Origin of the sequence: Enterobacter sp. 22499 (assembly GCF_052044815.1) — a bacterium.
GTDB classification, from domain to species: domain Bacteria; phylum Pseudomonadota; class Gammaproteobacteria; order Enterobacterales; family Enterobacteriaceae; genus Enterobacter; species Enterobacter bugandensis.
Genome location: NZ_JBQENR010000002.1, coordinates 229,187 through 286,857, shown reverse-complemented (window position 1 = coordinate 286,857; position 57,671 = coordinate 229,187). Strand labels below are relative to the sequence as shown.

Below are 57,671 nucleotides of genomic sequence, written 5' to 3'. Positions count from 1 at the left end.
GCTCGCGCTGCTCAGGAGAAGAGCCAATGATTGAATTTCATGATGTGAGTAAAACCTTTGCCGGCCGCCCGGCGGCAAGCCATCTGAACCTGAACTTTGCCGAGGGGGCATTTTCCGTGCTGATTGGCACTTCGGGCTCGGGAAAATCCACCACGCTGAAGATGATCAACCGGCTGGTGGAGCATGACAGCGGGTTAATTCGCTTTGCCGGGGAAGAGATCCGCAGCCTGCCGGTGCTGGATCTGCGCCGCCGAATGGGCTATGCCATTCAGTCTATCGGCCTGTTTCCGCACTGGACGGTGGCACAGAACATCGCCACCGTGCTGCAGCTGGAGAAATGGTCGCGGGCTAAAATCGCTGACCGCGTTGATGAACTGATGTCTCTGCTGGGGCTGGAGCCCGCGTTGCGCGACCGCTATCCTCACCAGCTCTCCGGTGGGCAACAGCAGCGCGTGGGCGTGGCGCGCGCGCTGGCGGCTAACCCGCAGGTGCTGCTGATGGATGAACCCTTTGGCGCGCTGGATCCCGTTACGCGCGGGGCGCTGCAAACGGAGATGACCCGCATTCACCGCATTCTTGGTCGAACCATCGTCCTCGTGACGCACGATATAGATGAAGCCCTGCGCCTGGCCGACCATCTGGTGCTGATGGACCACGGCGAGGTGGTGCAGCAGGGCGCGCCGCTTGCGCTGCTGACCAGCCCGAAGAATGACTTTGTGCGCGAGTTTTTTGGCCGCAGCGAGCTGGGCGTCAGGCTGCTCTCCCTGCGGACGGTCGGAGACTATATGCGTCGGGAGAATGCACCGCCCGGCGGGGAACCGCTACAGGAGCAGATGAGCCTGCGGGATGCCCTCTCCGCGTTTGTCGCGCGCCGGTGCGAAGTCCTGCCCGTCGCGGATGTCCGGGGGGCGCCGTGCGGCAGCCTGCATTTTCGCGATCTGCTGGCCGGGGAGGTGACGCGTGAAGGCACTGCGTGATCCGCTCCTCTGGCTGGTATCGCTCTTTGTCGCCCTACTGTTTCTGATGCCTCACAGCGCGGCGCTGTTTAACACTCTTTTTCCGGGGTTACCGCGGCCGGTGTATCAGCAGGAGAGTTTTATTAACCTTGCCCTGGCGCATCTCTGGCTGGTGGCGCTCTCAAGCGTCATCGCGGTGGTGCTGGGAGTAGGGGCGGGCATCGCGGTCACGCGACCTGCGGGCCGGGAGTTTCGTCCGCTGGTGGAGACGGTTGCGGCCATTGGACAGACGTTTCCGCCGGTGGCGGTGCTGGCGATAGCCGTGCCGGTGATGGGTTTTGGTCAGCAGCCCGCGATTATTGCGCTGATTCTGTACGGCGTGTTGCCCGTTCTGCAGGGCACGCTGGCGGGCGTTGCGGCGGTCCCGGCGTCTGTTTTAAGCGTGGCGGAAGGGATGGGGATGAGCCGCTGGCAGCGGCTGCGCAAGGTAGAACTGCCGCTTGCGGCACCGGTTATTATTGCCGGGATCCGCACGTCGGTGATCATTAACATCGGGACGGCGACCATTGCGTCTACGGTCGGTGCCAATACGCTGGGAACGCCGATCATCATCGGCTTAAGCGGATTTAATACGGCTTATATTGTGCAGGGGGCGGTGCTGGTCGCGCTGGCGGCCATCGTTGTCGATCGCCTTTTTGAGCGGTTGGCGCTTTACCTCAGCCGACACCGCCACGAACGATAAACGAGTATCCTGCAAGCATCACCCCGCCGATACCGCTTACGGCCATCAGGACAAAAAGGGTAATAATGGCGAGTTTAGTTGCCTTCATCATGTGCTCCTGTTGTTAACGGAACAATTATACGGTGAAGCGCAGCTGTTAATGAACCATTAAATGCCGTTATGGCTCATCCGGGCCAAGGGAATAAACCGGATAACCATGCTCACGCCACTCCGTCAGCAGCTGTTGCTGCGTGGCGGACGGCACTTCGCCACACCAGACCAGCAGGGTCTGGCCGTCGAAAAACTCGGGTTTGAGCTGCCCCAGCGAGTGCGCAAGGACATCCACGCGCCAGCCCTTTTGGGTGGCGATCCACGCTTCCAGCCACAAACGGGTGGTATCGTGCACGTTCCAGCCGACCACCAGCGCATCTTTTCCAGCCTTGTTCTTCGCTGAGGCAAGACAGACGGCGATATAGTTGATCAGCACCCCGTCAAGCATGCTGAGCAGCGCCTGCAGGGTAGACTGTTGGCACTGCAGGCGCCGACGGAGCGGAATGAAAAGATGGGTGATAAGCGTTTTCGCCGGATAATCGCGACCCTGCTCTTTGATCCAGGCGCGCAGTCGCTGCAGGTTACCCGCCTGCAGGAGGCGCAGCAGCGTTTCCTGCTGCTCGCGCCAGAGGCGTTGCGTGTCCGGGTCGTCGTGACTCAGCAGGGACTTCACTTTCCCGACCTGCACCCCGTTGTCGATCCAGCTTTTGATTTCGCGGATCCGGTCGATATCGGCATCGTTGAAAAGGCGATGACCACCGTCCGTCCTCTGCGGTTTGAGCAATCCATACCGTCGCTGCCACGCCCGTAGGGTAACGGGATTGATATCACAAAGGAGTGCCACTTCACCGATTGTGTAAAGCGCCATATTTGCCCCCTGGCTTACGCGTCCCCAGCTTAACTGTAGACCCACTTTGCCGAACCAGGAAGAATTGATTAATTTTTAAACAAGTAATGCGAAGCAGGCGTGATGTGCAGAAAAAGATGTGATAACGGACACGATTTTGCGCTTTTTTGGGGCGCTTCAAAGAAAGTTCAGCCGCATCCGTGTATGTTACGCGTTTTTTAGCGTGTGCGGTTTTGAGTATGTACGAGTTTAACCTGGTGCTGCTGTTGCTTCAGCAGATGTGCGTGTTTCTGGTCATTGCCTGGCTGATGAGCAAAACGCGTCTTTTCATTCCGCTGATGCAGGTCACCGTACGTCTGCCGCACAAGCTGCTCTGCTACGTCACCTTCTCTATTTTTTGCATCATGGGGACCTACTTCGGCCTCCACATCGAAGACTCTATTGCTAATACGCGCGCCATCGGCGCGGTGATGGGCGGGCTGCTGGGCGGCCCGGTCGTCGGTGGCCTTGTCGGTTTAACCGGTGGGCTGCATCGCTATTCCATGGGCGGGATGACGGCGCTCAGCTGCATGATCTCGACGATCGTCGAAGGGTTGCTTGGTGGCCTGGTGCACAGCTATATGATTAAGCGCGGTCGCCCGGACAAGGTGTTTAGCCCGCTTACCGCCGGGGCCATTACATTTGTGGCTGAAATGGCGCAGATGGCGATCATTCTGCTGATTGCCCGCCCGTTCGAGGATGCGCTGCACCTGGTCAGCAGTATTGCCGCCCCGATGATGGTGACCAACACCGTCGGCGCGGCGCTGTTTATGCGTATTCTGCTCGACAAGCGCGCCATGTTTGAGAAGTACACCTCGGCCTTTTCCGCCACGGCGCTGAAGGTTGCCGCCTCGACCGAAGGGATCCTGCGTCAGGGGTTTAACGAAGAGAACAGCATGAAGGTTGCGCAGGTGCTCTATAAAGAGCTGGATATCGGCGCGGTGGCCATTACCGATCGCGAAAAGCTGCTGGCGTTTACCGGCACCGGAGACGATCACCACCTGCCGGGCAAACCGATCTCGTCGACCTATACGCTGCGCGCCATTGAAACCGGCGAAGTAGTGTATGCCGACGGTAACGAAGTGCCTTACCGCTGCTCGCTGCATCCGCAGTGCAAGCTGGGCTCCACGCTCGTCATTCCGCTGCGCGGGGAAAATCAGCGGGTGATGGGCACCATCAAGCTGTATGAGGCGAAAAACCGTCTGTTCAGCTCCATCAACCGCACGCTGGGGGAGGGTATCGCCCAGCTTCTTTCCGCGCAAATTCTGGCCGGGCAGTATGAACGGCAGAAAGCCCTGCTGACGCAGTCTGAAATTAAGCTGCTGCATGCCCAGGTCAATCCGCATTTCCTGTTTAATGCCCTCAACACGCTCAAAGCGGTGATTCGCCGCGACAGCGATCAGGCCGCGCAGCTGGTGCAGTTTTTGTCGACCTTTTTCCGTAAAAACCTGAAGCGCCCGTCAGAGATCGTGACCCTCGCCGATGAAATTGAGCACGTGAATGCCTATCTGCAAATTGAGCAGGCGCGGTTTCAGTCCCGCCTGCAGGTGTCGCTCTCCGTTCCGGACGAGCTGGCGTATCAGCATCTCCCGGCCTTTACCCTACAGCCTATTGTGGAGAACGCCATCAAGCACGGTACCTCGCAGCTGCTGGGGAGAGGGGAGATAACCATTGCTGCCAGCCGTTTTAACCACCATCTGGTGCTGGATATTGAAGATAACGCCGGGCTGTACCAGCCTTCCGCTTCGGGCGGATTAGGGATGAGCCTGGTGGATAAACGTCTGCGCGCCCATTTTGGCGACGACTGTGGCATTACCGTCGCCTGCGAGCCTGACCGTTTTACCCGTATTACCGTTCGACTGCCGCTGGAGGAAAACGCATGTTAAGAGTGCTGATCGTGGATGACGAGCCGCTGGCACGGGAAAACCTGCGCGTTCTGCTGCAGGAGCAGCCAGACATTGAGATTGTGGGGGAGTGCGCCAACGCCATTGAGGCCATCGGTGCGGTGCACAAGCTGCGCCCGGACGTGCTGTTCCTCGACATTCAGATGCCGCGCATCAGCGGGCTGGAGATGGTCGGCATGCTCGACCCGGCGCATCGTCCCTACATCGTGTTTCTGACGGCGTTCGACGAATATGCCGTTAAGGCTTTTGAGGAGCACGCTTTCGATTATTTACTCAAGCCGATTGAAGAGAAGCGGCTGGAAAAAACGCTCACCCGCTTACGCCAGGAGCGAACCGTCCAGGACGTCACGCTGCTGCCGGAAAACCAGCAGCCGCTGAAATTTATCCCCTGCACCGGGCACAGCCGGATTTATCTGCTGCAGATGGATGATGTGGCCTTTGTCAGCAGCCGCCTGAGCGGGGTGTTTGTCACCAGCGCGGAAGGGAACGAAGGGTTTACCGAGCTGACCCTGCGCACGCTGGAGAGCCGCACGCCGCTGATTCGCTGTCACCGTCAGTATCTGGTGAACATGGCGCACCTGAAGGAGATCCGTCTGGAAGATAACGGTCAGGCCGAGCTGGTGCTGCGCGCCGGGCAGACCGTCCCCGTCAGCCGCCGCTATCTGAAAAGTTTGAAAGAGGCGATTGGCCTGTAAAACTGGTACACTGCGCGCTATTGCATCATCGACATTCGAAGGCTCTATGCTAAGTAACGATATTCTTCGTAGCCTGCGCTACACCCTGAAAGCAAACAATAACGACATGGTGCGCATTCTTGCGTTGTCCGACATGGAATCCACGTCTGCAAATTTTGATACCTGGATGACCAAAGAGGACGAAGAGGGCTTCGTCCGCTGCCCGGGCATCATTCTGTCGGGTTTTCTGAACGGGCTGATTTACGAGAAACGTGGAAAAGATGACTCCGCGCCCGAGCTGGCGCTGGAGCGTCGCGTGAACAACAACACGGTGCTGAAAAAGCTGCGTATCGCCTTCTCGCTGAAAACGGACGATATCCAGGCGATCATGACCGAGCAGAAATACCGCGTGTCGATGCCGGAAATTACTGCCATGATGCGCGCGCCGGACCACAAAAATTACCGCGAGTGCGGCGACCAGTTTCTGCGTAATTTCCTGCGCGGGCTGACCCATCGGGTGCATCACCCGAAACCATAAAAAAAGCCGGAGATTATCTCCGGCTTTTTTGTTATTTCACCTGCTGGCCCGGCTTCGCGCCTTCGTCTGGGCTTAACAGGAAGATATCCTTCCCGCCAGGGCCTGCTGCCATCACCATCCCCTCGGAAATGCCGAAGCGCATTTTGCGCGGCGCCAGGTTAGCGACCATCACGGTTTGACGGCCGATCAGCACCTGCGGGTCCGGGTAGGCAGAGCGGATGCCGGAGAAGACGTTGCGCTTCTCGCCGCCGAGATCCAGCGTCAGGCGCAGCAGCTTGTCAGAGCCTTCCACGAATTCTGCGTTTTCAATCAGCGCCACGCGCAGGTCGACTTTAGCGAAATCATCAAAGGTGATGGTTTCCTGAATCGGATCGTCCGCCAGCGGGCCGGTTACCGGTGCTGCAGCCGCTTTCACCTCTTCTTTAGAGGCTTCGACCAGCGCTTCAACCTGCTTCATCTCGATGCGGTTATACAGCGCCTTAAAGGTGTTCACCTTGTGGCCGAGCAGTGGCTGCGCCATTGCATCCCAGGTCAGTTCGGTGTTCAGGAACGCTTCAGCGCGGGCTGCCAGCTGCGGCAGAACCGGCTTCAGGTACGTCATGAGTACGCGGAACAGGTTGATGCCCATGGAGCAGATGGCCTGCAGATCGGCATCGCGGCCTTCCTGTTTAGCGACAACCCACGGCGCCTGCTCGTCCACATAGCGGTTAGCCAGGTCAGCCAGCGCCATGATTTCACGCACTGCTTTACCGAACTCGCGCGTTTCCCAGGCTTCGCCAATGGTGGCCGCCGCGTCGGTGAAGGTTTGGTACAGGGCAGGGTCCGCCAGTTCAGCGGCCATTACGCCGTCAAAGCGCCTGGCGATAAAGCCCGCGTTACGGGACGCCAGGTTCACCACCTTGTTCACGATGTCTGCGTTCACGCGCTGCACGAAATCTTCCAGGTTCAGGTCGATATCGTCGATGCGGGAAGAGAGCTTCGCGGTGTAGTAGTAGCGCAGGCTGTCCGCGTCGAAGTGGTTCAGCCAGGTGCTGGCCTTGATGAACGTCCCGCGGGACTTGGACATCTTGGCGCCGTTCACCGTGACGTAGCCGTGTACGAACAGGTTGGTCGGCTTGCGGAAGTTGCTGCCTTCCAGCATGGCCGGCCAGAACAGGCTGTGGAAGTAAACGATGTCTTTGCCGATGAAGTGGTACAGCTCGGCGGTAGAGTCTTTCTTCCAGTATTCGTCGAAGCTGACGGTGTCGCCCCGCTTGTCGCACAGGTTCTTGAAAGAGCCCATGTAGCCGATTGGCGCATCCAGCCAGACGTAGAAATATTTGCCCGGCGCATTCGGGATTTCGAAGCCAAAGTACGGCGCATCGCGGGAGATATCCCACTGCTGCAGGCCGGATTCGAACCACTCCTGCATCTTGTTCGCCACCTGCTCCTGCAGCGCGCCACTGCGGGTCCACGCCTGCAGCATTTCGCTGAAGGACGGCAGGTCGAAGAAGAAGTGCTCGGAATCACGCATCACAGGTGTGGCGCCGGATACCACGGATTTGGGCTCAATCAGTTCGGTCGGGCTGTAGGTCGCGCCGCAGACTTCGCAGTTATCGCCGTACTGATCCGGGGATTTACATTTTGGACAGGTGCCTTTGACGAAACGGTCCGGCAGGAACATGCCTTTTTCCGGATCGTACAGCTGAGAGATAGTGCGGTTTTTGATGAAACCGTTCTCTTTCAGACGGGTGTAGATCAGCTCCGACAGCTCGCGGTTTTCGTCGCTGTGCGTGGAGTGATAGTTGTCATAGCTGATGTCAAAGCCAGCAAAATCGGTCTGATGCTCCTGACTCATTTCGGCAATCATCTGCTCCGGGGAAATCCCCAGCTGCTGCGCTTTCAGCATAATCGGCGTGCCGTGGGCATCGTCCGCACAGATGAAGTTAACCTCGTGGCCGCGCATTCGCTGGTAACGGACCCAGACATCAGCCTGGATATGCTCCAGCATGTGGCCGAGGTGGATTGAGCCGTTGGCGTACGGCAGGGCGCACGTTACCAGAATTTTTTTCGCGACTTGAGTCATAGTAGGCATTACTTCTTTTAACTGTGAAAAGGGTTTTCGATATTACCAAAAGGGGCATTATTAAGTAAGCACAAACCACGGCCTTTCAGGTAAACTTGTTTGTCTAAGGTCTTATTCACAAGAACAAAGGAGTCGGGATGAGTTCTCAATCCCAGGCCAAATCACCGGAAGCCTTACGAGCAATGGTCGCCGGGACGCTGGCTAACTTTCAGCATCCAACCCTGAAACATAACCTCACTACGCTGAAAGCGTTGCACCACGTCGCGTGGCTGGACGATACGCTGCACGTTGAAGTGCAGATGCCGTTCGTCTGGACCAGCGCCTTTGACGCGCTGAAAGAGCAGACCAGCGCCGAACTGCTGCGCATTACCGGTGCGAAAGCGATTGACTGGAAGCTGAGCCACAGCATTGCCACGCTGAAGCGTGTGAAAAATCAGCCGGGCGTCAACGGGGTGAAAAACATCATCGCCGTGAGTTCAGGTAAGGGTGGGGTGGGTAAATCCTCTACCGCCGTCAACCTCGCGCTCGCGCTGGCGGCGGAAGGGGCAAAGGTCGGTATTCTGGATGCCGATATCTACGGTCCGTCTATTCCAAACATGCTGGGTGCGGAAAATCAGCGTCCAACCTCGCCGGACGGCACGCATATGGCGCCGATCGTGGCGCACGGTCTGGCGACCAATTCCATCGGTTACCTGGTGACCGACGATAACGCCATGGTCTGGCGCGGCCCGATGGCCAGCAAAGCGCTGCTGCAGATGCTGCAGGAAACGATGTGGCCGGATCTGGATTATCTGGTGCTGGACATGCCGCCGGGCACCGGTGACATTCAGCTGACTCTGGCGCAGAACATCCCGGTAACGGGGGCCGTTGTGGTCACCACGCCGCAGGATATCGCGCTGATCGACGCCAAAAAAGGCATCGTGATGTTCGAGAAAGTGGAAGTGCCGGTGCTCGGCATCGTCGAGAACATGAGCATGCACATCTGCAGCAACTGCGGACACCATGAGCCTATCTTTGGTACGGGTGGGGCGGAAAAACTGGCTGCGCAGTATCACACCCAGCTGCTGGGGCAGATGCCGCTGCATATTTCCTTGCGTGAAGATCTGGACAGCGGGAAGCCGACGGTCGTCAGCCGTCCGGACAGCGAGTTCGCTGAGATGTATCGCCAGCTGGCGGGGCGTGTTGCGGCGCAGCTGTACTGGCAGGGTGAAGTGATCCCGGGTGAAATCGCCTTCCGCGCGGTGTAACCCCCCAGCGCTGGATTGCCGGGTGGCGGCTTCGCCTTACCCGGCCTACGAAATACGATTTTGTAGGTCAGGTAAGCGAAGCGCCACCTGACTTTACCCAAGCCGGTAATGCATAAGATAGTACTCTCCCTCAGGAGAATTCCCCGTCGCCTCAATGTGCCAGCCGTGCCGCTGGTAAAACGTAATAGCCCGCACATTTTTCACCAGACACTTGAGTGAGCCCGTGCTGGTAAACGTCTTCTGTACGTGCTCAAGCAACACATGTCCGACGCCCAGGCTCTGATACTGCGGGTCGACAAACAGGTTGTGCAGAAAATTATCGTTCGTCCAGACTGAGGCGAAGCCAAGTCGGTGCCCATCCTGCTCCGCCACCCAAATCTCTTCGTCCAGGGTTGCCGCGTCAAAATCTTCAAGCTGCCAAGCAGAACTGTCCAGCCACGGCCAGGCTTCACGCCGGGCGTGGAGGTAGAGCGTACGCAGGAAAGGGCGGTCGCTCTCCTGCCACGGACGGATTACGATCGTATCAGCGATGATAGAAAATATCTCCATTGTAGGCTTTGTAGATTTTGCCATCTGCATCGCCAATCAGGACGTAGTTTTCGCCCATGTAGGTCCAGTGGGTACCGGCATCCGGTGCCGGAAGGTTACGCAGCTGGTACTGTTTAATGGTGTACTCCGGCGTTTGATACTGCGCCGGTGCCGTATCGCCGATTTTAAACTTCGTGAAATCGGCGATGAACTCTTGTTCTTCATAGGCCTTGATGCCCGATGGCGCAGCGGCGGTTTGCGGGGCAGAGAACGCGGAGCCCGCCAGAGATAGTAATACACCCAGAAGCAGCAATTTACGCTTAGCCATTTTTTCTCCAGTGATATTGTTGCAGATACTTTCGTCTGCAGGGCACACAGCACAAGACAGACGGTCTATTTTAAGTATCAAAGCATGATGCGTTTGATAAAAAATGTAACAAAAGTGGAGGGGTTTGGGTAGTCGATAACGGTGATGCTCATCATTGCGGTGAATGTTGATTGTGCGGAATATTTGTTATTTTTATTATTTTATTAATCTATTCTGAAAATAAGTTTATACGTCAAAATAGCACCGTTAAGCGAATGCTTTCGTAAGGGATAACATTTAATATCGCGGCGCATAAAGTATTATTACTCTCCGTTTTCTTGCGCAATTGTGCGCTGTTTTTTAACTTTTTAAACGACAGCGAACGTGTGTTTTACAGTATCACGGTGAAATGATAAATAAATATATTTCAAGGGCTTGCTTGCTTTCTTTTGCGAGTTAACTACCCAGCGCAACGATAAATCAACATTTTATATAAATGAAAAATACAACTGCTCTTTTACTGTCCTTTCTGACGCTCAGCCAGCTAACAGGATGTGTATTTTCACCAGGCCAGAACTTAAGTCTTTCCGGGAAAAAAGTCACTACCGGTGAGGAAATTAACGATCCGCTGGACAAACGCGTGGAAGTTTTTCCTTTAACCCCTGTATTGATTGAAAAACTGCGCCCACCCGTTTCTAAATCTCAGGCAAATCCTACTCTGGATGAGCAGCTCAAAAACTGGGAATACCGCATTGGCTCAGGGGACATTTTGACGGTCACCGTCTGGGATCACCCTGAACTCACGACGCCCGCAGGGCAGTACCGTAGCGCGAGCGACGCGGGCAACTGGGTTAACGCCGATGGTACGCTTTTCTACCCCTACGTCGGCAAGCTGAAAGTAGCGGGCAAAACGGTTTCGCAGGTACGTGAGGAGATCACCGCGCGGCTGGATGAGGTCATTGAGAGCCCTCAGGTGGACGTCAGCGTTGCCTCCTTCCGTTCTCAAAAAGCCTATATCACCGGAGAGGTTGAGAAATCGGGCCAGCAGCCAATAACCAATATTCCATTGACGGTAATGGATGCGGTGAACGCTGCGGGCGGTCTCTCTGCGGATGCCGACTGGCGTAACGTCGTGCTCACGCATGATGGCCAGGACTCGCGCCTTTCACTCTATGCTCTGATGCAACATGGCGATTTAACCCAAAATAAACTGCTTTATCCTGGCGATATCCTGTTTGTTCCCCGGAACGACGCGCTGAAAGTGTTTGTGATGGGCGAGGTGGTTAAACAGAGCACCCTTAAGATGGATCGTAGCGGCATGACGCTGGCTGAAGCCCTGGGGAATGCAGGCGGGCTGAACCAGAATATGGCCGATGCAACCGGGATTTTTGTTATTCGCCCGGTTTCACGGAAAGGCGAGAAAGACAAAATCGCCAACATCTATCAACTCAATGCGGAAGATGCCTCAGCCATGGTGCTGAGCACAGAATTCGAGCTGGAACCGTACGACATTGTCTATGTCACGACGGCACCGCTTTCACGCTGGAATCGTGTGATCGCCCAGCTGGTACCCACCATCAGTGGCGTACATGACCTGACCGAAACCGTCCGTTACATCAGGTCGTGGCCGCAATAATGTTCAATTCAATTCTCGTGGTTTGCACCGGCAATATTTGCCGTTCACCGATTGGTGAGCGGCTGTTGCGCCAGCAGCTACCCGACGCGCAGGTGACCTCGGCAGGCATTTTCGGGCTTGAAGGACGCCCGGCGGATGCGACTGCAAAGGCAGTCGCCTTATGTCATGGCGTTTCGCTGGAAGGTCACGTGGCGCGTAAGGTCACACGTTTTCTGTTACAAAAATCCGATTTGATTCTGGTGATGGAGCCAGAGCATCTCCGTTTTATTGCCTCAGTGGCGCCGGAGAATCGGGGGAAATCGCTGTTGTTTGGTCAGTGGCTGGAAACAAAGGACATTCCCGACCCGTATCGCAAAAGCCGGGAAGCCTTCGAATATGTTTTCGAGCAGTTAGGAAAAGCCAGTCAGGAATGGGCTCGTCGTTTGCGTCAACAAGGAATGAAGCAGTAATGTCGTCTCATAAATCAGACAAATTTGGTGCTGCGACACCGCATGATAATGAAATTGATCTCATTCAGCTGTTGGCTGAGATGTTTGATCATCGGGTAATGATAGCGTGCATCACGCTCCTGTTCACCGTATGCGCCGGGATCTATGCGTATAGCGTCACACCGATCTATCAGGCTGATGCCCTTGTGCAGATAGAAGCGAAGCAGGACAACTCGTTGCTCAAAAGCTTAAGCCAGTTTGGTACCGATCTTTCACCTGATGTTGCGCCCGAACTCTTGCTGCTCAAGTCGCGGATGATTCTGGGAGAGACCGTTGACAAGCTGGGGCTAACGTACAGCGTCAAACGGCGCATGCTGCCCGTCATTGGGCCGCTGCTGGAACGAGGGCGTAAAGCCGGTGAACTGACAATTGGTGCGCTTACCCTTCCTCTTCTGGAAGACAAGCCACAGGAACTTTTACTGACCGTGCAGGAGCAGGGCCGGTATCACCTCGAAGGAAAAACGCTTGAGGCTGATGGCGTTGTTGGGAAAACGCTGGTTAAAGGCGGAGTAACGCTGCTTGTCACCTCGCTCAGTGCGGCACCAGGCACCCGGTTTGCCCTCAAAACCGTCACAAAGCTTGAAGCAATAAACGCCCTTCAGCGCCGACTCATTGTTTCTGAGTCGGCGAAGCAGAGCGGAATTATCAGCTTAACGCTGACGGGCGAGGACCCTGACAAGATCGCCGTGGTGCTCAACACCATTGCTGAAAATTATCTCAGCCAGAATATTGCGCGCCAGGAAGCTAAAGATACCCGCAGCCTGACGTTTTTACAGGACCAATTACCTAAAATCAGGCGCGAACTGGATGAAGCCGAAGCACGACTGAACGCCTACAGAGAGCAGCGCGATTCTGTCGATCTATCCCTTGAGGCGAAGACGGTTCTCGATCAGGTTGTTAATGTGGAAAATCAGCTTAACGAGCTGACGTTCCGCGAAGCAGAAGTTTCTCAGCTTTTCAAAAAGGATCACCCAACCTACCGCGCCTTACGTGATAAAAAACAGACCCTAAAGCAGGAACGTACGCGCCTGAATAACCGCGTCTCATCCATGCCTTCTACCCAGCAGGAAATTTTGCGTTTAAGCCGTGACGTTGAGTCCGGGCGCACCATCTACCTGCAGCTGCTGACGCGTCAGCAGGAGCTGAATATCTCGCGCTCCAGCGCCATCGGAAACGTGCGGATCATTGACCCTGCAGTAACGCAGCCTGGACCCGTCAAACCGCACAAAGTGATTATCATTGTGCTCGGTATGCTGGTGGGATTGATGCTCTCTGCAGGGACGGTGTTGGTGCGCTCTGCGTTTAAACGGGGCATCACCTCGTCTGAACAGCTGGAAGCGCAGGGAATGCCTCTTCTGGCTACGCTCCCGCGTTCAGTGTGGCTATGGAAAAAAACGCATTTGCGCAAGAGGACGCTGTTTGCTTCCCACTGGAAGCACAGGACGTCAAACGTACCTTTCCTGCCCGTTGACCGACCGGCGGATATATTTGTCGAGGCGGTGCGCGGGTTACGCACCAGTCTGCATTTTACCATGATGAATGCCGTTAATCGGATAGTGGTGATTTCTGGTCCTTCGCAGGACTGCGGAAAGACTTTGGTGAGCACCTCGCTGGCGTCGATTGCCGCTCAGGCAGGTCAACGGGTACTGTTTATTGATGCGGACATGCGCAAGGGATATGTTCACAATATTTTCAAACTGAACAACCAGCATGGGTTGTCCAGCGTGCTGGGGGGAAGCATAGAGTGGCAGGATGCGATTCAACGCTTCGAGAAAGGTGGCTTTGATGTCTTGACCTGTGGATCTCAGCCTTCACATCCTGTCGAGCTGCTTATGAATGAGCGCTTCCAGACGGTAATGTCGCGAATAGACAAAGAGTACGACATCGTGATTGTCGACACGCCACCGGTGCTGGCCGTGACTGATGCGCTACTCGTCGCCAGAGCCGCGGCAACCACGTTGCTGGTTGCCCGTTTCGGTAAAACCAGCGTCAAAGAGATCGAAAACTGCCGGAAGCGTCTGCAGCAGATGGGCGTCCAGGTTGAAGGCGCGATTCTCAATGATATTGTGAAATCCGCTGCGTTCTATTACCACTCGGGTTATAGCCATTACAACTACGGCTATACCCCGGAATAAAGTGACGCGACACTTCTTTACAGCATGACGCCGAATAGCCCGCTAAGATGACCTCCGTTAAATCGAGAGGTCATAATGGATAACCGTAAATTGAGTCGCCTGCGCCGCTGGGCGCGGGAAGGGATCATACTCATTCTGCTTACGCTGGCGGTCATGTGGGGCGTGGATCAATACCGAAAGCCGTCATTACCCGCCAGCTTTAGCGCAACGCCTATGCAGAGTATCGACGGTAACATTCACGATATCGCGGCGCTCAGCAAGGAGCGCCCCCTGCTGATTTACGTCTGGGCAACCTGGTGTAGCATCTGTCGTTATACGACACCTGCGGTCGATAAGCTGGCAAAAGAGGGCGGTAACGTCGTGAGCATTGCCATGCGCTCCGGTGACGATGCAAAGCTCGCTCGCTGGGCTGAAAAGAAAAACCTGAGTATGCCGGTGATTAACGATGCAAACGGCGCCGTGTCGCAACAGTGGCAGGTGAGCGTAACGCCGACGCTGGTGATTGTGTCAAAGGGGAAAGTAGTCAGTACCACAACGGGCTGGACGAGCTACTGGGGATTGAAAATCAGAATGTGGTGGGCAGGCGTATAAAGATAACCCCTCTTCCGACGGAAGAGGGGTTTTGTATTACTTCGCGAGAACTTCCTGCGCGGTGCGCTCAACCAGCGACAGCAGGATTTTGATATCTTCCAGCGTCACGGTTGGGTTCAGCAGAGTCAGCTTCAGGCAGGTGATGCCGTTATGCTCGGTCACACCGACGTTTGCACGGCCGGATTCCAGCAGCGCATCACCAATTTTCTGGTTCAGCAGGGCGATGCCCGCGTCGTCCATCTGCACCTGGCCACGGAAGCGGAACAGCACGCTTGCCAGCTGTGGCTGCATAACCAGTTCCAGAGCAGGCTGCTCTTTCACGTAGGCTGCAACCTGCTGCGCCAGCGTTACGCCGTGATCGATGATCGCCGCGTATTGCTCCTGACCCAGCGCTTCCAGGCTCATCCACAGCTTCAGCGCGTCGAAACGACGGGTGGTCTGCAGAGATTTGGACACCAGGTTAGGCACGCCCGCTTCTTCGTCGAACTCAGAGTTCAGGTAGGCCGCCTGATAGCGCATAAGCTCATAGTGACGCGCTTCTTTCAGCAGGAACGCGCCGCAGCTGATGGTCTGGAAGAACTGCTTGTGGAAGTCCAGGGTGACGGAATCCACCAGCTCGATGCCGTCCAGGTAGTGACGATACTGATCGGACATCAGCAGCGCGCCGCCCCAGGCCGCGTCAACGTGTACCCAGATGTTCTGCTTCGCCGCCAGTTCAGCAATGGCACGCAGCGGATCGATAGCACCGGCATCGGTAGTACCTGCCGTCGCGACGATGGCCAGAATCTGCTCCCCGTTCGCGTTGCACTGCTCGATTTTCGCCGCCAGATCGGTCAGATCCATGCGGGAGAACTCGTCGGTTTTCACCTGCACTACGGACTGATAGCCCAGGCCCATCAGCGCCATGTTTTTCTGCACGGAGAAGTGCGCGTTTTCGGAGCACAGCACGCGAATTTTGCGCAGATCGCCCACCAGACCGTCCTGCTGAACGGAGTGGCCCTGACGCGCGAAGAATGCGTCACGCGCCAGCATCAGACCCATCAGGTTGCTCTGGGTACCGCCGCTGGTGAAGACACCCGCGTCGCCAGCCTGATAACCCACGCGGGTACGCAGCCACTCGATCAGTTTGATCTCAATAATGGTTGCGGACGGGCTTTGATCCCAGGAGTCCATACTCTGGTTAGTGGCGTTGATCAGCACTTCCGCCGCCTGGCTTACCACCAGGCTTGGGCAGTGCAGGTGCGCCACACACTGCGGGTGATGAACGGACAAGCTGTCTTTCAGGAAGAATTCCACGGCGCGTTCAATCGCCGCTTCGTTGCCCAGCCCTTTCGGGGTGAAATCCAGCTTAATACGGTCGCGCAGCTCCGCGACCGTTTTGCCCTGGTACATCTCAGGCTGCTTCAGCCACTGCATCACAGCCTGAGTGCTTTGTTCAATCGCCTGCTGGTAAGCTTCAATGCTCTGCGCAGAGGAGAACAAAATTGGGTTTGAATCTGACATCGTAATCAACTACTCCGGTTACGCCGGGCGAACGCCCGCAGCAAGCAGTGCCTGCTCGAATTTATCCAGGAAGATTTTCAGCTCTTCGTCGCTGATCAGCAGGGAAGGCAGCAGGCGCAGAACGATACCGTTACGACCACCACGCTCCAGAATCAGACCGGCTTCAAAGCACTTCTTCTGAATCAGCGCAGACAGCTCGCCGTCGCCAGGGAAGCAGCCCATATGGTCAGCAGCTTCGTGTGGCTTAACGATCTCGATACCGATCATCATGCCCAGACCGCGCACGTGACCGATGACCGGATAACGTTTTGCCATCTCTTTCAGCTGGCCTTTCAGCCATTCGCCCTGTGCAGCCACTTTGCCCGCGATGTTCTGGTCTTTCAGGATCTTCAGCGTCGTCAGGCCGGTTGCCATTGCCAGCTGGTTGCCGCGGAAAGTACCGGTGTGGTGGCCTGGCGCCCATGCGTCGAACTGCTTTTTGATACCGAGCACGGCCAGCGGCAGACCGCCACCAACCGCTTTAGACATCACGATGATGTCTGGCTCGATGCCCGCGTGTTCGAAGGCGAAGAATTTACCGGTACGGGCAAAGCCAGCCTGAACTTCGTCGAGGATCAGCAGAATGCCGTGTTCCTGAGTCACTTTACGAATGCGCTGCAACCACTCAGCCGGAGCCGGGTTCACGCCGCCTTCGCCCTGAACGGCTTCCAGGATCACCGCGGCAGGCTTACGCACGCCGCTTTCAACGTCGTTGATCAGGTTGTCGAAGTAGTAAGTCAGCGCTTTCACGCCCGCTTCACCACCGATACCCAGCGGGCAGCGGTACTCGTGCGGGTAAGGCATGAACTGCACTTCTGGCATCATACCGTCAACCGCTTCTTTCGGAGACAGGTTGCCGGTCACGGACAGTGCGCCGTGGGTCATGCCGTGGTAACCGCCAGAGAAGCTGATGATACCGCTACGGCCGGTCACTTTTTTCGCCAGCTTCAGCGCCGCTTCAACGGCGTCGGCACCGGATGGACCGGTGAACTGCAGGCAGTACTCTTTGCCCTGACCAGGCAGCAGAGAGAGCAGATATTCAGAAAACGCGTCTTTCAGAGGCGTAGTCAGATCCAGAGTGTGTAACGGCAAGCCGCTGGTAATGACATTTTGGATGCTTTTCAGCACATCAGGATGGTTATGGCCAAGCGCAAGGGTCCCTGCGCCTGCTAAACAGTCAAGGTATTCTTTATTATCTGCATCGGTGATCCACACGCCTTCTGCTTTAGTAATCGCTAATGGCAGTTTGCGCGGATAACTCCTGACGTTAGATTCAAACTCGGCCTGACGGGCCAGATAGGTTTCGTTGCTTTTGTGGGCATCTACGGTGTCAATACGGACTTTATCCGTCATCATATCACTCCTACAACCGCCGCTTCGCTATGAGCCACGATTGAATAAAAAGTTAAAAAACAGATGGGGCCTGAAAAAAACGCCGCCAATATAGAGCCTTTTGTCACGGGGCTCAATGGTTAATTTGTTTACTGTTTTGTGACATGGAGCACAGGAGAGGCAATATCACCATTTTTAAAAAGAAAATTGCACTTTATTGTCAATAAAAACAATTGCTTATTCGGCATTTGTTTGGGTTGTTAAATGACAGAAAAGAGTGTGACAAATCGTGCCATTGGCTGACAAAAGAAGGGGGTATGCTGCCTTCATACCCCCTTATTTTTCCATCAACGACAAAAAGCGGTAGTCACATGGCGCGCGCAATGGAATCACGCATTAAAAATGGACTTTCAACGCGCGTCGTTTCCCGGTGTTGTTCACCGTTAATAATGTGCAGGGCGCTCAGGCGACCAATTTCGTAGTGGGGCAACTGAACCGTTGAAAGAGGCGGCAAAAACAGCTCGCCAATGCCCACCATATTGTCATAGCCGATAACCGCGACATCCTCAGGGATGCGAAGCCCTTGCGCCAGCAGCGTCTGGTAAACCATTAACGCGATCCGATCGTTACCGCAGATAACGGAATCAAACCGCGGGATGCCCTTCCGTATGCGCGCCAGCAATGCGGTCGGAATATCACAATAATGCTCATCCCCGTGCGCCATATACGCATGTTCCAGGCCGTCCGGGTCGATTCCAGCTTCACGGCAGGCGCGTTCAAGCCCCTGACGGCGCCGGGTTGTGGCCAGATGGCCCACAGGTAAATGCAGACACAGGGGCTGCCGATAGCCTTCTGCGAGTAATGCCCTGACGGCGGCGTATTGCCCCTGTTCATCATCCGGGATATAGCTGGCGACCTTTTCACCGACACTCTCGCAGTTGGCCAGCACGCAGGGGAGGGTGAGCAGCTTGGCAGGAAGAGGAACCTGACGTAACCCCATCGTGGTGTAGATAATTCCGTCAGGCCGGTGGGAGAGCAGAAGATCGACAATGGCATCCGGATTGTCGTCAGCAAACATATTCATGACGAAGCTATTCCAGCCGTGCATCCTGGCCGTCTCTTCAATGGACAGCGTAATCTCCACCGAAAAAGGTGTCGTGACCGTATCGAGCGCCAGCACGCCTATGGTTTTAGGCGAAGCATTCGCGCCGCGTATTTTCTTGGCGGACAGATCGGGAACGTAGCTGGTTTGCTCGATAGCCCACTGTACGCGCGCCAGCGTTTCCGGTTTAAGGCGCTCCGGGCTGTTAAGCGCGCGGGAAACCGTCATCAGCGATACGTTAGCCAGCTTTGCGACGTCCTTCAGGGAAGCCATTTTCTTACTCCGTTAATGCTCTGTGAGAGGGTATACAACTAAGTCGCTGATGTAAAAGGAAGGCTGATGACCAGGTTAAGTCATGCTTACCTCAGTTATGAATTTATGATCGCGATCTCACTTCTTTAATGTTAACGTTAACTTTCGTGATTAACATCTTAAATCTTAATCAGGCAGCATGAGAAAACATGGATGTTAACGTTACCATTGGGTCATTACTCCAACATGAGAATGCCATGATGAAAACGCATCACTCTCACAGCTATCCCTTACTGAGCGCATTACTGTTTTTCTTTTTTGTCACCTGGTCATCTTCCGGTTCGTTGCTCTCTATCTGGCTCCACCAGGAAGTGGGGTTAAAAGCGGGGGATACGGGCGTTATCTATGCCGTGCTTTCCGTCTCCGCGCTGTTTGCTCAAATCTGCTATGGATTTATTCAGGACAAACTCGGCCTGCGCAAAAACCTGCTCTGGTTTCTGACCAGTCTGCTTATTCTTTCCGGTCCGGCCTTTTTGCTGTTTGGCTATCTGCTGCAAATTAACGTGTTGCTGGGCAGTATTTTCGGCGGGATTTTTATTGGCCTGACGTTTAACGGTGGGATTGGGGTGCTGGAATCCTATACCGAACGCGTAGCCCGTCAGAGCCAGTTTGAGTTTGGCAAGGCGAGAATGTGGGGATCGCTTGGCTGGGCAGCGGCAACCTTTTTTGCGGGACTCCTGTTTAACATCAATCCGAAGCTGAATTTCGCTGTCGCGAGCTGCGCCGGGCTGGTGTTTTTTGTTTTGCTCGCACGCCTGCGGGTCTCTTCCGCACCGCACGCCATGCAGGAAGCGGTGTCCGGTGGCAAGGTGACGCTGGAAGACGCATTGCGCTTGCTGACGCTGCCGCGTTTCTGGGCGCTGGTGTTTTTCGTTATCGGCACCTGCATTTACGGCGTTTACGATCAGCAGTTCCCGGTCTATTTCTCATCACAGTTCCCGACGTTGCAGGAAGGGAACGCCATGTACGGCTATCTCAACTCCTTCCAGGTTTTCCTTGAGGCGGCGGGCATGTTTTGCGCCCCGTGGCTGGTGAACCGCCTCGGCGCGAAAAACGGGCTGATATTCGCGGGAATGGTGATGGCAATGCGTATGGTGGCATCTGGTCTGGTTGAGGGGCCGGTGCTCATCTCCATTACCAAGCTGCTGCACGCGGTAGAACTGCCCGTATTGCTGGTCTCGGTATTTAAATACAACAGCTTACATTTTGATAAGCGGCTCTCTTCCACGCTCTATCTGGTGGGCTTTGCCTGTACAAGCTCGGTGATTGCGTCTGTGCTGTCGCCGCTGGCGGGTTACAGCTATGAGAAATACGGCTTTGCCCAATCCTATCTCATTATGGGGCTGTTAGTTTTCAGCACCACGCTTATCTCCATCTTCCTGTTGCGCTCGGGTAAGTCTTCTTCTGACCCGCTCATGCCGCAACCCTCCACGATCTGACTGAAAAGAGTAAACAAATGATGTATTCCATTGCCAAAGCTGAACAATCATTACAGGCCAAACGCGGCGATCTTAACCTGCGCTGGTATCCGCGTTACCACCTCGCCGCGCGGGCCGGCTGGATGAACGACCCGAATGGTCTGGTGTGGTTTGACGGCTGGTATCACGCGTTTTACCAGCATCATCCGTACTCGACCCAGTGGGGGCCGATGCACTGGGGCCATGCGCGCAGCAAGGATTTAGTTCGCTGGGAACACCTCCCGGTGGCGCTGGCACCGGAAGGGCCAGAAGATAAGGACGGCTGTTTTTCCGGCTCGGCGGTGGTGGATGGCGATACGCTGGCGCTGATTTATACCGGCCACAAATTCCACGGCGATCCGGATGACGAGGCTAACCTTTACCAGGTGCAGTGCCTGGCAACCAGCCGTGATGGCGTCCATTTTACGCGGCAAGGAACGATCGTTGACACGCCGCCTGGGCTGCATCACTTTCGCGATCCGAAAGTGTGGCGGGAAGGGGAGCGCTGGTACATGGTTGTCGGCGCGCGGGATGGCGAGACGGGCCAGGTGCGCGTTTACCGTTCTGACGACCTGCGCGAATGGCAGGATATGGGCGTGCTTGCGGTGGCTGAAAAAGAGATGGGTTATATGTGGGAATGCCCGGACTTTTTCACCCTCAACGGCAAACGCGTGCTGATGTTTTCACCTCAGGGGCTGGCTGCGGAGGGATTCAAAAATCGCAATCTTTTCCAGAGCGGTTACCTGCTGGGGGAGTGGCAGCCTGGCCAACCTTTCGTGCGTGAAGGTGAGTTTGTGCAGATGGATAGCGGGCATGATTTCTATGCGCCACAAAGCTTCCTGACGCCTGACGGCCGCCGCATCGTTATCGGCTGGCTGGACATGTGGGAATCTCCCCTTCCGGAACAGCAGGACGGGTGGGCTGGCATGCTCTCTTTACCGCGCGAACTGACGCTAAGCGTGGATAACCGCCTGCAGATGCGGCCAGCCAGAGAAGTGGAAAGCTTGCGGGGAGCGTGGTTCCCCTGGCCGGTGAGCACGCTCAACAATCAGCAGATCGTTCAGGTGGAAAGCTGCGATGCGATGGAGGTCATTCTGCAGTGGGACTGTTCTAACAGCAGCGCGGAGCAGTACGGCATTCGTCTTGGCGACGGATTCCGTCTCTACGTTGATGCGCAGATGCAGCGCCTGGTGCTGGAGCGTTATTATCCGCAGTATGGCCTGTGCGGTACCCGAAGCGTCGCGCTGAATCTGAACGACACGCTAAGCCTGCGCCTGTTCGTTGACAGCTCGTCAGTGGAAGTGTTTGTCAATGAAGGGGAGGCGTGCCTGAGCAGCCGCATTTATCCTGATGAAGGGGCGCGCGGACTGGCAATGTTTGCCTGGACGGGAACCGCATCGCTTATTGATGCCGGGGCGTGGCAGCTAGAGTAATACGTTAAGGCCTGCGAATTAAAAAGGCGACAGGTGTCGCCTCTGTTTCTATTTAATCTTTGTTGCGTAGCCTTCGAACTTTCCTTCTTTACTCACCGCTAATTTGCCTTTAGCAGGATAGTAAATGAAGGTGTATAGCCCTTGTGAATAAACTTTTGCCTGAGGCTCATTTTCATCCAGCGCGCCCAATACGCCATCGACATCCAGGATCTCGCCTTTAATTGTGATCTTCATTCCTTCCCATTTAAAGGCGTGTACCGCTTTGGCCGCCTGAGCATGTTGTTTCGCGTCTTTTTTATCCCAGATACCCGTACCCGCTGCGGCATCACGCGCGTTCGCCCATGCTGCATTTTGTGCGGCTTCATTATAAGCATTCTGGCGATTTTGCTCAGCCAGGTAGCAGGTATCTTTGCTAATGCCCTGGCGCTCACATTCGGCCATGCGCTGAGCAGTTGAAGTACACGCAGTAAGCAGGATGGCAGCACCAGCTATTAATACCGCTAAAAGTGACTTTATCATTACGATGATACCTTTGGTGAAATATATTCTATAGAAGAAAGTTTAATAGCCGCAAATATAATAAGCCTGATACATAATACCTAACCATGCGCCAACGATAATAAGCATCAGGTACACTATTACAGAGATAACAATGTATTTTGTCATACTGGTTATTTATTAAAAGCCAATCCCTACGCCGACTGAAGCCCCCATATTATTTGCTGTGTCATCAGAGAAGCTCACTTTACCAACCATATGTTCGTTAAAGTTAACCGACGCCCCAACCGCTAACGCGCTTTCACCGTTGTAAGTCGCACCGCCAGCCGAGAACATCACGCGCTGATTTGTTTGCACCTGAGGTAAACCGGCCATCGCCATCGCGCCGCTGATACCTGCGTTTGCTTCTTTCTTGTTATTATCGACTTCCTCACGCAGCGATTTAAATTGCTGGTTAGTGTTGTTATTCAGAGCCTGTAATGTCTGTTTGGTCGCCTGCAGCTCCTGAGCCTCGGCCGTAACCGCCTGACTATTAGTAGCGACTTTAGCCTGTGTTGCCGTGTCTACCTGCGTGCGTGTCACGGTGGTCATCACGCCATTTTTTCCATCTTTGCCGTCTTTACCGTCTTTACCATTCGCTCCGTCACGTCCGTTAGTTCCGGCAACGCCCTGTGCGCCGGTATCGCCTTTCTCACCCTTAGCGCCGTCTTTTCCATCAACCCCGTTAGTTGGTTTCGGTGCATTCTCAAGAGCTAACAGGCGGCCATCTTGTATACCGTTAGTAGCTTCAACAGTTGCAAGGCGGCTATCCTGGACAGCGTTAACAGTTTCAATATTAGTAATTGCAGTTCCGTTAGTCAGCACGCCCTGTAACGCCGCATCACCTTTTTTATTAGCGGTGTCAGCAAGAGCGCCTGCTAATTTAGCTTCATGATCGACACCAGAGACAGAAGTCTGAAGAGAGGAAATATTATTGGCGTTAGTGCTGATATTACCATTACTTGCGTCAATCTCGTTTTGCATCCGCTCACGATCGCCTTGTAAGTTATAGATCTGCACGTCTTGTTTTACATTTTCAGCTTTCATATTATCCAGATTATAAGCGGTATTGTCAGTCCCCTGAACCTGAATAAAAGAACCTGAATTGAATACGTTATCGTTAAGGTTTACGTTTACATCAGCTGCTTGAGTTACGTTCATAGAGCCAGTGAAAATAACACCAAATACAAAAGCAGTAACGGCATTTTTAACAACTTTCATTTGTAAAACACTCATCATTTAAAAAGTAAAAAAGGGCAAGGCTGGCTATCCTGGCTTGTTTATGTAACGTCTGGTTACGCCTGATTAAAATAACTGAGTTACGTTAAATTTTGAATAAATCACTTAATTCGTAACGTGCAGTAACTATCAATTAATGCGAGCTTTTGGATATTGATCTAAATCATAAATGGCATGAATATCCAAAGTGAATTTTTAAGAGGTGAAGGGAAATATCTCAATGTTTACATTAACTTATAAGATGAGGGGCCAAACGCGAGTTTCGCGGTAACCCCTTGATTGAGAGGCTAAATGTTTAGCGGGGTTAAACAGTTTGTGGATTACTTTATATTTCATTCGAAATAAGTTTTAATGATTAATGAAACGTAAAAGAGATTGACTGAAAGCGGAAAAAATTATGTTGTTCGAGCTATTTCTTACACGCTGAAAAAGTGGATGTTTTTTGGACGTAATGGAAATGTTATAGCGAATGGTGTTGATTTAAAGAAGTGGCATATTGTTCTGTAATTATCGCTGCCAGCCCTTTCTTTCGCACCAACCCTGCGTGAAGATGCGATCCTCACAAGGTCGCTTGCGTCAGCCAGCAACTTCCCCTAATCTGGCAAAAGTAAGTCAATTCTTACCAAATGACTCGGGGTGCCCTTCTTCGTTGAAGGCTGAGAAATACCCGTATTACCTGATCTGGATAATGCCAGCGTAGGGAAGTCAGATGCCTTCCCGGTCATCGCTTCTTCACGCAAGGCAGGAGCGAACCCATGCAGCCTGACCTGCTCGATTTACACGTTTTACACCACTTCCGTACCCGTTCTCCGCTGACCCACTGCATGACCAATGACGTCGTACAGACCTTTACGGCCAACGTTTTGCTGGCCCTTGGCGCATCCCCCGCGATGGTGATTGAGGCCGAAGAGGCCGAACAGTTTGCCGCGATAGCCGATGCGCTGTTAATCAACGTCGGCACGCTGACCGCACCGCGCGCCCAGTCGATGCGTCGGGCGATTGAAAGCGCGGTTGCGGCAGGCAAACCCTGGACGCTGGACCCGGTTGCGGTGGGTGCCCTGACGTTCAGAACCCGTTTTTGCCATCAAATTTTGGCCCTGAACCCGACCACCATTCGCGGCAACGCCTCCGAAATCCTGGCTCTGGCCGGAATGAGCGCGGGCGGGCGCGGCGTTGATACCACCGACACCGCCGCCAGCGCGTTGCCTGCCGCTCAGGCGTTGGCCCGCCAGACCCATGCCATTGTGGTGGTCACCGGCGAGGTGGACTACATCACTGACGGAGAGCGGACCCGAACGGTATCGGGCGGAGACCCGTTAATGACGCGCGTAGTGGGCACCGGGTGCGCGCTTTCTGCCGTTGTGGCGGCGAACTGCTCGCTGCCGGGGGACAGGCTGGATAACGTTGCCGCCGCCTGCGGATTGATGAAGCGGGCCGGAACGGTCGCCGCTGCGCAGTCGCGTGGCCCGGGCAGTTTTGCCAGCGCCTTCCTGGATGCGCTCTATACGCTGGAGGAACAGGCATGAAGCGGATTAACGCCCTGACCATTGCCGGTACCGACCCCAGCGGCGGCGCGGGCATCCAGGCCGATCTGAAAACTTTCTCGGCCCTTGGCGCGTATGGCTGCTCGGTGATTACCGCGCTGGTGGCGCAAAACACGCGCGGCGTGCAGTCGGTCTACCGTATCGAGCCGGATTTTGTTGCCGCGCAGCTGGATTCGTTGTTCAGCGACGTGCGGATTGATACCACCAAGATCGGCATGCTGGCCGAAACGGACATTGTGGAGGCGGTGGCCGAGCGGCTTAAACGCTATCAGGTGCAAAACGTGGTGCTGGATACCGTCATGCTGGCAAAAAGCGGCGATCCGCTGCTCTCCGCCTCCGCCGTTGAGACGCTGCGCAAAAAGCTGCTGCCGCAGGTGGCGCTCATCACGCCCAATCTGCCGGAAGCCGCCGCGCTGTTAGGCACGTCGCACGCGCAAACTGAACGCGAAATGAAAGAGCAGGGGTATGCGCTGCTGGCGATGGGCTGCGGGGCGGTGCTGATGAAAGGCGGTCATCTGGATGACGCTGAAAGCCCGGACTGGCTCTTTACCCGCGACGGCGAGCAACGTTTTACGGCTCCGCGCGTACAGACCAAAAACACCCACGGCACGGGGTGCACTCTCTCCGCCGCGCTGGCGGCGCTGCGCCCGCGGCATGACGGCTGGGCTGATACGGTGCGAGAAGCGAAAATCTGGCTCTCGGCGGCGCTGGCAAAAGCCGATACTCTGGAAGTCGGTCACGGTATTGGGCCGGTTCATCATTTTCATGCGTGGTGGTAACCCAGTATACTGGCAGGAAACACCACGCCTGAGAAAACAGAGATGGAACAAGCGCATACCCGGTTAATCGCTCAACTGACTGAACGGATCGCCGCGCCTGACAACACGCCGCTGTACCTGAAATTTGCCGAAACGGTAAAAAACGCGGTGCGCAGCGGCGTGCTGGAGCACGGGAACATTTTGCCCGGCGAGCGCGATCTGAGCCAGTTAACCGGCGTGTCGCGGATCACCGTGCGCAAAGCGATGCAGGCGCTGGAAGCCGAGGGCGTTGTCACGCGTGCCCGGGGTTACGGCACGCAAATTAACAACATCTTTGAATACTCGCTCAAGGAAGCGCGCGGGTTCTCTCAGCAGGTGGTGCTACGCGGTAAAACGCCAAATACGCTGTGGGTCAATAAACGCGTGGTGAAATGCCCGGAAGAGGTGGCGGGCCACCTGTCGCTGGAGCCGAACAGCGACGTCTTTTTGCTGAAGCGTATTCGCTATGTGGATGACGATGCGGTGTCGATTGAAGAGTCCTGGGTGCCGGTTGGGCTCATTCCCGAACCGGATGCGATAGGGATTTCGCTGTACGACTACTTCCGCAGTCAGAATATCTTCCCGCAGCGCACCCGTTCACGGGTCAGCGCCCGCATGCCGGACAGCGAGTTTCAGGCGCACATTAAGATGGACGAAAAAATACCGGTGCTGGTGATCAAGCAGGTTGCGCTTGACCAGCAGCACCGGCCGATTGAGTACAGCATCAGCTACTGTCGCAGCGACCTATACGTCTTTGTGTGCGAGGAGTAATTCCTCACGAGTGGGCGCGCAGTCGCCGCCGCGATGGCTCACCACCCAGGACGCCACGGCATTCCCCAGCAGAACGGCGTCTGCCAGCGACCATCCCGCCGCCAGCCCGGCAAGCGTGCCGCCCGCGTGGCTGTCGCCAGCGCCAATGGTGTCCACTACCGTGGCGGGAAACGCCGGAACAACGCCCGATGCGTCGCCATCATACCAGGCAGCCCCGTCTTTATCATGCCGCACAATCAGCGCGGCGCCGAAGCGCAGCTGCCACTCCTCGCCCAGGTTTTCAGCCTCAACGCCCAGCCTTTCAGCAGCGAGCTCCGCTTCCTGACGATTAAGCGACACGATCGGCCTGCAGGCCATAATCCGCGCCATCAGCGCGTCGGGGATATCCGCGATGCGTGGGCCGAAATCGATAAGCGCCGTCACATCCTCCAGCCCTTCAAGCCAGCCCGTCAGCAGCTCGCCGCACGGCGAGGCCAACTGGTAGCCGGAGAGATAAACCAGGCTATTTTGCGGGACGTTTAGCTCGTCAAGCCAGCGCTGCTGCCACTGGTTCTCGACGCCGCTAAAGGACATAAAGGTGCGCTCGCCGTCAGGCTCCACCAGCGCCAGACACCAGCCGTTGTCGCCGGTTTCAGCCTCCACGGCGCTGTGCAGATCCTGCTTCGCCATTGCGTTACGGATAATATCCGCCCACACGCCGTGGCCGACGGGAAGGGCGTTTTGCGCCGCAATGCCGAGCCGTTTCAGGGCGATGGCGATATTCAGCGCGCAGCCGCCGATATTCACCCCCTGCTGTTTAAGCTCGATATCACACCCGCGCCAGGGCAGGGCGTAGGCGTCGGCGATGACGTCAATCACCGCCGCGCCCAGCACCGTCACCGGGCGCGTGGCGTGCAGGGTGTTGAGACGTTGGGCAAAAGAATTCATACGCCCTCCCTTTGCTCCCTGAAGTGCAGCAGTTTTTCACAGTAGTGCCCGAAATCGAGCTGATTAACGGCGTCGAGTTCGGCTTTGAGCGCCGGGTCAATGGCCTGCACGCCGTGGAGCGCGCCGCAGATGGCCGTCGCCATCGCGCCAATGGTGTCGGTATCGCCACCCAGATTGGCGCATAAAATGGCGCAGCGGTTCGGGTCGGTTCTCGCCAGCTCCACCATCGCGATGGCTGCCGGAACGGACTCAATGGTGCTGGTACCTGCGCCAGTGAGCTGATAAATCTGCTCGCTGGCGGAGTCGACGCCGTTGGCGTCCCGCACGGTCTTAAGCGCCAACTCAATGCGCGCCGCGAGCGACGCGCTGAAGGTGGTGGTTTTCGCCTCCTGCGCATAGCGGGCGATCCCCGGCAGGGCATCGACGATGTTCTGCCAGCGTTCCCCGTCGATGGCGCGGGAAACCGCCCAGGCAATCACCACCGCGCCGGCAATGGCGAGATCCGATTTATGCGTCGGGCTGGAGGCCTGCGCAACCTGGTCCACAAAGTGCTCCAGCCGCGTCGCCGGGAGCAGGCAGCCCAGCGGGGAGGCGCGCATCGCCGCCCCGTTAGTCACGCCGTTGTTGTCCAGCTCGCTGACCGGCTTCCCGTCACGAATCGCGTTAAGCGCGATTTTCGAGGTCGGGCCGAGCACGTTCTTGTTAAACGCGTCGAAGTCGAGCGCCCAGTTCAGGATGTGCTTGCCGATAACGTCCGCGTTAATCTCCCCGTCGCACTCGATGATCGCATCGGCCAGGCACAGCGCCATTGAGGTATCGTCGGTGAACTCTGCCTGCCCGAAATAGCAGGCCGCATTATTTTCTGCCGGGCCGGGTAAAAAGCGGTCGATCCAGCCAAAGTGCGCCTTGACGCGCTTTCTCGGCCACAGTTCCGACGGCATGCCCATCGCATCCCCTAACGCCTGCCCGTAAAGGGCACCGAGAATACGTTCTTGTTTCATTTAACTTCCCCTTGTGTCAGCGCGGCATCGCCATCAACCACCGCAATTGCAGCGATCTCTTTGTCCGATTCGCGGAAAAACAGCATAAACAGCACGGCAATCACGGCAATCATGATTGCGCCAAATGTCCACATTCCGGCCCAGTTGAAGGTCAGCCCATTCACCGGCTCTTTGTAGGCGAACATTTTTTCCATCATCACGCCGCCCAGGCGGTAACCCAGCAGGCTACCAAAGCCCTGACAGCAGAGCGTAATCAGGCCCTGCGCGGCGGTGCGCATATGCACCGGCGCTTTTTTATCCACGTAGATATACGCGGTGACGTAGTAGAAGTCGTAGCTCACGCCGTGCAGCAGAATGCCGAGGAACAGCAGGGCGTAGGTGAAGTACTGTTCCGCACCGCCGTAAACGAAGAACCCGTAGCGGATGGCGGCGGTAATCAGACCCAGCAGCAAGACCTTCTTAATACCAAAGCGTTTGGTAAAGAACGGCAGCGCCAGCATAAAGAAGATTTCAGAGAACTGGCCGAGCGTCATCCAGCCGGTGGCGTTTTTCATCCCCACTTCAGTGAGATAGCCGTTGGCGAAAATGTAGTAGAAGGCCAGCGGCATGGCGAACAGGAACGAGCAGAAGAAGAACACGAGGAAGTTTCTGTCGCGCAGCAGGATCAGCGCGTCCAGCCCCAGCATCACTTTGAAGTCCAGCTTGCCGGTACTTTTTGGCGGTGTGTTCGGCAGGAAGAGGGCAAACACGCCGAGCAGGGCGGAGCTGGCGGCGGTCATCAGCAGGGGAATATTGGTATCGGAGATATCGCTATAGCCCAGCATCTGCGGCAGGAAGCCGCACGCCAGCCCGGAGGCGATCCAGCCGAGGGTGCCCATCACGCGGATACGTGGGAAGTCGGCCTCGACGTCGTCCACGTTCGCGAAGGCAATGCTGTTGGTCAGCGCGATGGTGGGCATGTAGGTCAGGGAGTAAACCAGCAGCAGCGGGAAGAAGGTGCTGAACTGGGTTTGCTGTGCCGCGAAGTACATCAGAATCGCGCCGGCAAACATCAGCACCGCCAGCACTTTCTGTGCGGCGAAGAAGCGGTCCGTCAGCGATCCGACCAGAATTGGGGAGAGGATAGCGGCAATGGCGGTACAGGCATAAGACCAGCCAATTTCCCCGGCGGTAAAACCGCTTTTGCTCAGCCACAGCCACAGCGGCACAAACCACGCGCCCCAGATAAACCATTCAACAAACATCATGAATGACAGTTGGACTTTCGTTTTCATTTTTTAATCCTGCATGTCAGAGAGGGTACGCCTTTAACATACCAATTAATAATACCTTTTAAATACCTTTGTGGCGATTGTTTGATCAATGTAACAGTTTTGTTGTACACGAATCGAGCCAGCAGATTGTGCTGAAAAAAATTGCAAAGGGTGGAAAATCTGTTAAGTCGGTACCAGGCTTAGTCTGCCCATAAAAGATGGGACTGGATAAACGCACACCGACATGACGTCGAATTTACGGGAGTATCACATGACTGATATTGCGCAGTTGCTTGGCAAAGACGCCGACAGCCTTTTACAGCATCGTTGTATGACCATTCCAGCCGACCAGCTTTACCTGCCTGGTCATGACTACGTTGACCGCGTGATGGTCGATAACAACCGTCCGCCTGCCGTGCTAAGAAATATGCAGACGCTCTATAACACCGGGCGGCTCGGCGGCACCGGATATCTCTCTATTCTGCCGGTAGACCAGGGCGTTGAGCACTCGGCGGGCGCCTCCTTCGCGGCGAATCCGCTCTATTTCGATCCCAAGAACATTGTTGAGCTGGCGATTGAAGCGGGCTGTAACTGCGTGGCGTCCACCTACGGCGTGCTGGCCTCCGTCTCGCGTCGCTATGCCCACCGCATTCCGTTCCTCGTGAAGCTGAACCACAATGAAACCCTGAGCTACCCCACCGAATATGACCAGACGCTCTATGCCAGCGTCGAGCAGGCGTTCAATATGGGGGCGGTTGCCGTTGGGGCGACCATCTATTTCGGCTCAGAACAGTCTCGTCGTCAGATTGAAGAGATCTCTGCGGCGTTTGAGCGCGCGCACGAGCTGGGTATGGTGACCGTGCTGTGGGCGTACCTGCGCAACTCGGCGTTCAAAAAAGACGGCGTGGATTATCACGTGTCGGCCGATCTGACCGGGCAGGCGAACCACCTGGCGGCGACCATCGGCGCGGATATCGTGAAGCAGAAAATGGCCGAGAATAACGGCGGCTATAAGGCGGTGAACTTCGGTTATACCGATGACCGTGTCTACAGCAAACTGACCAGCGATAACCCGATCGACCTGGTGCGCTACCAGCTGGCGAACTGCTACATGGGCCGCGCAGGGCTGATTAACTCCGGTGGCGCGGCGGGCGGCGATACTGACCTGTCAGACGCGGTACGTACGGCGGTTATCAACAAACGCGCGGGCGGCATGGGGCTGATCCTTGGCCGTAAGGCGTTTAAGAAATCGATGGCTGACGGCGTGAAGCTGATCAATGCAGTACAGGACGTTTATCTGGACAGCAAAGTCACGATTGCCTGACCTGAGGGCGAAGCGTAGGCCGGGTAAGGCGTAGCCGCCACCCGGCAATACCATCAGCGCAAAAGCACACAGTCTGGCGGCAACCGACACTGCAGCGCGCCGGGCAACACCTCAATGCGGAACTGCGTCCCGCTGAGCGGTTCCCCGTCGAGGTTAAAGGTCATCCCGTGCGGGGCATTTACCTCAAACCATGCGGATTTCCCGTCAATGATATTCGGACTCTCTTCCGGCTGCGTCAGCGTGGTAAACAGCGCGGGCAGCAGGCCGTCGCCCGTGAAAATCCGCAGCTGTAGCTGACCGTCATTAATCAGCGCCTCCGGGCACAGCTGCTGCCCGCCGCCGGCCTGACGACCATTACCGATGCCAATCACCAGCGCGTCGCCCTGCCACTGGAAATCTTCGCCGCGAATTTCGCAGCGGTCAGGCTTGAGGGTATCCATGCGCATCAGACCGTGGATCAGATACGACACGCCGCCCAGCGCCGCCTTGAGTTTTTCCGGCGTTTCGCTGGTGATGCGCGTGCCGAACCCGCCGGTGGCCATATTGATAAAGCAGGTTTTGTCATTCACCTGCGCAATATCTACCGCGGTCGCTTTACCGAGGATCGCCAGCTGAAGCGCTTTCTCTAACGCCTCGGGGATCCCGGCGCTGGTGGCAAAATCATTGGCGGTGCCGAGCGGTAAAATGCCCATCACCGGGCGGTCTGCCGGGGGCAGGTCGATCAGCGCTGACGCGATCTCATTGATGGTGCCATCGCCGCCGCCGGAAATGATGGTCTCAACGCCAAGCCCGAGGGCTTCATTGATATAGCGTGCCGCGTCGCCTTTTTCCCATGTTACTCTTACGTGGATGCGCGCGCCGTCGTCACGCAAACCCTGAATGGCCTGACGCAGCAGATCGTTGCCTGCACTTTTGCCGTTGAGAATCAATAAACTGTCTGGATAGGTTGCCATCCGCGCTGCTCCCTTTTTTAGCGTTAGTAAGAGTGTATAGCAGAGAGGAAAAAAGCGGGTAAGAACAGGATGAAAGGGAAAAATAATCCCGCGTAAAAAGGGGCTCCTTTACAACGAAAGATGTGCCCCGTGTTGTTGACTCTTTAAACGGCTTTCGCTCAAAGGATTCTTACCGTCAGCGTTTGAGTCCTGCCGTTTGCTTTGCCTCTATTTTCAACTATTTACGCCACACCCGATTATGTAGTGTTAGCGCAATTGAACGGTAAAAGACCGATGTATTCATCCACACGATATTCAGGCAGAAAAATCCCAACCCTAATAATGAGGTTATTTGTGGTGTGTAATTTTCAACAGAGCCGAATAAAAGCGAAATCCACGTCCAGATAAAGTAAACGATGCTCATCAAGCCAGTCAGTGTAATAACGGAAATATGCAGTTTATATCCCGTAAAGGACCCTCGGGCAGTTAAAAACATTGTGCTCATCACAACCATGCAATACACCACTGCTGCAAGGAATACTCCCATCATTACCTTAAACTCAGGTAAGCCGAGCAGGCGAAATAGCAACATCCAGACAGAAACTTGTAGCATAGCGTAGCAAAAAATAGTGAGTAAGGTACTTATTGCTAAGGGAATACCTGTCATATGTACACCCACAGGAACACCGAACTGACCTTTTAAGCGATCTTTCAATGATTCAAGCCGTTGGCAATCGTCAGTCGCCATTTCACCTGTTATCACAGCACTTAATGCAAGGCTCTTTTTGATGTAATTTTGAATCGCCACGGATAATCTAGACACTTCCGAGCCGTTGATAATACTGGTTTTCATATTCTGTCGGTGACATCTGATTGCTCGAACCATGCCGATGCTTACTGTTATAAAACATTTCGATGTAATCAAAAATATCGCTGCGGGCTTCTTCCCGCGTTCCGTAGATCTTTTTCTTTATCCGTTCGCGTTTCAGCAACTGGAAAAAGCTTTCTGCAACCGCATTATCGTGGCAGTTACCGCGACGGCTCATGCTGCCCTCCAGGCCGTGTGATTTCAGGAACGACTGCCACTCATGGCTTGTGTACTGACTGCCCTGGTCCGAGTGAACCAGCACCTGTTTTTGGAGATTACGCCGTCATACAGCCATCAGCAGTGCATTCAGGACAATGTCCTTTGTCATCCGGGATTGCATTGACCAGCCGATAATTTTGCGTGAGAACAGATCAACAACCACAGCAAGATACAGCCAGCCTTCGTGGGTCCTGATATAGGTTATGTCGGTTACCCAACGCTCATTCGGAGCATCCGGATTGAACTGCCGCTGGAGCCTGTTGGGCGACACGATACTGGCCTCGCCTTTACGTGCCCGCGGGCTCCGGTATCCGACCTGAGCCTTTATCCCGACACGTTTCATCAGTCGCCAGACTCTGTTGACTCCGCACTGTTGCCCGCTGTCCCGCAGATCCAGATGGATCTTGCGATAACCATAGACGCATCCCGATTCCAGCCAGAACTGTTTAATCTGTCCTGTCAGTCTCAGGTCTGCCTGATGGCGTTGTGAATGCTGCTGCTGAAGCCAGGCGTAAAAGCCACTGGGATGAGCATCCAGCACCCGACAGAGCAGGCGAACAGGCCAGCAACGGGCGTTGTCACGGATAAAGGCGTACCTCAGTCGGACTGTTTTGCGAACTACGCCGCGGCTTTTTTTAATATGTCCCGTTCGTCAGTAACCCGCTTCAGCTCTTTCTGGAGCCGGCGGATCTCGGCCTGAGCATCTGACTGTTCTTTATTAGTGGAAGAATCCGGACCGTACTTTTTTATCCATGCATAAAGGCTGTGGGTGGTGATATCCAGACGTGTTGCAACGCTGGAAATAGAATGGCCACGATCAACAACCTGTTTGACTGCTTCGATTTTAAACTCTTCCGGATAACGCTTACCGCTCATGGGCACCTCTCTTTAAGTCATCTTAAATGACTCCAAGGTGTCTGTTAAACCCGTGGCGATTCAGACTGGTTTTGCTTTTGGATGCTGAAGCGCCCGAAGGTGCTGCTCTTTGGGCTTACGTTTCAGCTTCACCTTTTGCGTCTGTTTTTGAGGCTTAGGGTCTTTGGTATGCAACCATTTTGCGGTGACGCCGGTATAGGCTCCCCGGTCAGCAATCGCGAACTGGTGCCGGTCACCATCACTGCGCTGAATACTGAGTTGCGGGATCGCCTTACAGCGCCCCGCATCGAGGTCGGTCTCGATGATGACGCCAGTGCGGATCAGATTGCGCAGCAAGCGCAGAATGTCCTAGAGGGTGGATTGAGTTTTCATGCGGGAAAGGATGCCGCTAGGCAAATGAGGTGGCAACTTCACTGCGTTCTGGAGTTGATAGGTCAACTATCAATACCACTAATATTTTCTGAAAATTTCACCTTTAATGGATCAGGTGCTTACGCCGTAAATTGACTCGGCGAATCGTATCTCAGAAAAATCATTCATCCACAATCAAGTCTACGCTCAACAATGGCTATAGTTCTTGATGTCACCTACACAATGGCAGTGGTTTTGTTCGATCCAGAAAACGCGTCACAAAACTCCACCCACATTGATGACAAATGTTCTGTAAATATGCGAGTATAGACCCAGCCTAAACTTATCAGCACGCTTAATATAGAATATTAGTTATTAGAGTTAACCTTCACAACCTCAACAAATAAAAAACAAGGAGTCTAAATTGATACGCAGCCTTTCTGTTGATAATAAAAAATTAGAGCTAAGAGATGAATTGGATGACAGCTCAAATATTTTTGATGTTGACTCAATTTCTTTATTAATAGGGGAGAATGGTACAGGGAAAACATACTTCCTTAATCAAGTCATAAATGAATTTAAGTCATCCCATATAGGTGCATTTACTGGGGGGTGTGAAATAGACCTCTTTAATACACCAAGCTCCGATGTCAAAAATGAAACCAGATACTGGGGTGTTGTATATTTCTCTCCAATTCCTTTCAGAGAAAGACATGCATCCTCAAAAAACTTTATCGATGCATCACCTGTATTTGGACGAGGCATAAAACTTAGCAACATAAATGAATCCCGAGAAGTAATTGAGTACTTCAAAATCAATCCCACGTCTCAAATACAATACAGGATTAACGCAAGAACACTCATAAAATCAATCCTTGATGAGGTGTTTAAACTTAGCGAGCGTCGCATCAAGCACATAATGCAGAACCTTTCATTTGTTAATGAAATCATTAAATTAGATAAAAGCATTCGCGAACAAATTGGCGAGAATGATGATTCCGGCGAAATTACCCAAATCACAAATGAAAGAAAGCATATTTTCGACATGTTAGTTGACGAACTGAATTCATACTTAACGTCAAATAGAGATAGCATTGAAATAATATCTGCACTTATTACAATTAATGGCCTTAAGAAGAAAAATAGAATCAGCAACTCAACAGCTGTAAACATTCTCAACTACCTAATTAATGGACATGATACCCTTAAGCGGCATGAAGAAAAGTCACTTACGGGTTTCAATAAAGAACGCGTGAAAGTTGAATCATTTCTAAAATATATTAGCCCAGGCTTCTCCTTCGTTGAATATATGGCATTTCCTGTAGATGCTTATGAAGGAGAAAAATTGCTAAGTGATTTTGACGTTGAGGATTACTTTGACTTCAAACTAGTTGAAATGAGCTCCGGTCAGCTAGCTATAATACATCAAATGGGAATGATTTCCAAAGCAATTAAACAACTCAGAGAAAAAGGGATCGGCAAGATATTATTAATGATTGATGAAGGCGATGCTTATTTACATTTGGAGTGGCAAAGAAATTACATATTTAAACTCAACGATTTTTTAAGTGAAGTCAAATCAATAAATAACATTTCAATTCTACAAGTCATTCTGGCCACTCACTCTCCTTTGTTGGCGACAGACATACCAAGAAAATTCATATGTCCAATGGATAAACCAGAAGCCACTTCAGGATTTGCCTCACCAATTCATTTATTACTTAACGAATCTTTTGGAACTAAGACCATTGGTGAATTCGCTTCCAAAAAAATAAATATAACCGTGAAAAATATCAAGAAAAACAAAATTACAAAAAAGGATCACTTCGTTATAAAATCGATAGACAACGAAATCCTTGGGAGAGAAATCATGAAACTAATTCCTTTACACGGTGATGTGAAATGATAATTTCAATTAAAAAAAATTGGGCGTCGATTGAGTCAAAGCACAATGCGTTCATCATGAAAAAAATACAAAAGCATTTAGATAATGCTAAAAAATATCACGGACCAAAATCCTTAGCAACATATTTCGTTGATAAAACCAAAGATCTCATTACCTCAAATAACCTCAAGGACTTAGCTTTAGCTGCAAGATACTACGATTTCATCATAAGCCGAAACCGAAACAACAAAGCTCTTATTAAAGTATTCAAAAAAAATTTAGCAGATATATTCGATTATCATAATTTCATTACCAAAACCGTCGGCTACGATGCCTATGATTTATGTAGTGCATCTAAAACCAGAAGCTGCCCTTATTGCAATCAATCATACGCATTCACAATCAGGGCACAAAAAAAAGAATTTAGGCCAACATTAGACCATTTCTTCCCGAAAGAAAGTTATCCCCATCTGGCATTAAGTTTATATAATCTCGTACCATCTTGTTCTATTTGCAACTCTAGCTTAAAAGGTCGAATTAATTTCTCAAAAACACCTCACCTACATCCATTGTTTGACAACGAAAGCATTGAGTTCTCACTTGAAACAACAAAATCCCGAAAAGAAATTGTTGGATTGGTGGACATCAACACCAAGGACTTCAAAATTAAAATTGCACACAACAACGATGCCAAATCAATTAATTCCGTAAATACCTTCATAATAGCAAGGCGTTATGAAAGCTTTATTTTCGAAGCAGTAAACTTTGCACGATGCAAAATTTACTATGATGAACTGAAAGGTAATAACCAAATAGACATAGTTAATGATATTGATGAAAGTTCGGCATTGATGTTTAATCATCACGCCTATCAAAACCAACTTCTTGGTAAGCTACTTCAAGGTATTTACAAACAATATTCACAGCAACCTTCGTCAATTGCCTCCAGAGCTTAAAACCATTAAAATCAGCCTCCAAAATAACATGGAGGCTGACTTTCACATTCAGCCATCAATTTCATGCCACGACCACAAACATCTTGTGCAACTATTAAAATAATATTTACACCTGCACTAGATACTCAGCAATTAATCCTTCAATTAGCAGCTCATTCTTTCTATTAATGCCAAGTAACTGACGTTTAGGATATTGAATATCCTCACTATGCGGATTTGGCCTGTCCTTAAGCCCAATCTGATGCACCTGACCTGCTCCCCGTGCGTTAACACATAGCAACGTTAGTAACGCTTCATGCGCGGTAATAACAATTGCGAGCTTCCGTTCCTCGCTCTGAGCAGACGCTCTAAGCATGACCAATGTGAGAAGCAAGACTAATCGTCCGTAACATAACCAAAACTAAAAGCCCCGCATGTGCGGGGCTTCTCGTATCGATGTGGTCAATGTGTGGACGCGACCTGAAACAAATCCTTTTATTTCAGTTCTTTACAGGAAAAAATAAGCCCGCGTAAGGGAGATTACGCAGGCTAAGGAGGTGGTTCCTGGTACAGCTAGCATTTATGGGTTATGTTTTTCAGCGGGGGGATAATACCCGTATTGAACGAAGCGGTATGTGATCCGATTCTAAGAATTATCCCAGCGCGAAAAAATTTCCCTGATTGACTATTTGCCGTGTGGATTACGTGTGCTTTCACCGTTGAAGTTACGCATCAGCAGCGCGAACTTCAGCTCCACTTCTTCCGGAACCGGCAGCCAGACGGTATGCCCGTCGCCCGGCGCAACCTCAATCGCTTCGCCTTTGCCGTTTTCCAGATGCTCCAGCGTGAAGTTCATGTTGCCCTGCGGGGTCATCAGCTCCAGGCTGTCGCCTTTGGTGAACTTGTTTTTCACCGCCACGGCCGCCAGCGCGCCTTTGCGCTCGCCGGTGAAGTCGCCGACAAACTGCTGGCGCTCGGAAACGGAGTAGCCGTGCTCGTAGTTCTGGTAGTCGTCGTGGGTATGGCGGCGCAGGAAGCCTTCGGTATAGCCGCGGTGCGCCAGGCCTTCCAGCGTTTCCAGCAGGCTGGTATCGAACGGTTTACCGGCCGCCGCATCGTCGATGGCTTTGCGGTACACCTGTGCGGTACGCGCGCAATAGTAATAGGATTTGGTGCGGCCTTCGATCTTCAGGGAGTGCACGCCCATCTGCGTCAGGCGCTCAACGTGGGCGATGGCGCGCAGATCTTTCGAGTTCATGATGTAGGTGCCGTGCTCGTCTTCAAAGGCGGTCATGTACTCGCCCGGACGTTTGGCTTCTTCAATCATAAACACGCTGTCGGTTGGCGCGCCGATGCCCAGCGTTGGCTCAACGTTCGTCACCGGGATCGGCTCATGCTTGTGGACGATGTTGCCGATATCGTCCTCTTTGCCTTCCTGGACGTTATATTCCCAGCGGCAGGCGTTGGTGCAGGTGCCCTGGTTCGGGTCGCGCTTGTTGATATAGCCAGAGAGCAGGCAGCGGCCGGAGTAGGCCATGCACAGCGCGCCGTGAACGAAGATTTCAATTTCCATGTCCGGCACCTGAGTGCGGATTTCTTCAATCTCTTCCAGCGAAAGCTCGCGGGACAGAATGACGCGGGTCAGCCCCATCTGCTTCCAGAATTTTACCGTCGCCCAGTTGACGGCGTTAGCCTGTACGGAGAGGTGAATATCCATTTCCGGGAAGTTCTCCCGAACCAGCATGATTAAACCCGGGTCTGACATGATCAGCGCGTCCGGCCCCATATCCACCACCGGCTTCAGGTCACGGATGAACGTTTTCAGCTTGGCGTTGTGCGGCGCGATGTTGACCACCACGTAGAATTTTTTACCCAGAGCATGCGCCTCGTTGATGCCGAGCTGCAGGTTCTCGTGGTTGAATTCGTTGTTACGCACGCGCAGCGAGTAGCGCGGCTGGCCCGCATACACGGCGTCAGCGCCATAGGCGAAAGCGTAACGCATATTTTGCAGCGTTCCCGCCGGGGAAAGGAGTTCCGGTTTAAACATGTTTGTTCTCGTTCTGATGACAGGTCAGATCCGCATGCACCAGGTGCAGCGGTAAGGGGAGATCCCCCACTTTAAGGGCGGGCATTGTAGCGCTGCCGGGCAGGGAGGTAAAGTTATTGTGCCGGGTGACGGCTTCGCCTTACCCGGCCTGGATTAACCAGCGGCTAGCTAGGCAATCCTGCACGCATCCGCTTCCCAGCGATACCCCACGCCGTACACCGCGCGAATAAACGACTGCTCGGCGTCCAGCGCCTCCAGCTTGCGGCGCAGGTTTTTGATGTGGCTGTCAATTGTGCGGTCGGTCACCACGCGGTAATCGTCGTACAGGTGGTTCAGCAGCTGTTCGCGTGAGAAGACTTTTCCCGGCTCTTGGGAGAGGGTTTTCAGCAGGCGGAACTCCGCAGGGGTGAGGTCCAGCAGCTTGCTGCGCCAGCTCGCCTGGAAGCGGCTCTCATCCACAATCAGCGGGCTTTCGGCGTCCAGCATCTGAAGCTCGCGCTTCGGCCTGCAGCGGCGCAGAATGGTTTTCACGCGGGCCACCACCTCACGCGGGCTGTAGGGCTTGCAGATGTAGTCGTCCGCGCCGATTTCGAGCCCCAGCAGGCGGTCAATCTCTTCAATTTTGGCGGTGACCATGACAATAGGCACGTCGGAGAAGCGACGAATTTCCCGGCACAGGGTCAGGCCATCAACGCCAGGCAGCATTAAATCCAGCAGGATAAGATCAGGCGGAGTCTGGCGTACGTACGGCAGCACCTGGTCGCCGTGGCTGATCAGTGACGGGGCATAGCTGGCCGCGCGTAAATAGTCGATCAGCAGCTGTCCCAGCTTGGGTTCGTCTTCGACGATCAAAATGCGCGGCGTGTTTTCGTCAATCGGTAACTCGGTCATACTTCTCTCGATAAATCCCGTTCCAGAGGTAACTCTACTGTAATGCTAACCCCGCCAAAAGGCGAATGGGCGGCGCGAATGGTGCCATTATGCGCCTCGACGATGTTAACGCAAATCGCCAGCCCCAGGCCGGAACCGCCGCTGGCGCGGTTGCGGGAGCCTTCGGTGCGGTAAAAGCGCTCGAACAATTTTTCCAGCTGCGCGTCCTGCACGCCGGGGGCGGAATCCGCGAAGGTGAGGGCGAAGCGTCCGTTTTCCTGTTTGCCGGAGATATGCAGCCCGCCGCCGCTGTCGGTGTAGCGCAGGCTGTTCTCCAGCAGGTTGTTGAACAGCTGCATTAGCCGGTCTTTGTCGCCAAACACCACCGCGCTGTCCGGCAGGGAGAGGTCGATTTTCAGGTTGCGGCTGGCAAAGCGTTCGCGGAAGGCGCCGCTCGCCACCTCCAGTACGTTAATGACATCAACGGGCGCCTTCTGGTAGGCCAGTGCGCCTTCGTCGGACATGGAGAGTTGGTGGAGGTCATCCACCAGCTTGGTGAGCGTGCCCACCTCCGCCTGCAGAGAGGCCACCGATTCGGGCGTAAACTGGCGTACGCCGTCCTGAATCGCCTCCAGCTCGCCGCGCAGCACTGCCAGCGGGGTGCGCAGCTCGTGGGAAATATCGGCCATAAAGTCGCGGCGCATCTGCTGGTTTTTCTCCAGCGTGCTGGCGAGCTGGTTAAAGTCCTGCGCCAGCTTGCCCAGTTCGTCCTGGCTGCGGGTGTCGACGCGGGTGGTGAAATCCCCGGCGGCCAGCTTGTGCGTGCCTTCCACCAGCCGTTTCACCGGCGCGAGCAGACCGCGCGCCAGCGGGAAGGTGGCGAGCGCGGCGAGCAGGGTGGAGAGAGCGACGATCAGCCAGCTGGTCCGGCGCTGCTGGCGGTCAAAATTGATATCGGTGTTGCGCGTCAGGCGCTCCACCGGTGAGGCGATAACCCAGCCGACGGTCGCGTTATTCACCTTAATCGCCCGGCGGGTGCCGTCCGGCGGTATCGGCGCGCGCGGCCCAACCAGCGTGCGCATATCCTGATCGATTACCCAGAACTGGGTGCGCCAGCCGTGCGGCGGCATGCCCGGCCCCGGGCGATCGTCACCGGTGTCGTGCTCCAGCGAGCGCAGGATCTGGAAAATAAAGCGGTCGTTATTGCGCAGAAAACGCCAGTTGCCGTGCTGGGCGTACTGTTCACTCAGCGCATCGCTTAAGCCCTGCAGGCGCTGCTCGTTGCCATGCTTGATGTAATCAATAAAACCGCGCTCAAAGCTGATCCGCACCGCCCAGTGCATGGTGATCAGCAGGACAATACAGGTGGCAAAAATCGCCACGAAGAGCTTGCCGGTAATACCCGGACGCCAGAATTTCATGAGCCACTCCTTTTGCCGCGCCTAATCACGACGTTCTTGCTGGTATCATCCGGCACTCTGACGAAGATGAAAGCGGGCAGGGCGATAATGACCGCCATGCTGAGATAGGTATATAAAAAGACCTGATGCGCCACCGGCGTGTCGACGCTGAGGTGGTGCTGGCCGTACATGCCGAGCAGTAAACCCGCGATGGTCACGCCCACGCTCATGGAGAGCTGCATCACCATCGACAGCAGGCTGTTGCCGCTGCTCGCCAGATCGTCCGGCAGGTCTTTCAGCGTCAGGGTATTCATCGACGAGAAGCGCATGGAGTTGACCATCCCCTGGCAGAACAGCACCAGCGGCAGGACGTAGTACCAGCCCATCAGCGCCACGGTCATAAACAGCAGGCTGACCAGCGACAGCCCCAGCGTGGCGGCCACCAGCACGTGACGGTAGCCAAAGCGGTTCACCACCTGCACCACGATGCGCTTCATCCCCATGCTGCCGAGCACCATCGGGATCATCATCAGGCCCGCGTGAAACGGCGAAAACCCCATGCCAATTTGCAGAAACACGGGCGTCATAAACGGCAGCATGCCGCTGCCGATACGTCCGGCGAAGCTGCCGAACAGGCCAAGACGGTAGGTGGGATTTTTAAATAAGTTCAGGCTGAACAGCGCCTGGTCATTCCCGCGAGCGTGCCACAGATACCACAGAATGGCGGTGATGCCGATAACCACCAGCACCCCGAGCGTCAGGGACGAAATGCCCAGCCCCTTTTGCCCGTCGAGCGCCAGGGTGAGCGTAGCCATGCCCGCCGCCAGCAGAATAAAGCCGAAGACATCAAAGCGTCGGGTCTGCATTTTGTAGTTCGGCATCAGCGTCAGGGTGGCGATAGCGCCAATGATGCCAACAGGAAGATTGATTAAGAAAATCCAGTGCCAGGAGGCGTACTCCACCAGCATCCCGCCCAGCGCCGGGCCCAGCAGCGGCCCCACCTGACCGGGCAGGGTGACGAAGGTCATCGCCGCCATGTACTGCTCGCGTGGCACAATCTTCATCACCGTTAACCGCCCGACGGGCACCATCATCGCGCCACCGACGCCCTGCAGCACGCGCGCCGCCACCAGTTGGTCTAGTGTGCTGGCCTGGGCGCAAAACAGCGAGCCAGCGGTAAACAGCACGATGGCGGTAAAAAAGATATTTCGCACGCCCACTTTGTCCGCCAGCCAGCCGCTGGCAGGCAGCATCACGGCCACCGTCAGCACGTAGGAGACAATCACCATGTGCATATGCAGCGGGCTCTCCCCCAGGCTTTTCGCCATGGAGGGGAGGGCGGTGTTGACGATGGTCGTATCCAGCGACTGCATAAAGAAGCCGAAGGCGACTATCCACAATTGCCAGCGAACGTTGCTGGGAAGCTCAGTCATTTACCCGTTTACCGTTTCTCTGTTTTTACGCGAAAAGCGCAGCCGCAGGCGGTCGAAGAACAGATAGACCACCGGCGTGGTGTACAGCGTCAGCAGTTGGCTCATCACCAGGCCGCCGACGATGGTGATCCCCAGCGGCTGGCGCAGCTCTGAGCCATCGCCGCCCGAGATAACCAGCGGCAGCGCGCCAAACAGCGCCGCCAGGGTGGTCATCATGATCGGACGGAAGCGCAGCAGGCAGGCCTGGAAGATCGCCTCTTCCGGCGAGAGGTTGCCGTTGCGCTGGGCGTCCAGCGCGAAGTCCACCATCATGATGGCGTTTTTCTTTACGATGCCGATTAACAGCATAATTCCGATAAGCGCGATCAGGCTGAACGGCGCGCCAAACAGCTCCAGCGCCAGCAACGCCCCCACGCCCGCCGACGGCAGCGTCGAGAGGATGGTCAGCGGGTGAACGTAGCTCTCATACAGGACGCCCAGCACAATATAGACCGTGGCGATGGCGGCCAGAATCAAAATCACCTGCGAGTTCATCGTCTCCTGGAATACCTGCGCGGTCCCGGCAAAGCTGCCGCGCACGGTGGACGGCACGCCGAGCTGCGTCATCGCGCGGTTGATCGCGTCGCTGGCCTCGGAAAGCGACGAACCGGCGGGCAGGTTAAAGGAGATGGTCGACGCCGCCGACAGCCCCTGATGGTTCACCGACAGCGGCGCGTTGGCTGGTCGCCAGCTGGCAAAGTAGGAGAGCGGTATCGCCTTGCCGTCGCTGTTAATCACAAACATTTTATCCAGCGCGCTGATGTCCTGGGTGTAGCGCGGATCGACCTCCATCACCACCTTATACTGGTTCATCGGCTGGTAGATGGTGGAGATCTCCCGCTGGCCGAAGGCGTTATTTAGCAGGCTGTTGGCGGCTTCAACGTTGATGCCCAGCCGCGACATGGTTTCGCGGTCGTAGGTGAGCGCCATCTCCGCGCCGTTGTCCTGCTGATCGGAGTTCACGTCCGCCAGCTCCGGCAGGGCGGCCAGCGCCTTACGGATCTTCGGCTCCCACTCGCGCAGGGCGGCTAAATCATCCGAGAGCAACGTGTACTGGTAGCTGGCGTTCGCCTGCCGCCCGCCGACGCGGATATCCTGAACGGCCATCAAAAACAGGTTTGCGCCCGGCTCTTTGGCGAGCTTCACCCGCAGGCGGTCAATCACCTGCTGCGCCGTTTCGTTGCGCTCGCCGCGCGGCTTAAGGGTAATGAACATCATCCCGCTGTTAACGCGCGAGCCGCCGGTAAAGCCAGTGACGTTGTCTACAGCCGGATCCTCACGAATGATCTTCATAAAGTCCTGCAGCTTGCCGCGCATCGCCTGGAATGAAATGCTCTGGTCCGCCTGAATGCCGCCCATCAGCACGCCGGTGTCCTGCTCCGGGAAGAAGGTTTTCGGGATGGTGATGTACATCCAGACGTTGAGCCCAATGGTGGCGATCAGCACCAGGCCGACCAGCCGCGTATGGTTCAGCACCCACTTCAGCGATTTGCCGTAGCCTTCCTGCATCGCCATCAGAAAACGACCAAAGCCTTTGCGGCGCGGCTGCGAGTGAGGCTTGCTGCGCTTGAGCATCCAGCCGCACATCATCGGCGTCAGCGTCAGGGAAATCACCAGCGAAATCCCGATGGCGACCGAGAGCGTGACGGCAAACTCCCGCAGCAGCCTGCCCGGCAGCCCGCCCATCAGCAGCAGCGGCAGGAAGACCGCCACCAGCGACAGGCTCATGGAAAGTACCGTAAAGCCCACCTCGCGCGTGCCCTGCAGCGCGGCCTGCAGCGGTTTCACGCCCGCTTCAAGGTGGCGGGAAATGTTCTCCAGCACCACGATGGCGTCATCCACTACGAAGCCCGTCGCAATCGTCAGGGCCATCAGCGACAGGTTGTTAAGGCTAAAGCCGCACAGGTACATTGCGGCAAAGGTCCCAATCAGCGACACCGGCACGGCCACCGCCGGGATCAGCGTCGCGCGGCCGGAGCGCAGGAACAGGAACACCACCAGGATCACCAGCGCGACGGAGATAATCAGCGTTTGCTCCACCTCTTCAAGCGAAGCGCGGATGGTCGGGGAGCGATCCTGGGCAATCTGCAGATCGATTGCTGCCGGGATGGTCTCCTGTAGCTCCGGGAGGCGGGCGCGAATGCTGTTCACCGTCTCAATAATGTTCGCCTCCGGCAGCTTGCGGATCATCAGCAGGATCGCCGGTTTAGCGTTGGTCATCCCGGCGTTGCGCACGTCCTGCACCGAGTCGGTGACGCTGGCGACGTCGCTCAGGCGTACCGCCGCGCCGTTGTTGTAGTGAATAATCAGCGGCTGATACTCGGCGGCGGTTTTTAGCTCGTCGTTGGTCTGGATCTGCCAGCGGTGGCTGCCGTCCTCAATCGCCCCCTGCGGTTTACGCACGTTGGCGCTGCTGATGGCGGAGCGCACGTCGTCCAGCGACACGCCCTGGTTGAACAGCGCCTGCGGGTTCAGGCCCACGCGCACGGCGGGCAGAGAACTGCCGCCAACGCTCACGTCACCCACGCCGTTGATTTGTGAGATCGTCTGCGCCAGCTGGGTCGACGCAAAGTCGTAGAGCTGCCCCTGTGAATAGGTGTCCGAGGTCAGCGTCAGGATCATGATTGGCGCGTCGGACGGATTGGCCTTGCGGTAGGTCGGACGGCTCGGCATCCCGCTCGGCAGAAGGCTTTGCGCGGCGTTGATGGCCGCCTGCACGTCACGGGCGGCACCGTTAATATCCCGGTCGAAGCTGAATTCCAGAATGATGCGTGTGCTGCCCAGCGAGCTGCTGGAGGTCATCTCGTTGACCCCCGCAATCCGCCCAAGAGAACGCTCCAGCGGCGTGGCAACGGACGAGGCCATGGTCTCCGGTGACGCACCCGGCAGCGAGGCGCTGACCATGATCACCGGGAAATCCACCTGCGGCAGGGGGGCAACTGGCAGCAGCCGGAAGCCCAGCACGCCGCACAGGGTAATGGCGACGGAGAGTAAAATCGTCGCCACCGGACGGTAAATGAAGAGGGCGAAAAACTTCACTTACGCCTCCTCTTCACGTTTCGGGAAACGGCTTTTGGTCCACAGCGCCAGGCGGTCAAACAGCAGATAGATCACCGGCGTGGTGAAGAGCGTCAGCACCTGACTCACCAGCAGGCCCCCGACCATACCGATACCCAGCGGGCGGCGCAGCTCCGCGCCGACGCCGGTGCTGAGCATCAGCGGCAGCGCCCCCAACAGGGCGGCCAGCGTGGTCATCAGGATCGGGCGGAAACGCAGCAGGCAGGCCTGGAAGATGGCATCGCGCGGCGACATGCTCTGCTCGCGCTCGGCGGCCAGCGCAAAGTCGATCATCATGATGGCGTTTTTCTTCACGATCCCGATAAGCAGGATGATGCCGATGATGGCAATAACGTCCAGCTCGCTGCCCGCCAGCATCAATGCCAGCAGCGCCCCCACGCCCGCCGTTGGCAGGGTAGAGAGGATGGTGATCGGGTGGATAAAACTTTCGTACAGCACGCCAAGCACGATGTACATCGCCACGACCGCCGCGACGATCAGCCAGACGGTGTTGCCCAGCGCGGCCTGGAACGCCAGCGTGCTGCCCTGGAACTGGGTCTGAATGTCGGACGGGAAGCTGAGCGCTTTTTCAGCAGCCTGGATGGCTTCCACCGCCTCGCCCAGCGAGTAACCGTCCGGCACGTTGAAGGAAATGGTGGTGGACGGGAACTGATCCAGGTGGTTAATCGACAGCGGGGTATAGCGCTCCTCCACCGTGGCGATGGCGCTCAGCGGCACAATGCCGCCGTCTTTGCTGGTCAGGCGCACCGAGTCCAGCGCGGCCAGGCCGGGGGTGTGCTCGGTGTTGTGCTCCAGCACCACGCGGTACTGGTTCGCCTGGGTGTAGATGGTGGAGATCAGGCGCTGACCGAAGGCATTATACAGGGCGTTGTCCACGTCCGACATGGTGATGCCCAGACGGCTGGCGGTGTCGCGGTTAACGTTGACGTACGCCGCCAGCCCCTTGTCCTGCCAGTCGCTGCTGACGTCGGCGAGCTGCGGCAGGGTGTTAAGTTTTTCAACCAGCTGCGGCACCCAGGTGCTGAGGGCGTCAAGCGACGTAGCCTGGAGCGTGAACTGATACTGCGTGCGGCTGACCTGGGTATCAATGGTCAAATCCTGAATCGGCTGCAGGTAAAGCTCAACGCCCGGCACGCGGGCCACGGCGCTTTGCAGGCGCTCGATGACGGCGTTCACGCGGTCGTCGCGCTCATCCAGTGGCTTGAGGTTGATCTGCAGACGCGCGCTGTTGAGCGACGGATTGGTGCCATCCACCCCCACGTAGGACGTCAGGCTCTCCACCGCCGGGTCTTTCATGATGATCTCAGACACCTGCTGCTGGCGCTGCGCCATGTTCGCGAAGGAGACCGACTGCGGAGCCTGAAGCGTGCCCTGAATAATGCCGTTATCCTGGATGGGGAAGAAACCTTTCGGAATAAAAATCCACAGCATTACGCTGAGCGCCAGCGTGCCCAGCGCCACGCCAAGCGTTGCCCACGGATGGTTCAGCACTTTCGCCAGTACGCGACCGTAGGCGGCAATAATTTGCTCGAACATCCGCTCGGAGGCGCGGGAGAAGCGGTTTTGCTTGCGCAGGGATTCGTGGCTCAGCATGCGGGCACACATCATCGGCGTCAGGGTCAGCGACACCACGGCAGAGAGCAGAATGGCGACCGCCAGCGTCACGGCAAACTCGCGGAACAGCCGCCCGACGATGTCGCCCATAAACAGTAGTGGGATCAGCACCGCAATCAGCGAGAAGGTCAGCGAGATAATGGTAAAGCCGATTTCCCCTGCGCCCTTCAGCGCGGCGGCCAGCGGCTTTTCACCTTTCTCGATATAGCGCGAGATGTTCTCGATAACGACGATGGCGTCATCCACCACGAACCCGGTAGCGATGGTGAGCGCCATCAGCGTCAGGTTGTTAATCGAAAAGTCGAGGAACACCATCACCGCAAAGGTCCCGACCAGCGAGAGCGGCACGGCGACGGCGGGGATAATGGTTGCCGGAACGTTGCGCAGGAACAGGTAAATGATCATTACTACCAGCGCAATCGCCAGCATCAGCTCGAACTGGGTATCGGTGACCGACGCGCGAATGTTGGTGGTGCGGTCGGAAAGGACTTTTACGCTGACCGATTTCGGCAGGCTTTCAATCAGCTGCGGCAGCATGGTGCGGATGCTATCGGCGGTTTCGATGATGTTGGCGCCCGGCTGGCGCTGCACGTTCATCACGATCGCCTGCTGCTTGTTCGCCCACGCGCCGAGCCAGCTGTTTTCCGCGCCTTGTTCCACGGTGGCGACGTCGCCCAGGCGGATAGGCGCGCCGTTCTGGTAGGCCACAATCAGCTGACGGTATTCGTCGGCGGACTGCATCTGGTCGTTTGCCGAGAGGGTGACCGCACGGGTCGGGCCGTCCAGCGAGCCTTTCGCCGAGTTGACGTTGGCACTGCTGATGGCGGTGCGGATGGTTTCGCTGGTCAGCCCCAGCGCGGCAATCGCCTGTGCGTTAAGCTTCACGCGCACGGCCGGGCGCTGGCCGCCCGCCAGCGTGACGAGGCCGACGCCGGAGACCTGAGAAATCTTCTGCGCCACGCGGGTTTCGACCATGTCTTCGACCTGGGTCATCGGCATGGCGGAGGAGGTGACGGCAAGCGTCATGATCGGCGGATCCGCCGGGTTCACCTTGCTGTAGACCGGCGGGTTAGGCAGGTCCGACGGCAGCAGGTTGGTGGCGGCGTTGATGGCGGCCTGCACTTCCTGCTCGGCGACGTCCAGTGACAGCGTTAGCTGGAACTGCAGCGTCACGACGGATGCCCCGCCGGAACTCTGGGAGGACATCTGTTTTAACCCGGACATCTGGCCAAACTGGCGCTCCAGCGGGGCGGTTATGGCGGATGTCACCACGTCCGGGCTGGCGCCAGGATAGAGTGTGACAACCTGAATCGTTGGATAATCCACCTCCGGCAGCGCCGACACGGGCAGGAAGCGGTAGCCAATGATCCCGGCCAGCAGGATCGCCACCATCAACAGCGTGGTGGCGACAGGGCGGAGGATAAACAGGCGTGACGGCCCACCTGTAGAGCTCGGGGGCATAACCTGCATCAGGAGGTCGCTCCCTGTTTTGCAGGTTCAACCACCTCAACTTTCGCGCCTTCGGTGAGACGGTCGATGCCGTCGGTGACCACGCGGTCGCCGGCGGAAAGCCCGGCGCTGATGACCACCGTCTGGCTGTCCTGAATCCCGGTTTTCACCAGATGCTTGCTCACTTTATTGTCGCTGTTCAGCACCCAGACAAAGCTTCCTTCGTTACCCATCTGCAGCGCTGCGGTGGGGATCACTACCGCGTTCTCTTCGGTAGCGACCAGCATTCGCGCGTTGACGAACTGGTTCGGGAAGAGAGCATCGTCCTGGTTGTTAAAGCGCGCCTTCAGCTTGATGGTGCCGGTGGTGGTATCGATCTGGTTGTCCAGACTAAGCAGGGAACCCTCGCTCAGCTTCTGCTTGTTGGTGCGGTCCCAGGCTTCCACCACCAGGCCTTTACCGGCTTTTTGCGCCTGCATGACGGTTGCGATATCGCTTTCCGGCAGGGTAAAGACTAAATCAATCGGGTGGGTCTGGGTGATCACCACGATGCCCGTGGTGTCGCCGCTGGAGATCTGGTTACCGATATCGACCTGCTTCAGGCCCACGCGTCCGTCAATCGGCGCGGTGATGCGGCTCCAGTCCAGCTGCAGCTGCGCGCTGGCGACGGCGGCCTCGTCGGCTTTGATGGTGCCCTGCGTTTCGCTGACCAGCGACTGCTGGGTGTCCAGCTCCTGACGAGAAACGAGGTTGGTTTTCACCAGCTGCTGGTAGCGCGCCAGATCGCGACGGGCGTTGGCGAGGGTGGCTTTGTCTTTCGCGAGCTGCCCCTGCGCCTGAGCGAGGGCGACTTTAAACTGGCTCGGGTCGATTTCCGCCAGCAGATCGCCCGCTTTGACCTGCTGACCTTCCTGGAAGTGGATCGCGATGAGCTGACCGTCAACGCGGCTGCGCACCGTGGCGGTGTTGGCGGCGGTAATGGTTCCGAGCCCCGTCAGATAACGCGGAACGGCTTTGCTCACCGCCGTTGCCGCCTGAACCGGTGCCAGCGCGCCGCCGCGCATGCCGTGACGGCCGCCGCCAGCCGGGCGCTGGGCCTGGCTGCTGGCGCCAGCGGGAGCGGTGGAGTTCGCAGATTGACTGTGCCAGTACCAGGCGGCGGCAAGGACCACCACAATGATGCCAGCGGCGATTGCCCAGCGGGATTTGTTACTGCCTTTCATCGTTATACGTTCTCATCCTGAATACTTCGGGGAATGATACTAGTTTAGTCAGCTAACACAGCGGAAAAATGGAGGAAATATGGAAGACTGTCAGGAATGGTCTGAGTGTGGCGATCGTTTTAGCCGGGTAAGGCGAAGCCGCCACCCGGCACAACCGCATTAGCTAAACATCACCTGCGCCCAGCGCGCCAGCCCTGCGGTAACGGAGCCAAAGTCATCCCCACCGGCAATCGGAATGCCCGGCAGCTGTTCCGCCAGCGCTTTCTTGATCAGCGGTGAACGGGCGCTACCGCCGGTCAGGTAGATCACATCCGGCTTCTCTTTGCCGTTCTCAAGCGCCAGCTGGACTTGTTCCAGAATGCGCTGCAGCGGCTGAGCAAGCGCCGTTTCCAGCCCCTCCTGTGAAATCGCCGTGGCCAGATCCTCGCTGATAAACGGCAAGGAGACCGCATGTTCAGGACGGTCGGAAAGGGCGATTTTGCTCTCTTCGGCGGTGCGCACCACGCGGTAGCTCAGGCGCTGACGCCACACTTTATAGAGCAGGGCGACCTTCTCGGCATCCTGCGCGTCGCGCACCAGATCGTTGAGGAAGCGCCCGTTCGCGGTGCTGTAAAAATCACTCTGCGCCGGAACGTCGTTGATGGCAATCGCGTTCCACCACGGCAGGATCGGCAGGGCAATGCCTTTTTCCGTTTGCCCGCCCATGCCCAGCAGCGGCATCAGGCTCTTAAAGGCCAGGGCGATATCCAGATCGTTACCGCCTACGCGGCAGCCGCTGTGCCCGAGCAGGCTGTTTTCGCGGTAACGACGGTGATGCCACTGCGGCCCCATCAGCAGCAGCGAGCAGTCCGTTGTACCGCCCCCGATGTCGACGACCAGCACGCGCTTCTCTTCCGTCAGCGTGGCTTCAAAATCCAGCCCCGCCGCAACCGGCTCGTACTGAAACACCACGTCGTGGAATCCCGCCCGGTGCGCCGCACGCTCAAGTATTCCCTGCGCCTGCTGGTTGGCTTCGTCACCGCCCAGCCCCTGGAAGTTGATCGGGCGGCCAATCACCGCCTGGGTGATAGTATCCGGCACCTGCGACTGCGCCTGATTGCGGATATGCAGCATCATGGCGCACACCAGATCTTCAAACATCGCCACCTGCTGCGGCTTCAGGCCGCTCGCGCCGAGGAAGGACTTTGGCGATTTAACGAAGTAGACCTCTTCCGGGTCTTCAATGTAATGCCCGAGCGAGGAAAGGCCAAACTGCACGCTGGAAGGGGTAACGTCGATGTCTTCCTCGCGGTTAAAGCTGACCGCCCGACGCAGCAACGCCTGGGTTTCCGCCGCGGTAGCCGGAACCTGATGGTGGCGGAACAGCCACTCGCTCACCGCTTCGCGCGTTGGCGCGCAGAGCATTGACGGCAGCAGCGTGCTCTCTTTTTCCATTTTCAGAAGCTGCGGTTGGCCGTTTTGCATGATCGCAACCGAGCAGTTTGCCGTACCGTAGTCAAATCCAATAAACACGATTAATCCCCATGCCGGTGAGAAGGGGCGAGACTTTAACGAAATGTCTGCATCGCGACAACAGGAATATGAAAGCAAGGCAAAACAAGGTCTTTCCGTTTATGCTGATAAAAATAAAAAAGGAGCAGCGATGTATACCCTGACGTGGCAACCCCCTTACGACTGGCAGTGGATGTTGGGCTTTCTCGGCGCGCGTGCGGTGACGGGCATTGAAACCGTCACGAGCGACTACTACGAGCGCAGCTTTGCCTGCGACGGCCATCAGGGGATATTTCGCGTGACGCCGGATATCGCTACCCATACGCTGACCGTGACGCTCAGCCCGGGGTTGGTTCCGGTTGCGCAGACGTGTCTTGAACGCATCGCGCGCCTGTTCGATCTCGCCTGTAACCCGCAGCACATCGCGGATACGCTGGGGGATCTCGGCGCTGCCCGCCCCGGCTTGCGTCTGCCGGGGGCGATGGATGCGTACGAGCAGGGCGTACGGGCCATTCTCGGGCAGTTGGTCAGCGTGGCGATGGCGGCGAAACTGGCTTCCCGCGTTGTCGCCCTGTGCGGTGAGCCGGTGAAGGATGCACCGGGTTATGTCTGCTTTCCCTCCCCGCAAGCGCTGGCCGCTGCCGATCCGCTGGCGCTCAAGGCGCTCGGGATGCCGGTAAAACGCGCGGAGGCGCTGATTCATCTGGCGCAGTCGGTTGTTGACGGGACGTTTCCGTTGACGCCGCCTGAGGACGTTGAGGCGGGCATGAAGGCGCTACAGCAGCGGCCGGGCATCGGGCGCTGGACGGCAAATTACCTGGCCCTGAGAGGCTGGCAGGCGAAAGATGTGTTCCTGCCGGATGATTATCTGATTAAGCAACGCTTCGCCGGGATGACCCCCGCGCAGATCCGTCGTTACGCCGAGCGCTGGCAGCCGTGGCGCTCCTACGCGCTGCTGCACATCTGGTATACCGACGGCTGGACGCCGTCAGTTGATGGCGAAATAACTGGTGTTGAGCAGTAGATCCAGCGGCTGCGGCTCGGCGATGGTGTCGCCATAGATAAAATCAATGCCGATGCCGGAAAGCGTATCCATCATGATGGGCTGGTTGCAGGGGCCCGCGATGGTTTTCATCCCCAGACGCTGGGCGTGGCCCTGAACGATGGTCACCATCATCTCATCCATCAGATTACCATACACGTTGCTCACCACCTCGGCGTCCAGCATCAGATAATCGGCCATGTTCGGGCTCAGGTGGCTGAAGACGTTCATGTCGCGCCCTATCTGGCTGAAGATCACCCGGCAGCCCGCCTGGCGAAGCTTTTGCAGCCCTCGCTGCAGATTCTCATCCGGATTACACACCACGTCGCTCGCGATAACCAGATGCAGCAGACGGCCCGGCATGGGGCTGTTATCGAGCAGGTCGAGGAGTTCATCGACTAGCGTTACGCTGGCTAAACCGGCGGCAGAAAGCGGCAGTGCTACCCCCATCCCTTTACGGGCGACCTGTGCGGCAGAGGTACGGAAAAACTCACCAAAGATACGTCTGTCGAGGGCGTGCAGCAGTTCGGGCTCCGCCAGACCAGAACGGAAGGCGTGCTCCTCCTGGACTTCACCCTGGCTGGTCCACAGGCGTAGCGAAATCAGCCAGAAGTTACAGCTTTCTGGTATGCGCGGGGAGGCGACGCTGCGGGCTATCATCATCAGATGATTGTCTTTGATCATATGCCACTGTTCGTCCAGCGACATCATGCTGCGCGCGCTCCGATCCCGCTCCTGCTGCGGTTCGTACACCGTCACGATGCCGCGGCCGCTGTTTTTCGAGGCATAACAGGCAATATCCGCCTGCGACATCACTTCTGACGCCTGGTTATTATGCTCATCAATCAGCGTGATCCCAGCGCTGGCGCCAATCCGGTGCAGGCGACCTTCCCACATAAAGTGATAGTCATTGATGGTATGGATCAAACGACCGGTGATATAGCGCGCGCTCTCAATATTGCAGTCCGGCAGCAGCAGCCCAAACTCGTCGCCGCCCAGGCGCGCCAGCACGTCGCTGGAGCGAAGCATGGTTAGCATCATGGAAGAGAGTTCCCGCAGCAGGGCATCTCCCGCCGCATGGCCTGCGCTATCATTGACGGCTTTGAAGCGGTCCAGATCGATAAAGACCAGCGCATGACGCTGACGCGTCTCGCGAACGGTTTGCAGAAGCCGTTTGAGATGGTTTTCGAAGCTGACCCGATTTGCCAGGTGGGTGAGGGCATCGTGCGACGCGCTGTAGCTTAGCTGACGCAGCATTTTGCGCGACTCGGTGACGTCCTGAATAACGATCACCGAGCCAATACTGTGCCCATCAAGGGTACTGAGTGGCGTAATGCTGTAGTGAATATCAAACGATCCGCCGGTGCGGCAGTTCAGCACTACATCCTGGTCGATATCGGAGCGTGACATATCGCCGCTGTGGATATTCTCCATCAGCGGGCCCCGTTCCCCAAAGGTGATGTGTAACACCTTCAGGATAGGCTGGCCGATGGCCTCGGTCTGCAGCCAGCCGCTCATCTTCTCGGCGACCGGGTTCATAAAGGTGACGTTCATGTCGATATCGGTACAGAGCACCGCTTCGCCGATGGAGTCGAGCGTGATGTGCAGACGCTCTTTTTCCTGAAACAGCGCTTCGTTAAGCTCCTTCACCTCGGTCATGTCCATATTGATGCCGAGCAAACGTTCGACTTCACCCTCTTTATTCAGCACCCGGTTGGCCAGGGAGCGTATATGGCGCACGCCTTCCTTCACGCGGATACGGAATTCAAGCTTAAACGGCAGACGAGAAACCAGTGAATCCCGCAGCACCTGCTCCGCATGGGCGCGATCCTCCGGCAATATTCTTTCGTGCCAGAGCTGCCAGGTGGGCTTGATGTGCGGCGGAATTTCATACAGCTCAAACATCCGCTTATCCCAACTGATGATGTCTGGCTCCAGATCCCACTCCCAGATGCCGATGCCGCCCGCTTCGTTGGCCAGCGTAATGCGCTCCATCAGCCGTTTATTGACCCACTCGGTCTGCTTCAGGTCGTTAATGTCTTCAATCTGGGCGATAAAATAGAGCGGCGAGCCATCGGCATGGCGCACGACGGAGACGGCCAAAAGTGCCCAGACGACCTCTCCGTTGCGCGTGTAATAGCGCTTTTCAAGGGTGTAGGTGTTGATCTCGCCGTTGACCAGCTGCTCCAGCTGTTCCAGGTCGGTATGCAAATCTTCCGGCCAGGTGAGCTGCTGGAAGGTGAGCGACTGTAGCTCGGTCTGGCTGTAACCGAGGAAATTGCACAGCGCCTTGTTGGCCTGAAGCCACTGGCCCTCCATGCTGACTAACGCCATACCGATGGCGGAATACTCCATTGCATTACGAAAGCGCTCTTCGCTCTCGGTGATGTGTTTGCGTTCGGCACGGAAGGCATACATCACCATGGTCATCACGTTAGCGGGGAGGAGGAGCATCAGGAACGGCAGCCACGGCGCGTTCATCATCGGCCCGGCATGTTGGGTGGTCAGCGCCGAAGGGTTATGGGCAATCATCAGTGAAACGACCATCACGGTAACCAGAAACACCATGAACGCTTCCAGCCGCGGCAAGCGCACGGCGCTCCACATCAGCAGGACAATCACGCAGGTAAAGGGCCACGGCAGCCAGGTGATGGATGCCCAGCTGAGGGCCAGCGTTACGGCCATGGTAACCAGGGTTTCCAGCAGCAATCTCGGGTCACGGTGGCGGAGCAGGTAATGGGATTTAAACAGCAGCCCCAGCGGCACCAGCGCCAGCGCGCCAATGGATTCAGATAGCACCCAGACGATGAAATTACGCAGCGGCTCAGGGCCGGGGATCAGAAGCGTCATCAGAATACCGCCCACCAGCGGCGGCACCAGCGCGCTGCCTATTGCCAGGCGGATCCAGTCGTTTAAATTTTGCAGCGGGTTGTACCACGGAAGCAGCTTGCGCAGTAACACGGCACCGATGATGGCCTCAATAACGTTTATTGCGGTGTAGGTGGGGTTTATCGACGCCCAGGAGAACAGCATCCACGAGGCCAGAATATTGCCAAATGAACAGGCCAGGGCTATCCCGGGCCACATTTTTCCTGCATGGCGGTAAAACGCCACCATCATAATGGCGGTAGGAAACCAGAGTGGCGCCAGCAGGGTACCGAAGCGGGTAAGCTCCAGCGAAAATAAGGTAAAGATAAAGGTGACCAGGCCCAGACAGACAAGTCGTAATAAAGGATGTGGGGTGGTAACCAAAACCCGCTGGTATTGTTTATTCATTACCGCTTTATCCAGAGACGCCATGCCGTCAGGAGAGAAGTGCGCACGAGTGAATTTGATAATTTGGTTTATGCTAGTACAAACAATTTACAATTCATATGGCGACTGCTCATAATTTGACATCATAGACTTATTAAATAGTTACTCGCTAAAAAATTCCTGTTAAACGCTGAAAAAACGGTCATTAAAATTTCTCTCAGGGATCAATGCGCCACTTTTCAGCCTGTCTCGCAGAACCTGCGCATTCGACTGGTATCACGCCCGCGAAATCCCTATAATTGCCGCGTTTGACGCTCCGGCGTCGTCCTTCCTTAACATCCAGGTTATTCAGGTCGCTAAATTTATGACTGATAAGTCTCATCAGTGCGTCATTATAGGCATCGCCGGCGCATCGGCTTCAGGTAAAAGTCTAATTGCCAGTACGCTTTATCGCGAACTGCGTGAACAGGTAGGTGATGAGCATATCGGCGTCATTCCCGAAGACAGCTACTACAAAGATCAATCCCATCTGTCGATGGAAGAACGTGTAAAAACCAACTACGACCACCCGAATGCGATGGATCACAGTTTACTGTTCCAGCATTTAGAAGCGCTTAAGAGCGGCCAGGCGATCGAACTGCCCGTTTACAGTTACGTAGAACACACCCGTACCCAGGAAACGATCCGCATCGAGCCGAAGAAGGTCATTATCCTTGAAGGCATCCTGCTCCTGACCGATGCCCGCCTGCGTGAATCCATGAACTTCTCCATCTTTGTCGATACCCCGCTGGATATCTGCCTGATGCGCCGCATCAAGCGTGACGTTAACGAGCGCGGCCGTTCGATGGACTCCGTCATGGCGCAATACCAGAAAACGGTCCGTCCGATGTTCCTGCAGTTTATTGAACCATCCAAACAATACGCCGATATCATCGTGCCTCGCGGGGGCAAAAACCGCATTGCTATTGATATCTTAAAAGCGAAAATCAGCCAGTTTTTTGAATAAGCCGCGCGAATTGTGTACCGTTCAGAGATAACCTGGTTTTACCCTGAGCGTTCAACGGCTCAGGGTACGATGCATGAAAGGAGAAAGAACCATGCGTCTTTGCGATCGTGATATTGAAGCCTGGCTGGATGAAGGCCGCTTGTCTATTACCCCACGTCCCCCCGTGGAGCGCATCAATGGGGTGACCGTTGATGTACGGTTGGGGAATAAATTCCGCACCTTTAGCGGCCATACTGCGCCGTTCATCGACCTCAGCGGGCCGAAGGATGAAGTGAGCGCCGCGCTCGATCGCGTCATGAGTGATGAAATCATCATTGACGAAGGTGAAGCTTTTTATCTGCACCCGGGTGAACTGGCGCT

The 57,671-nt window shown here is 55.7% G+C and carries 47 protein-coding genes, 2 pseudogenes and 1 riboswitch (2 of these 50 running past the window's edge); of the genes and pseudogenes, 22 read left to right on the top strand and 27 right to left on the bottom strand.

What is annotated here, in order from left to right; genetic code table 11:
- The 3 genes in view from ACTJI7_RS09255 to ACTJI7_RS09245 are tightly spaced (each overlapping or abutting the next) and all read left to right on the top strand, a layout consistent with a single transcriptional unit that may run on beyond the window.
- Positions 1-34: the 3' portion of an ABC transporter permease gene (locus ACTJI7_RS09255; RefSeq protein ID WP_440670191.1), read on the top strand. It extends 1,124 nt beyond the left edge of the window; only the last 34 of its 1,158 coding nucleotides appear in the window; its start codon lies beyond the left edge, outside the window; the stop codon is at positions 32-34.
- Complete coding sequence (locus ACTJI7_RS09250; RefSeq protein ID WP_440670193.1) at positions 27-977, top strand: ABC transporter ATP-binding protein; 951 nt, start codon at positions 27-29, stop codon at positions 975-977. The genes ACTJI7_RS09255 and ACTJI7_RS09250 overlap by 8 nt, the downstream gene beginning before the upstream one ends.
- Positions 961-1,698, top strand: a complete 738-nt coding sequence (locus tag ACTJI7_RS09245; protein WP_440670195.1) for an ABC transporter permease — start codon at positions 961-963, stop codon at positions 1,696-1,698. Before ACTJI7_RS09250 ends, ACTJI7_RS09245 begins: the two co-directional genes overlap by 17 nt.
- Here ACTJI7_RS09245 and ACTJI7_RS09240 read toward each other — a convergent pair.
- Complete coding sequence (locus ACTJI7_RS09240) at positions 1,673-1,786, bottom strand: protein YohO (RefSeq protein WP_008500895.1); 114 nt, start codon at positions 1,784-1,786, stop codon at positions 1,673-1,675. The two genes, ACTJI7_RS09245 and ACTJI7_RS09240, sit on opposite strands and share 26 nt — an antisense overlap.
- A gap of 69 nt (positions 1,787-1,855) precedes the next feature.
- Positions 1,856-2,596, bottom strand: coding sequence for an HTH-type transcriptional regulator MlrA (gene mlrA, locus ACTJI7_RS09235; RefSeq protein ID WP_028013838.1), 741 nt, complete (start codon positions 2,594-2,596; stop codon positions 1,856-1,858).
- A gap of 218 nt (positions 2,597-2,814) precedes the next feature.
- Between mlrA and ACTJI7_RS09230 the strand changes: the two genes are divergently transcribed.
- The 3 genes from ACTJI7_RS09230 to ACTJI7_RS09220 are packed head-to-tail and all read left to right on the top strand — an operon-like array spanning position 2,815 to position 5,730.
- Positions 2,815-4,500 (top strand): sensor histidine kinase, encoded by a 1,686-nt coding sequence (locus ACTJI7_RS09230; RefSeq protein WP_041909056.1) that lies wholly within the window; start codon positions 2,815-2,817, stop codon positions 4,498-4,500.
- On the top strand, positions 4,494-5,213 hold the full coding sequence (gene btsR, locus ACTJI7_RS09225; RefSeq protein WP_023312443.1) for a two-component system response regulator BtsR: 720 nt from the start codon (positions 4,494-4,496) through the stop codon (positions 5,211-5,213). The genes ACTJI7_RS09230 and btsR overlap by 7 nt, the downstream gene beginning before the upstream one ends.
- Before the next feature lie 46 nt (positions 5,214-5,259).
- Positions 5,260-5,730, top strand: coding sequence for a DUF1456 family protein (locus ACTJI7_RS09220; RefSeq protein WP_440670198.1), 471 nt, complete (start codon positions 5,260-5,262; stop codon positions 5,728-5,730).
- 31 nt (positions 5,731-5,761) lie between these two features.
- On the opposite strand, the gene metG is transcribed toward ACTJI7_RS09220, so the two are convergent.
- Entirely contained in the window at positions 5,762-7,795 is a 2,034-nt protein-coding gene (gene metG, locus ACTJI7_RS09215) for a methionine--tRNA ligase (protein ID WP_059358525.1), read from the bottom strand.
- Between the two features lie 137 nt (positions 7,796-7,932).
- Here metG and apbC point away from each other — a divergent pair, with 137 nt between their 5' ends.
- Positions 7,933-9,042 (top strand): iron-sulfur cluster carrier protein ApbC, encoded by a 1,110-nt coding sequence (gene apbC / locus ACTJI7_RS09210; protein WP_028013834.1) that lies wholly within the window; start codon positions 7,933-7,935, stop codon positions 9,040-9,042.
- A gap of 93 nt (positions 9,043-9,135) precedes the next feature.
- Here the strand turns inward: apbC and ACTJI7_RS09205 are convergent, their stop codons facing one another.
- Both ACTJI7_RS09205 and ACTJI7_RS09200 read right to left on the bottom strand, forming a co-directional pair.
- Positions 9,136-9,615, bottom strand: a complete 480-nt coding sequence (locus ACTJI7_RS09205) for a GNAT family N-acetyltransferase (protein ID WP_069733525.1) — start codon at positions 9,613-9,615, stop codon at positions 9,136-9,138.
- Positions 9,566-9,898, bottom strand: coding sequence for an RcnB family protein (locus tag ACTJI7_RS09200; RefSeq protein ID WP_008500887.1), 333 nt, complete (start codon positions 9,896-9,898; stop codon positions 9,566-9,568). The genes ACTJI7_RS09205 and ACTJI7_RS09200 overlap by 50 nt, the downstream gene beginning before the upstream one ends.
- A gap of 475 nt (positions 9,899-10,373) precedes the next feature.
- Here ACTJI7_RS09200 and ACTJI7_RS09195 point away from each other — a divergent pair, with 475 nt between their 5' ends.
- The 4 genes from ACTJI7_RS09195 (at position 10,374) to ACTJI7_RS09180 (ending at position 14,727) form a co-directional block, all read left to right on the top strand.
- Positions 10,374-11,513 (top strand): polysaccharide export protein, encoded by a 1,140-nt coding sequence (locus ACTJI7_RS09195; protein WP_126326844.1) that lies wholly within the window; start codon positions 10,374-10,376, stop codon positions 11,511-11,513.
- Complete coding sequence (locus tag ACTJI7_RS09190; protein ID WP_045259748.1) at positions 11,513-11,962, top strand: arsenate reductase/protein-tyrosine-phosphatase family protein; 450 nt, start codon at positions 11,513-11,515, stop codon at positions 11,960-11,962. Before ACTJI7_RS09195 ends, ACTJI7_RS09190 begins: the two co-directional genes overlap by 1 nt.
- Entirely contained in the window at positions 11,962-14,136 is a 2,175-nt protein-coding gene (locus ACTJI7_RS09185; protein WP_045259749.1) for a polysaccharide biosynthesis tyrosine autokinase, read from the top strand. The genes ACTJI7_RS09190 and ACTJI7_RS09185 overlap by 1 nt, the downstream gene beginning before the upstream one ends.
- Positions 14,137-14,211: 75 nt before the next feature.
- A complete protein-coding gene (locus tag ACTJI7_RS09180; protein ID WP_045259750.1) occupies positions 14,212-14,727 on the top strand; it encodes a protein disulfide oxidoreductase in 516 nt (171 codons plus the stop codon).
- Between the two features lie 36 nt (positions 14,728-14,763).
- Here the strand turns inward: ACTJI7_RS09180 and ACTJI7_RS09175 are convergent, their stop codons facing one another.
- From ACTJI7_RS09175 to ACTJI7_RS09165, 3 genes are all read right to left on the bottom strand, one after another.
- Positions 14,764-16,230, bottom strand: a complete 1,467-nt coding sequence (locus ACTJI7_RS09175; protein ID WP_258150691.1) for a pyridoxal phosphate-dependent decarboxylase family protein — start codon at positions 16,228-16,230, stop codon at positions 14,764-14,766.
- 18 nt (positions 16,231-16,248) lie between these two features.
- Positions 16,249-17,625 (bottom strand): diaminobutyrate--2-oxoglutarate transaminase, encoded by a 1,377-nt coding sequence (locus ACTJI7_RS09170; RefSeq protein WP_014884533.1) that lies wholly within the window; start codon positions 17,623-17,625, stop codon positions 16,249-16,251.
- A 343-nt stretch (positions 17,626-17,968) separates the two neighbouring features.
- Entirely contained in the window at positions 17,969-18,976 is a 1,008-nt protein-coding gene (locus tag ACTJI7_RS09165; protein WP_440670202.1) for a LacI family DNA-binding transcriptional regulator, read from the bottom strand.
- 236 nt (positions 18,977-19,212) lie between these two features.
- Between ACTJI7_RS09165 and ACTJI7_RS09160 the strand changes: the two genes are divergently transcribed.
- Positions 19,213-20,454 carry an MFS transporter gene (locus tag ACTJI7_RS09160; protein ID WP_045259753.1) on the top strand — a complete coding sequence of 414 codons (1,242 nt, stop codon included), beginning with the start codon at positions 19,213-19,215 and terminating at the stop codon, positions 20,452-20,454.
- A gap of 17 nt (positions 20,455-20,471) precedes the next feature.
- On the top strand, positions 20,472-21,905 hold the full coding sequence (locus ACTJI7_RS09155) for a glycoside hydrolase family 32 protein (protein ID WP_248199777.1): 1,434 nt from the start codon (positions 20,472-20,474) through the stop codon (positions 21,903-21,905).
- Positions 21,906-21,953: 48 nt separating this feature from the next.
- On the opposite strand, the gene ACTJI7_RS09150 is transcribed toward ACTJI7_RS09155, so the two are convergent.
- Entirely contained in the window at positions 21,954-22,424 is a 471-nt protein-coding gene (locus tag ACTJI7_RS09150; RefSeq protein ID WP_333029559.1) for a hypothetical protein, read from the bottom strand.
- A 159-nt stretch (positions 22,425-22,583) separates the two neighbouring features.
- The gene (locus ACTJI7_RS09145; RefSeq protein WP_333029561.1) at positions 22,584-23,663 is read right to left on the bottom strand and encodes a YadA C-terminal domain-containing protein; all 1,080 of its coding nucleotides are present in this window, start codon (positions 23,661-23,663) and stop codon (positions 22,584-22,586) included.
- A gap of 640 nt (positions 23,664-24,303) precedes the next feature.
- Positions 24,304-24,401, top strand: a riboswitch (TPP riboswitch).
- 35 nt (positions 24,402-24,436) lie between these two features.
- Here ACTJI7_RS09145 and thiM point away from each other — a divergent pair.
- The 3 genes from thiM to ACTJI7_RS09130 are packed head-to-tail and all read left to right on the top strand — an operon-like array spanning position 24,437 to position 26,793.
- Positions 24,437-25,207, top strand: coding sequence for a hydroxyethylthiazole kinase (gene thiM, locus ACTJI7_RS09140; protein WP_440670205.1), 771 nt, complete (start codon positions 24,437-24,439; stop codon positions 25,205-25,207).
- Complete coding sequence (gene thiD, locus ACTJI7_RS09135) at positions 25,204-26,004, top strand: bifunctional hydroxymethylpyrimidine kinase/phosphomethylpyrimidine kinase (RefSeq protein WP_045259759.1); 801 nt, start codon at positions 25,204-25,206, stop codon at positions 26,002-26,004. The genes thiM and thiD overlap by 4 nt, the downstream gene beginning before the upstream one ends.
- Before the next feature lie 42 nt (positions 26,005-26,046).
- Positions 26,047-26,793 carry a GntR family transcriptional regulator gene (locus tag ACTJI7_RS09130; RefSeq protein WP_028013821.1) on the top strand — a complete coding sequence of 249 codons (747 nt, stop codon included), beginning with the start codon at positions 26,047-26,049 and terminating at the stop codon, positions 26,791-26,793.
- On the opposite strand, the gene ACTJI7_RS09125 is transcribed toward ACTJI7_RS09130, so the two are convergent.
- Genes ACTJI7_RS09125 through ACTJI7_RS09115 form a run of 3 tightly spaced genes read right to left on the bottom strand, consistent with a single transcriptional unit; the run spans position 26,767 to position 29,995 of the window.
- Complete coding sequence (locus ACTJI7_RS09125; protein ID WP_045259760.1) at positions 26,767-27,720, bottom strand: PfkB family carbohydrate kinase; 954 nt, start codon at positions 27,718-27,720, stop codon at positions 26,767-26,769. The two genes, ACTJI7_RS09130 and ACTJI7_RS09125, sit on opposite strands and share 27 nt — an antisense overlap.
- On the bottom strand, positions 27,717-28,721 hold the full coding sequence (locus ACTJI7_RS09120; protein WP_045259761.1) for an ADP-ribosylglycohydrolase family protein: 1,005 nt from the start codon (positions 28,719-28,721) through the stop codon (positions 27,717-27,719). Before ACTJI7_RS09120 ends, ACTJI7_RS09125 begins: the two co-directional genes overlap by 4 nt.
- The gene (locus ACTJI7_RS09115; protein WP_044597925.1) at positions 28,718-29,995 is read right to left on the bottom strand and encodes a nucleoside permease; all 1,278 of its coding nucleotides are present in this window, start codon (positions 29,993-29,995) and stop codon (positions 28,718-28,720) included. The genes ACTJI7_RS09120 and ACTJI7_RS09115 overlap by 4 nt, the downstream gene beginning before the upstream one ends.
- Positions 29,996-30,245: 250 nt before the next feature.
- Between ACTJI7_RS09115 and fbaB the strand changes: the two genes are divergently transcribed.
- On the top strand, positions 30,246-31,298 hold the full coding sequence (fbaB, locus tag ACTJI7_RS09110) for a class I fructose-bisphosphate aldolase (protein WP_008500869.1): 1,053 nt from the start codon (positions 30,246-30,248) through the stop codon (positions 31,296-31,298).
- Positions 31,299-31,351: 53 nt separating this feature from the next.
- On the opposite strand, the gene yegS is transcribed toward fbaB, so the two are convergent.
- The 4 genes and pseudogenes from yegS to ACTJI7_RS09090 all read right to left on the bottom strand — a co-directional run.
- Positions 31,352-32,251, bottom strand: coding sequence for a lipid kinase YegS (gene yegS / locus ACTJI7_RS09105; RefSeq protein WP_021241471.1), 900 nt, complete (start codon positions 32,249-32,251; stop codon positions 31,352-31,354).
- Between the two features lie 217 nt (positions 32,252-32,468).
- Positions 32,469-33,083, bottom strand: coding sequence for a hypothetical protein (locus tag ACTJI7_RS09100; RefSeq protein ID WP_080461433.1), 615 nt, complete (start codon positions 33,081-33,083; stop codon positions 32,469-32,471).
- Positions 33,046-34,193: pseudogene (locus tag ACTJI7_RS09095) on the bottom strand (IS3 family transposase). Before ACTJI7_RS09095 ends, ACTJI7_RS09100 begins: the two are co-directional and overlap by 38 nt.
- 63 nt (positions 34,194-34,256) lie before the next feature.
- Positions 34,257-34,466, bottom strand: a pseudogene (locus ACTJI7_RS09090) (phage late control D family protein); the annotation flags it as partial.
- Between the two features lie 502 nt (positions 34,467-34,968).
- Here ACTJI7_RS09090 and ACTJI7_RS09085 point away from each other — a divergent pair.
- Both ACTJI7_RS09085 and ACTJI7_RS09080 read left to right on the top strand, forming a co-directional pair.
- The gene (locus ACTJI7_RS09085) at positions 34,969-36,450 is read left to right on the top strand and encodes an AAA family ATPase (protein WP_045260431.1); all 1,482 of its coding nucleotides are present in this window, start codon (positions 34,969-34,971) and stop codon (positions 36,448-36,450) included.
- Positions 36,451-36,506: 56 nt separating this feature from the next.
- Entirely contained in the window at positions 36,507-37,385 is an 879-nt protein-coding gene (locus tag ACTJI7_RS09080; RefSeq protein ID WP_131678067.1) for a hypothetical protein, read from the top strand.
- A gap of 106 nt (positions 37,386-37,491) precedes the next feature.
- Here ACTJI7_RS09080 and ACTJI7_RS09075 read toward each other — a convergent pair whose 3' ends face one another.
- From ACTJI7_RS09075 to yegD, 9 genes are all read right to left on the bottom strand, one after another.
- Complete coding sequence (locus ACTJI7_RS09075; RefSeq protein ID WP_052682981.1) at positions 37,492-37,740, bottom strand: phage virion morphogenesis protein; 249 nt, start codon at positions 37,738-37,740, stop codon at positions 37,492-37,494.
- A 309-nt stretch (positions 37,741-38,049) separates the two neighbouring features.
- On the bottom strand, positions 38,050-39,411 hold the full coding sequence (gene trhP / locus ACTJI7_RS09070) for a prephenate-dependent tRNA uridine(34) hydroxylase TrhP (protein WP_008500866.1): 1,362 nt from the start codon (positions 39,409-39,411) through the stop codon (positions 38,050-38,052).
- A gap of 168 nt (positions 39,412-39,579) precedes the next feature.
- Positions 39,580-40,302: a two-component system response regulator BaeR gene (gene baeR, locus ACTJI7_RS09065; RefSeq protein ID WP_045260429.1), complete on the bottom strand. Its 723-nt coding sequence runs from the start codon at positions 40,300-40,302 to the stop codon at positions 39,580-39,582.
- On the bottom strand, positions 40,299-41,702 hold the full coding sequence (gene baeS / locus ACTJI7_RS09060; protein ID WP_045260428.1) for a two-component system sensor histidine kinase BaeS: 1,404 nt from the start codon (positions 41,700-41,702) through the stop codon (positions 40,299-40,301). Before baeS ends, baeR begins: the two co-directional genes overlap by 4 nt.
- Entirely contained in the window at positions 41,699-43,114 is a 1,416-nt protein-coding gene (locus tag ACTJI7_RS09055; RefSeq protein ID WP_063155013.1) for an MFS transporter, read from the bottom strand. The genes baeS and ACTJI7_RS09055 overlap by 4 nt, the downstream gene beginning before the upstream one ends.
- Positions 43,115-46,192, bottom strand: coding sequence for a multidrug efflux RND transporter permease subunit MdtC (mdtC, locus tag ACTJI7_RS09050; RefSeq protein ID WP_047363143.1), 3,078 nt, complete (start codon positions 46,190-46,192; stop codon positions 43,115-43,117).
- The gene (locus tag ACTJI7_RS09045) at positions 46,193-49,315 is read right to left on the bottom strand and encodes an MdtB/MuxB family multidrug efflux RND transporter permease subunit (RefSeq protein WP_440670211.1); all 3,123 of its coding nucleotides are present in this window, start codon (positions 49,313-49,315) and stop codon (positions 46,193-46,195) included.
- A complete protein-coding gene (locus ACTJI7_RS09040) occupies positions 49,315-50,517 on the bottom strand; it encodes an MdtA/MuxA family multidrug efflux RND transporter periplasmic adaptor subunit (protein ID WP_063155011.1) in 1,203 nt (400 codons plus the stop codon). The genes ACTJI7_RS09045 and ACTJI7_RS09040 overlap by 1 nt, the downstream gene beginning before the upstream one ends.
- A gap of 159 nt (positions 50,518-50,676) precedes the next feature.
- On the bottom strand, positions 50,677-52,029 hold the full coding sequence (gene yegD / locus ACTJI7_RS09035) for a molecular chaperone (protein ID WP_048959511.1): 1,353 nt from the start codon (positions 52,027-52,029) through the stop codon (positions 50,677-50,679).
- Positions 52,030-52,159: 130 nt separating this feature from the next.
- On the opposite strand from yegD, the gene alkA reads away from it, so the two are divergent.
- Positions 52,160-53,032: a DNA-3-methyladenine glycosylase 2 gene (alkA, locus tag ACTJI7_RS09030; protein WP_063155010.1), complete on the top strand. Its 873-nt coding sequence runs from the start codon at positions 52,160-52,162 to the stop codon at positions 53,030-53,032.
- Here alkA and ACTJI7_RS09025 read toward each other — a convergent pair.
- Complete coding sequence (locus ACTJI7_RS09025) at positions 52,997-56,326, bottom strand: diguanylate cyclase (protein ID WP_333022086.1); 3,330 nt, start codon at positions 56,324-56,326, stop codon at positions 52,997-52,999. The two genes, alkA and ACTJI7_RS09025, sit on opposite strands and share 36 nt — an antisense overlap.
- 343 nt (positions 56,327-56,669) lie before the next feature.
- Here ACTJI7_RS09025 and udk point away from each other — a divergent pair, with 343 nt between their 5' ends.
- Together udk and dcd are read left to right on the top strand one after the other, a co-directional pair.
- Complete coding sequence (gene udk, locus ACTJI7_RS09020; protein ID WP_008500855.1) at positions 56,670-57,311, top strand: uridine kinase; 642 nt, start codon at positions 56,670-56,672, stop codon at positions 57,309-57,311.
- Positions 57,312-57,402: 91 nt separating this feature from the next.
- Positions 57,403-57,671: the beginning of a dCTP deaminase gene (gene dcd / locus ACTJI7_RS09015; protein WP_028013805.1), read on the top strand. 313 nt of this gene lie beyond the right edge of the window; 269 of the gene's 582 nt are visible here — the first part of the coding sequence; the start codon lies at positions 57,403-57,405; the stop codon falls past the right edge of the window.

Bases quoted from the DNA above. Each gene is read 5' to 3' on its own strand.
- btsR (WP_023312443.1), top strand. From the start codon at position 4,494: ATGTTAAGAGTGCTGATCGTGGATGACGAGCCGCTGGCACGGGAAAAC.
- ACTJI7_RS09205 (WP_069733525.1), bottom strand. From the start codon at position 9,615: ATGGCAAAATCTACAAAGCCTACAATGGAGATATTTTCTATCATCGCT.
- ACTJI7_RS09040 (WP_063155011.1), bottom strand. From the start codon at position 50,517: ATGAAAGGCAGTAACAAATCCCGCTGGGCAATCGCCGCTGGCATCATT.
- ACTJI7_RS09220 (WP_440670198.1), top strand. From the start codon at position 5,260: ATGCTAAGTAACGATATTCTTCGTAGCCTGCGCTACACCCTGAAAGCA.
- ACTJI7_RS09165 (WP_440670202.1), bottom strand. From the start codon at position 18,976: ATGGCTTCCCTGAAGGACGTCGCAAAGCTGGCTAACGTATCGCTGATG.
- ACTJI7_RS09115 (WP_044597925.1), bottom strand. From the start codon at position 29,995: ATGAAAACGAAAGTCCAACTGTCATTCATGATGTTTGTTGAATGGTTT.
- ACTJI7_RS09155 (WP_248199777.1), top strand. From the start codon at position 20,472: ATGATGTATTCCATTGCCAAAGCTGAACAATCATTACAGGCCAAACGC.
- baeS (WP_045260428.1), bottom strand. From the start codon at position 41,702: ATGAAATTCTGGCGTCCGGGTATTACCGGCAAGCTCTTCGTGGCGATT.
- metG (WP_059358525.1), bottom strand. From the start codon at position 7,795: ATGACTCAAGTCGCGAAAAAAATTCTGGTAACGTGCGCCCTGCCGTAC.
- ACTJI7_RS09230 (WP_041909056.1), top strand. From the start codon at position 2,815: ATGTACGAGTTTAACCTGGTGCTGCTGTTGCTTCAGCAGATGTGCGTG.
- ACTJI7_RS09120 (WP_045259761.1), bottom strand. From the start codon at position 28,721: ATGAAACAAGAACGTATTCTCGGTGCCCTTTACGGGCAGGCGTTAGGG.
- trhP (WP_008500866.1), bottom strand. From the start codon at position 39,411: ATGTTTAAACCGGAACTCCTTTCCCCGGCGGGAACGCTGCAAAATATG.
- ACTJI7_RS09055 (WP_063155013.1), bottom strand. From the start codon at position 43,114: ATGACTGAGCTTCCCAGCAACGTTCGCTGGCAATTGTGGATAGTCGCC.
- alkA (WP_063155010.1), top strand. From the start codon at position 52,160: ATGTATACCCTGACGTGGCAACCCCCTTACGACTGGCAGTGGATGTTG.
- udk (WP_008500855.1), top strand. From the start codon at position 56,670: ATGACTGATAAGTCTCATCAGTGCGTCATTATAGGCATCGCCGGCGCA.
- yegS (WP_021241471.1), bottom strand. From the start codon at position 32,251: ATGGCAACCTATCCAGACAGTTTATTGATTCTCAACGGCAAAAGTGCA.
- baeR (WP_045260429.1), bottom strand. From the start codon at position 40,302: ATGACCGAGTTACCGATTGACGAAAACACGCCGCGCATTTTGATCGTC.
- ACTJI7_RS09045 (WP_440670211.1), bottom strand. From the start codon at position 49,315: ATGCAGGTTATGCCCCCGAGCTCTACAGGTGGGCCGTCACGCCTGTTT.
- ACTJI7_RS09185 (WP_045259749.1), top strand. From the start codon at position 11,962: ATGTCGTCTCATAAATCAGACAAATTTGGTGCTGCGACACCGCATGAT.
- ACTJI7_RS09160 (WP_045259753.1), top strand. From the start codon at position 19,213: ATGATGAAAACGCATCACTCTCACAGCTATCCCTTACTGAGCGCATTA.
- ACTJI7_RS09125 (WP_045259760.1), bottom strand. From the start codon at position 27,720: ATGAATTCTTTTGCCCAACGTCTCAACACCCTGCACGCCACGCGCCCG.
- ACTJI7_RS09240 (WP_008500895.1), bottom strand. From the start codon at position 1,786: ATGAAGGCAACTAAACTCGCCATTATTACCCTTTTTGTCCTGATGGCC.
- ACTJI7_RS09075 (WP_052682981.1), bottom strand. From the start codon at position 37,740: ATGCTTAGAGCGTCTGCTCAGAGCGAGGAACGGAAGCTCGCAATTGTT.
- apbC (WP_028013834.1), top strand. From the start codon at position 7,933: ATGAGTTCTCAATCCCAGGCCAAATCACCGGAAGCCTTACGAGCAATG.
- ACTJI7_RS09175 (WP_258150691.1), bottom strand. From the start codon at position 16,230: ATGTCAGATTCAAACCCAATTTTGTTCTCCTCTGCGCAGAGCATTGAA.
- ACTJI7_RS09150 (WP_333029559.1), bottom strand. From the start codon at position 22,424: ATGATAAAGTCACTTTTAGCGGTATTAATAGCTGGTGCTGCCATCCTG.
- thiD (WP_045259759.1), top strand. From the start codon at position 25,204: ATGAAGCGGATTAACGCCCTGACCATTGCCGGTACCGACCCCAGCGGC.
- ACTJI7_RS09195 (WP_126326844.1), top strand. From the start codon at position 10,374: ATGAAAAATACAACTGCTCTTTTACTGTCCTTTCTGACGCTCAGCCAG.
- ACTJI7_RS09180 (WP_045259750.1), top strand. From the start codon at position 14,212: ATGGATAACCGTAAATTGAGTCGCCTGCGCCGCTGGGCGCGGGAAGGG.
- thiM (WP_440670205.1), top strand. From the start codon at position 24,437: ATGCAGCCTGACCTGCTCGATTTACACGTTTTACACCACTTCCGTACC.
- ACTJI7_RS09170 (WP_014884533.1), bottom strand. From the start codon at position 17,625: ATGATGACGGATAAAGTCCGTATTGACACCGTAGATGCCCACAAAAGC.
- ACTJI7_RS09100 (WP_080461433.1), bottom strand. From the start codon at position 33,083: ATGAAAACCAGTATTATCAACGGCTCGGAAGTGTCTAGATTATCCGTG.
- ACTJI7_RS09200 (WP_008500887.1), bottom strand. From the start codon at position 9,898: ATGGCTAAGCGTAAATTGCTGCTTCTGGGTGTATTACTATCTCTGGCG.
- ACTJI7_RS09130 (WP_028013821.1), top strand. From the start codon at position 26,047: ATGGAACAAGCGCATACCCGGTTAATCGCTCAACTGACTGAACGGATC.
- mlrA (WP_028013838.1), bottom strand. From the start codon at position 2,596: ATGGCGCTTTACACAATCGGTGAAGTGGCACTCCTTTGTGATATCAAT.
- ACTJI7_RS09025 (WP_333022086.1), bottom strand. From the start codon at position 56,326: ATGAATAAACAATACCAGCGGGTTTTGGTTACCACCCCACATCCTTTA.
- ACTJI7_RS09145 (WP_333029561.1), bottom strand. From the start codon at position 23,663: ATGAAAGTTGTTAAAAATGCCGTTACTGCTTTTGTATTTGGTGTTATT.
- ACTJI7_RS09080 (WP_131678067.1), top strand. From the start codon at position 36,507: ATGAAAAAAATACAAAAGCATTTAGATAATGCTAAAAAATATCACGGA.
- ACTJI7_RS09250 (WP_440670193.1), top strand. From the start codon at position 27: ATGATTGAATTTCATGATGTGAGTAAAACCTTTGCCGGCCGCCCGGCG.
- fbaB (WP_008500869.1), top strand. From the start codon at position 30,246: ATGACTGATATTGCGCAGTTGCTTGGCAAAGACGCCGACAGCCTTTTA.
- ACTJI7_RS09190 (WP_045259748.1), top strand. From the start codon at position 11,513: ATGTTCAATTCAATTCTCGTGGTTTGCACCGGCAATATTTGCCGTTCA.